The following is a 43,620-nucleotide window of genomic DNA, read 5'->3' as shown; positions in this document are numbered from 1 at the left end:
CGACGAGACACGGCGGCTGAGGCCGCCCCAGAACCAGGCACCGCCGCGGAACGCGCCACCGCCGACCCGTCGTCAGCAGGTTCCGCCACCGCAGCAGCAGGGCCCGCCGCTGCCGCAGCCGACCCAGAATCCTGCTCCGCGCCGCCCTTCGGGGCCGCCGCCGCAGGGGCCGCATCAGGCTCCTCACCAGACGCCGCCCCCGCCGCATCGTGGGCGCCGCCAGCCGCCACCGGTCCGCCCGTGGCAGGTCGACCGGCGCGACGAACCCGACGCGACGCGGTTCATCCCGCGCACCCCCGGCGTCCCGATGGGCTCGCGCTGGCCGGTCGCCGACCCCGACGTCCTCCGCCCGTACGACCAGCTCGCCACGCAGGTCATGCCTGCGATCAAGGACGCGCCGCTGGTCAAACCGCGGCCGGGGGAGACCGGCGAACAAGAGGTCGCCGCCCCGGCGCAGGCGCCGTCCATCGCCAAATCCAGCGGCCGGATGGCGATCGCGTCGCTGATCAGCCGCATCACCGGTTTCGCGTGGAAGCTGCTGCTGGTCGCGGCCATCGGCGCCAAGGTCGAGAACGACTCGTTCAACGTCGCCAACACGATGCCGAACATCATCTTCGAACTGCTGATGGGCGGCGTGCTGTCCAGCCTGGTGGTGCCGCTGCTCGTGCGGTCGCAGGACGACAAGGACGGCGGCGAGGCCTACACCCAGCGGCTGGTGACGGTGGCGGGCACACTGCTCGTCGTCGGGACGGCGATCGCGGTCTTCGCCGCGCCGCTGATCACCAAGCTCTACGTCGACGACAAGGGGCAGGCGAACCCTGACCTGGTCACCGCTTTCGCGTACCTGCTGCTGCCGCAGATCTTCTTCTACGGCGTGTTCGCCCTGCTCTCGGCGATCCTGAACGCGAAGCACATCTTCGGCCCGACGGCCTGGGCGCCGGTGATCAACAACCTGGTCGTCATCTTCACGATCCTCGTGGTGTGGATCATGCCGGGGGACATCTCCACGAATCCGGTGTCGATCACCGACCCGAAGGTACTCACGCTGGGCCTCGGCGTGACAGCGGGCATCGTGGCGCAGTCCGTGCTGCTGATCCCGCCGCTGCTGCGGTCGGGGTTCAAGCCCAAGTGGCGCTGGGGCATCGACAAGCGCATGAAGGAGTTCGGCGGGCTCGCGCTGTGGACCGTCGGCTACGTCGCGGTCAGCCAGGTGGGCTACACGATCACGACCCGCGTGCTGACCAGCGGTTCGGAAGGCGGTGTGACCGCGTACAGCAACGCGTGGCTGCTCTTCCAGCTGCCGTACGGCGTCATCGGCGTGTCGCTGCTGACCGCGATCATGCCGAGGATGAGCCGCGCGGCCGCGGACGGCGACCACAAGAAGCTGATCGGCGACCTCTCGTACGCCTCCCGGATCTCGACGGTGACGCTGCTGCCGATCTCCGCGGTGATGACCGTGGTGGGCGGTTCGGTCGGTATCGCCCTGTTCACCTTGGGCAAGGGCAGGATCGAGGACGCGACGCGGCTGGGCGAGGCGCTGGCCATCTCGGCGTTCGCGCTGCTGCCGTACGCGCTGGTCATGCTCCAGATGCGGGTGTTCTACGCGATGAAGGACGCGCGGACGCCGGTGCTGATCATGATCGTGATGACCGTGGTCAAGGTGCCGCTGCTGTACCTGTGCCCGGCGCTGCTGTCGCCGGACAACATCGTGCTCGGCGTGATGATGGTCAACGGCCTCACGTTCGTCGTCGGCGCGATCCTCGGTCAGGTCTGGCTGTGGGTGACGCTCGGAAACCTGCGGAGCAAGCGGGTTCTCGGGGTGATCCTCTTCACGGTCGTCGCGAGCGTGCTCGGGGTCGGCGCGGCGTGGCTCGCCGGGCAGGTCGTGCCTGACTCGTTCGGGCCTACTTTCCATGCCTGGGTGAAACTTCTGCTGCAAACCATCGTCGGGATCGTGGTGTCGTTCGGCGTGCTCATGGCCCTGAAGGTCGAGGAATTGAAGCCCGCCACGGCGAGGATCACCCGGTTGATCAAGCGGCGATAACGATTCACGCACGGATGGCGCGCGTTCACGGGTCGTATTCTGGGTACCCTCGGGGCGGGAGCTACGCGGGAGAGTGCGGTGGATACGAGACGGAGCGAACAGGCAGGGGAGGCGAGCCAGGTGGGCGTTCGTGCCCAAGGCGGGTCGCTGGCCCCTGGCCGGGTCGTCGGTGACGGCCGGTATCGCCTGCTCGCACAGTTCGGGGTGGACGAGCGGGCGGCGGCGCATCTTTGGCGCGCCCGTGACGGGCAGCTGAAGCGGGACGTGGCGCTGACGCTGCTGGTCGGCGACCCCGCGGACGCGGAGGCCGCGAGGCTCGCGCGCCGGACGCTGGAGCGTGCCGCGCACGCCTCGAAGTTCGGCCACGGCGGGGTCGCGCGCGTCCTCGACGTGCTGAGCCTCGGCAGCGGCGTCACCTCGAGCGAAGGTCTGCTCGGTGTCGTCGTGGCGGAATGGACCAAGGGCAGCGACCTGGTCGACCTGGTGGCGCAGCGCCCGGTGGCGCCGGCCGCGGCGGCCAGGATGGTGCAGGCACTGGCGGAAGCCGTCGATCACGCCCACCAGAACGGTCTCGTCCTCGGCCTCGACCATCCGCAGCGCCTGCGGCTCACCCCGGACGGCGCGCTGAAGCTCGCGTTCCCGGGCCCGTTGCCCGAAGCCACCCTTCGCGACGACGTCAAGGCGCTCGGCGCGGTCCTGTACCTGCTGCTGACCGGTCGCTGGGCCCTGCCCGGCGGTCCGGCCGCGATCCCGGCGGCGCCGCACGCGCCGACCGGACGGGTCATCCCGCCGCGTTCACTGGTCCCGACGGTGCCGGTCGAGCTGTCCTCGCTCGCCGTCCGCACCATCGAGGACGGCGGCCACGGCGGCATCCGCACCAGCGCGGCCATCCTGCGCGTGCTGGACCAGGCCGCCGAAGCCGAGGAACGCACCCAGCTGATCAAGGCCGTCGGCGAGGAAGAGGCCGTCGCCGAACCGGACGGCACGGTCTGGACGACGAAGAAGCCGGTCAAGGACGTCGCGCGGCGCAAGAAGCTGGCGTTCGGCGTGACCGTGCTGGTCGTCGCGACCGTGGTCATCCTCGCCTGGGGCGGGATGATGCTGATCAACCTGTTCCAGGGCGAATCGAAGTCCAGCGGTCCGAACTTGAACGTCGCCGCGTCGTCGTCTTCGACCGCTCCGCCGCCGTCGGGCGAACAGCCCCCGCCCGCGCAGCAGCCGCCGCCGGGTCCCACCGTGGGGGCAGCGGTGAAGCCGTCGGCCGTCGCCGTGTTCAACCCGGGCAGCAAGGGCGACAGCCCCGGCCGCGCCAAGAACGCCACGGACGGCGACCCGGGCACCGTGTGGAAGACCGACGACTACGACGAGCAGTTCCCGGTCCTCAAGAACGGTGTCGGGCTGGTCGTGACCTTCAAGGACCCGATCAACCTCAGCCAGGTCAAGATCGACGCGGGCAGCCCCGGCTCGAAGGTCGAGATCCGCTCCGCCGACAAGAAGAACCCGAAGCTCGACGAGACGAAGGTCGTCGGCAGCGGGGACCTCGCGGCGGGTGAATCGACCATCGCGTTGCAGCAGCCGCAGCAGGGTCAGTACTTCATCGTCTGGATCACTCAGCTGGGTGAAGATGGCGACGGCAAGTTCGTCACCGAACTCAAAGAGCTGACGTTCCTGCCTGCGGGGTGACGCCGAACACCGGGTCAGTAGGCTCTCCCGGGTGACAGCTGCAGCTCCAACGGACGCGGATCTCATAGCGGCGCATGCCGCCGGTGACCCGCACGCGTTCAGTGAACTGGTCCAGCGACATCGAGACCGCATGTGGGCGGTGGCCCTGCGCACCGTGCGGGATCCGGAAGAAGCCGCGGACGCCCTGCAGGACGCCTTCATCTCCGCGTTCCGAGCAGCGGGCAATTTCCGAGCCGAATCGCAGGTCACGACGTGGTTGCACCGCATCGTCGTGAACGCGTGCCTCGACCGCATCCGGCGGGGCAAGGCCAGACCGACCGTTCCGCTGCCCGAGACCGGGCAGTTCAACGAACCCGCCTCGCCGCGCGACTCGATGTCCGAGCGCGAGACGAGCCTCGTGGTCAAGGAAGCCCTCGACCAGCTTCCCGAAGAGCAACGTGCCCCGATCGTGTTGGTCGACGTCGAGGGATACTCCGTCGCCGAGACGGCGAAGATGCTCGGCATCGCCGAGGGCACGGTGAAGAGCAGGTGTGCCCGAGGCCGCGGAAAGCTCGCGAAGGTTCTCGGACATCTGCGGAACCCCGATGCGATTGCGAACGTCCCAACTCACGAAAGCAAACGAGAGCGCGCTACCCCGGAACGGGGTGCCAGGCGTCCTCAGGGCACGCCGGGTGACGGGGAGGGAAGATGACAGACGAGAGCAGGGGGATCGGCGGGACCGTCGGTCCGCCGTGGTCTGTCGATGTGCTCGCCGACCTGCACGCAGGTGTACTGGACGAGCGGGAGGCGGCCGAACTGTGGCCGCTGGTGAACGCCGACCCCGAAGCACTGGCGATCATCGAAGCACTCGAAGCGACCACGGCCGACCTCGCGTCACTCGCGAACGAGCCTGTCGCACCCATGCCGGCGGAGTACGCGGCGCGGATCGACGCGGCACTGGCCGCCGAGATGCGGACGTCGCCTGCCTTTCAGGGCGCACCTCAAGGGCAGCAGGCGCAGGTCGCCCCGGTGGTGGACCTCGCGGCCGCACGGCGGCGGCGGAACAAGCGGATCGGCTGGGGCGCCGGGATAGCGACCGTGGCCGCGGCGGCCATCGCCGCCGTCGCGATCGTCGTGCCCACCACCCAGCAGACGACGCCGGGCGGCGTCGCGCAGCCTCCGCCCGCCCCCACCGGCCCTTCGGTCGGCGGTGACGGCAACGGGGCGGAAGCGCTCCTCGGCAAGGCGCTCGGCGTCCGCGACTTCGGCTCGTTGAAGACCGAAGAGAAGCTGGACGCCTGCGTCGAGGCCGCCGGACTGGACCCTGACGTGCGGCCGGAGGGCATCCGGCCGGTGAACGTCGCGGGCAAGGACGGCGTGATGGTGATCTACACCACAGGCAAGCTCGCCCAGTTCCGCATCGTCGCCTTCGGGTCCGACTGCGGCCCTGGCAAGCCGTCGGTCCTCTTCGACAAGATCATCGGCCAGAAGTAGCGATACCAAAGGTCCCTTGCTCCCCGGCGACGTCCGGGAGGAGCAAGGGACCTTTGCTGTCGCCTGGGAGCAGGGCAGGAGAAGTAGCGCCGGTCACCCCGGGAACACCGGCCCTTACGATCGTGTTGAGCCTGCTGAACAGGTCACTACGAGCGGAGGTCACGGGTGGCTGCCGAGGAGATCAGGAACCTGATCATTGTGGGATCGGGTCCTGCGGGATACACCGCCGCTGTCTACGCGGCACGAGCGCAGCTCGAACCGCTGGTGTTCGAGGGGACTCAGTTCGGCGGTGCGCTGATGACGACGACGGAGGTCGAGAACTTCCCCGGCTTCCGCGAAGGCATCCAGGGTCCCGACCTCATGGAAGAGATGCGCGAGCAGGCCAAGCGTTTCGGCGCGGACCTGCGCCAGGAGGACGTCGAGTCCGTCGAGCTGACCGGTGACGTCAAGTACGTCGTCGCGAACGGCGAGCGCTACGCGGCCCGCGCGGTCGTGCTCTCGATGGGCGCCGCGGCACGCTACCTGAACGTGCCCGGCGAGCAGGAGCTGCTCGGCCGCGGTGTTTCGGCCTGTGCCACCTGCGACGGGTTCTTCTTCCGCGACCACGACATCGTGGTCGCCGGCGGCGGCGACTCCGCGATGGAGGAGGCGACCTTCCTGACGAAGTTCGCCAAGTCCGTCACGATCGTCCACCGTCGCGAGGAGTTCCGCGCCTCCAGGATCATGCTGGAGCGGGCCCGCGAGAACGAGAAGATCAAGTGGGCGCTCAACAAGCAGATCACCGGGGTCGAGGGTGAGGGCAAGGTCGAAGGCCTGAAGCTCAAGGACACGGTGACCGGCGAGGAGTCGCAGCTGGACGTGACCGGGTTCTTCGTCGCCATCGGTCACGACCCGCGCAGCGAACTGGTGCGCGGTCAGGTGGACCTCGACGAGGACGGTTACGTGCTCACCCAGGGCCGGACCTCGTACACGAACCTTCCCGGCGTTTTCGCGGCCGGGGACCTGGTCGACCGCACGTACCGGCAGGCGATCACCGCCGCGGGTTCGGGCTGCGCCGCGGCGATCGACGCGGAACGATGGCTGGCGGAGCACGCCGGCGTCGAGACCGCCCAGGAGACGCCTGAGCTGGTCGGCGGCGGCTACGGCGCCACCACCAACTGACTTTCCCGCACCGGAGTTCACCACCCCCAGGAGGAGACACCATGGCCAACAACACCGTGACGGTGACCGACAAGACGTTCGTCGACGACGTGCTGACGAGCGAGAAGCCCGTCCTGGTCGACTTCTGGGCGACCTGGTGCGGTCCGTGCAAGATGGTCGCCCCGGTGCTCGAAGAGATCGCGGCGGAAAACGGCGAGAAGCTGACCATCGCCAAGCTCGACATCGACGCGAACCCGAACACGGCGCGTGACTACCAGGTGATGTCGATCCCGACGCTGATCCTGTTCCAGGGCGGCAAGCCGGTGAAGCAGATCGTCGGCGCCAAGCCGAAGGCCGCGCTGCTTTCGGACCTCGCCGACGTCCTCTGATCTCGCGTTTCACCTGCCGAAACCCGGGGCCTGCCCAGGCTCCGGGTTTCGTCTTTCGGCGGAACGGGTAGATCTGACTGTTACGGCGACGCCTGGACGGGTTCCCCGAACGGGGACTTGACGCACCGACCGGGCCTCCGCGCTCACCGAGAGTTCACAGGGCACAATAGAGCACCGGGGTTCGCCCCGCAGGGTTTTCAAAGTCGTGCATCGAGCTCGATCGGTGCCCCAAAGGGAAGAGCGAGGAGTGCATGCGGGTACTCCGCCGCGGTGACGCCGGACCGGACGTCGCCGAGATCAGGTCCACGCTGGCGGCGATGGAGCTGCTCCCGCCGGTGACCGAATCCGGGGAGTACGAGGTCTTCGACACGGCGATGGAACATGCCGTGCGCGCGTTCCAGCAGCGCCGTGGGCTCATCACCGACGGTCTGGTGGGTCCGGCGACCTACCAGGCACTTCGCGGCGCGGGCTTCCATCTCGGCAGCCGCCCGCTGACCTACATGTTCTCCGCCCCCATGCAGGGTGACGACGTTTTCGCGCTCCAGGAGCGGCTGACCGAACTCGGTTTCGACGCCGGCCGCCCGGACGGGCACTTCGGCGCCCAGACCGAACGCGCGCTCAAGACCTTCCAGCGCGACATGCGCCTGGTCGCCGACGGCATGTGCGGTCCGGCCACGATCCGCGAGCTGCACCGGCTCTCTTCGCCGCGTGCCCGCGGCGGCCGCCCCGTGTTCCTGCGTGAGCAGGAGCAGGTGCGCCAGGCGGGCCCGCGGCTGCGCGGCAAGCGCATCGTGATCGACCCTGGCCACGGCGGCGAGGACCTCGGTGTCGTCGCGGGTGACCTGCGTGAAGCGGACATCGCCTGGGACCTGGCGCGGCGGCTGGAAGGCCGGATGCAGGCCACCGGCATGGAGGCGCTGATCTCGCGCGGCCCGAACCAGAGCCCGACCGAGGGTGACCGGGCCAAGTTCGCGAACGAGGCGGGCGCCGACCTGTTCCTCTCGCTGCACAACGACAAGAACCCCTCGCCGAAGGCGCAGGGTGTCGCGAGCTTCCACTTCGGCACCGGCAACGGCACCACGTCGACCGTCGGTGAGCTGCTCGCGGGCTTCATCCAGCGCGAGCTGGCCGCCCGCACCGGCATGCTCGACTGCCGCACGCACTACAAGACCTGGGAGATCTTCACCCGCACCCGCTGCCCCGCGGTGCGGATCGAGATCGGCTACCTGACCAACCCGGAAGACAGCCGCAAACTGGCCGACCCGGCTTTCCGCGACGTCGTCGCCGAAGGCATCCTGGTCGCCGTGAAGCGCCTGTACCTCCTCGGCGAAGGGGACCAGCCGACAGGCACGTTCACCTTCGCGGACGTCCTGGCCCACGAACTCGCCAAAGCGGAGTAGCCACTCCTCCACACCCCGCACGCGGGCGCACATCCCCCTGCCGAGCCGCTCGGCACAACCGGTTGTGTGCCCCCACTCCCGACCACGCCACCCGTAGATCCCCCCGGTGCGCAGCCCCCGCCCTTCCCGGGGGGCGTCCCCAGGTCCAGCCTACCCATCCACAGATTTTCCACCGCTCCTATCAGGGATCTGTGGATAACTCGGCGGGTTACCCACAGCTGTCCCCAGGCCGGGGGATGGCCACTGCGCGCGCCCGGAAACTCTGCTAACGCGGCCTCGCGGGCGCGCAATGAAGGGGCCTTTCATAGCAAATTTCGCAATGAAGGACGCTTTCATTGCAAACGGACTCAAGCCTCCGGAACAGCGAGAGAAGGTCAGGCGCGGCCCAGGCTCGGTTCGGCGGTCGTGATGGAGACCTGGCCGAGCAGCCGTTCGAGGGCTGCCTCCACGTCTTCCTTCCACGAGATCGCCGACCGCAGTTCCAGCCGCAGCCGCGGCCAGCGCGGATGGGGCCGCACGGTCTTGAACCCGACGCTCTGGAGGAACGCGGCGGGCAGCACGCAGCTGTGTCCGCCGTCGGGATCGGTCTCCTCGGGCTTGGCGTCGCCGAAGGCTTCGATCGCGCGGACACCACGTTTGGTCAGGTCCTTCGCGACGGCCTGCACCAGCATCCGGCCGAGTCCACCGCCCTGGAACTCGGGAAGGACCTGGAAGGCGGTCAGCAGGACCGCGTCCGGACCGGGCGGCGAAGTCGGAAAGGCCAGCGAACGCGGCACGGCGTTCGGTGGCGCGTAGAGCACGAAGCCGACAGGCAGGGTGTCGCTGTAGACGATCCGCCCGCAGGAACCCCACTCCAGCAGCACGCTGGAGACCCAGGCTTCCTTTTCGACCTCGGTCGCGCCGTATTCCTCGGCCTGCGCCTTCATATGCGGCGCCAGCTCCCAGTACACGCAGCGGCGGCAGCTCTTGGGCAGATGCTCGAGGTTGTCCAGGGTTACGCCCACGACGCGACGCGACACAGACAGACCTCCCTGAACGAAGACACCCGACGCAGCACTGTCCCGAGCAGGGCTCGCTGAAGGGGTCCTGATCGAGGATAGGCCGATGTGATGAACACCGGAAGGCCAGGGCCCCTCAAGGGAGGGTGGTTACACTCGATGGAACTACCAGTCGGTAGCGACTATGTCCACTTCGAAGCACGGGTGAACACCTGATGACCGAGAATCGCCCTGTCCGGCCGGAGCCCGGCCGCCACAACCTCGACCCTCATCTCGACCGCTACGCCGTGCGTACCGCCGGGATGACTGCTTCCGAGATCAGGGCCTTGTTCGCGGTGGCCAGTCGCCCCGAAGTGGTCTCGCTCGCCGGCGGGATGCCGAACCTCGCCGCGCTCCCGTTGGACACGTTGTCCGCGCAGGTCGGCGAGCTCATCGCCGAAGACGGCCTGGTCGCGCTCCAATACGGCTCCGCGCACGGCGTCCCGGCGCTGCGCGAGCAGATCTGCGAAATCATGGCGCTCGAAGGCATCAAGGCCCACCCGGACGACGTCGTCGTGACGGTCGGCTCGCAGATGGGCCTCGACATGGTCACCCGGCTGTTCTGCGACCCGGGCGACGTCATCATCGCCGAAGGACCGTCGTACGTCGGCGCACTCGGCTCGTTCGCCGCGTACCAAGCGGACGTCGTCCACGTCGCGATGGACGACCACGGCCTGGTCCCCGAAGGGCTGCGCGCCGCCCTCGCGGAAACGCGCAAGGCCGGCCGCCGGGTCAAGTTCCTCTACACGATCCCCAACTTCCACAACCCCGGCGGCGTCACGCTGGCCGTCGAGCGGCGCGCGGAGATCGTGGAGATCTGCCGGGAGAACGACATCCTCATCGTCGAGGACAACCCGTACGGCCTGCTCGGCTTCGGCGGGCAGACGTACCCGGCGCTCCGCTCGATCGACCCCGACAACGTCGTTTACCTGGGCTCTTTTTCGAAGACTTTCGCCTCCGGCCTGCGGGTCGGCTGGGTGCTCGCGCCGCACGCCGTCCGGGAGAAACTCGTGCTCGCGGCCGAGTCCGCGACACTTTGCCCGCCTACGCTTAACCAGTTGATCGTGTCGCGATACCTCTCGACTCACGACTGGATGGGTCAGATCAAGACCTTCCGCGAGAACTACCGGGAGCGCCGGGACGCGATCCTGTCCGCCCTCGAACAACACATGCCCGCCGGCTGCAGCTGGACCAAACCCGACGGCGGGTTCTACGTCTGGATGACCGTCCCCGAAGGCGTGGACACGAAGGCGATGCTGCCGAGGGCCGTCACGGCCCGGGTCGCGTACGCCTCCGGAACCGGCTTCTACACAGATGGTTTCGGCAGCAGACAGTTGCGTCTTTCCTACTGCTACCCGACGCCGGAGCGGATCCGCGAAGGCGTCCGGCGGCTCGCCGCGGTGCTCGAGTCCGAAATGGACCTCGCGCGTACCTTCGGTAACGTGAGCCCACGCTCGATCTCGGGGCCGCAGAACCCCTCTCCGGACACGGTCTGATCGACCGGACGTCCCCAAAGAACAAAAGGAGTCCCCGGTGGTCGACCGCACCGTTGCCGTACTCGCAGGCGGGCTTTCCCACGAACGCGACGTCTCACTCCGCTCCGGGCGCCGTCTCTCGGTCGCGCTGCGTGCGGAAGGCCTGACCGTCGAGGAATGGGACACCGACGCCGGTCTGCTCGAACGTCTTCGCACCCAGCGCCCCGACGCGGCGATCGTCGCCCTGCACGGTGGCGAGGGGGAGAACGGCGCGGTGCAGACCGTGCTGGAGATGCTCGACGTGCCCTACGTCGGCACCAGCTCGCAGGGCTGCCGCCGCGCGTGGGACAAGCCGACGGCCAAGGCGCTCGTCGCCGACGCGGGATTCACCACGCCGGACTGGGTCGTGCTGCCGCACAGTACCTTCCGTGAACTCGGCGCGCAGGCCGTACTGGACGCGATGGTCGAGACGCTGGGCCTGCCCCTGATCCTCAAGCCCGACCAGGGTGGTTCGGCGCTGGGCGCCCAGGTCGTCAAGGAAGCCTCGGAGATGCCCGGTGCGATGGTCGGCTGCTTCGCTTACGGCGACACCGTTCTCGCGGAGAAGTTCATCTCTGGCGTCGAGGTGGCCGTGACGGTCATCGAAGGCGAAGAAGGCCCCGAAGCCCTTCCCGCGGTCGAGATCGTGCCTGAGAGCGGTGTGTACGACTACAAGGCCCGCTACACCGCCGGGCTGACCGATTTCTTCACGCCCGCGCGAATCAGCGACGACGCCGCCAAGGCGGTCGGCGAGCTGGCCGTCGCCGTGCATCGGCAACTCGGGCTTCGCGACATTTCGCGCACTGACGCCATGATCACCGAGGACGGCACGGTCCACTTCCTCGCGGTGAACCCCTCGCCGGGTCTCACTGAGACTTCGCTCGTGCCCGTGGCGATCGAGGCCGCCGGCGCCACCCTCGGCTCGGTGTTCGCCGACCTCGTCGGGCGGGCGATCTCCCGCAAGAGCTGAGGTCCCTCAGTTCCGGACGACGACTACCTGGAATTCGTCTTCGTAGATGATCCGCCCCGGATCCGCCGACCGGACGGTCTCGCACGGGATCTCGTGCGTCTCCAGAATCGCCAGGTAGCCGTCGACCCGCTCGATGAAGACCCGGGCGCTCGTCTTGAACCATGCCGCGGCGCCGGGATTCACCTCGGCGTCGTAGACGCTCGGATCGGTGTGCGCCGGATTGATGAAGTTCGCGTCGTACCAGTCGTTGTTCGTCCGGCGGAAGGCTTCTTGTTCGACGGTGAGACGTCCGGCGCGAGCGAGGTTGTTGACGAGACCGAAGACTCCCGTGAAGTTTCCTCGCTTGTCGCGGGTCGGGCTCTGAAAGCGAACGAAAGTCATCGCTGAGTCCATCCGCGCACCCACGTCAGCAACTCTTCATCGCGCAGGGAAGCGATCACGACGTCGGCGGGGAAGTCCTGCTGCTTCAGCGTGGGTACCCCGATGACAGGCACCCCCGCCGCCCGCGCCGACCGGAGACCGGTCATCGAGTCCTCGAACGCCAGCGCGTCCGCGGGCTCGACGTTCAAGAGGGCACAGGCGGTCGAGTACATCTCCGGATCCGGCTTCGGCGCGGCCACCTCGTCGGCGGCCAGTTTCACGGGAAACATCTCAGAAAGCCCGCCGCGAACAAGTGCGGCCTCCAGGAGCGCTCGAGGCGAGTTGCTCGCCACGGCGACCGGGACGGCGGCGGCGGCGGTCAGTTCGACCAACTCACGCGCGCCGGGCATCGCTTCCGCTTTCGCGGTGACGACCTCGGTCACCAACCTCAGCAACTCGTCCGCGATCCCGGCACCGCCGCCGGGTTCGCCGAACACTTCCGCCATCGCGTCGGCGGCGGCCGGTAGCGACTTGCCGATCACCAACGCTTTCTCGTCCGGCCCGAACGGCAGACCTCGCCGTGAGAACAGTTCGGTCTCGGCCACCGACCAACACGGCTCGGTGTCCATGAGCAATCCGTCGCAGTCGAAGATCACCGCGCGCGGATTTCGACCGCCGAAGAGCCCCTTCACACTTGCCCCCCAGTTCAAGCACTCAGCGTCACATCTTCGTCATCACACAGCTATCGTCACCGTGACAAAACGACCTGGGGTAATCCCTAATCGGTTTCACGTGTCTGTTTTGCCTGATTTTCGTCCATCAACGCCACGATGCGTTCAAGATCGTCCACCGAGCCGAATTCGAGCGTGATGCGGCCCTTACGGCGACCGAGGTCGACCTTCACGCGGGTGTCGAAGCGGTCCGAAAGCCGGTTCGCCAGTTCCTGAAGACCAGGCGCCTGGATCGGCTTGCGAGGAGCGGGCTTCGGCTTGGCCGGCTTTTCGCTCTTCTTGAGCGTGACGGCTTCCTCGGTCGCGCGGACCGACATACCCTCCGCGACGATCCGCGCGGCCAGCTCTTCCTGACTGTCGGCGTCTTCGAGAGAGAGCAGCGCCCGCGCGTGGCCCGCCGAAAGCACCCCGGCGGCGACCCGCCGCTGGACCGCGAGGGGGAGTTTGAGCAAGCGGATCGTGTTCGTGATGACAGGGCGGCTGCGCCCGATCCGGCCGGCCAGCTCCTCGTGCGTGACCGCGAACTCGTCGAGCAGCTGCTGATACGCGGCCGCCTCTTCGAGCGGGTTGAGCTGAACGCGGTGGATGTTCTCGAGCAGCGCGTCGCGCAGCATCGCCTCGTCGGCGGTCTGCCGGACGATCGCCGGGATCGCCTCCAGCTCCGCCAGCTGGGACGCGCGCAGCCGCCGCTCGCCCATGACGAGTTCGTATTCGTCGGCGCCGAGCTCCCGGACCACGATGGGCTGCATGAGCCCGAACTCGCGGATCGAGTGCTCCAGCTCGTTGAGCGCGTCCTCGTCGAAGACCTGCCGCGGCTGCTTCGGGTTCGGCTTGATCTGGCTGACCGGCACCTCGCGGTAGACCGCGCCCGCCACCGTGCCGCCCTGCGAACCCGCCGCGCCGTTGGCCGCGAACCAGCCCTTGTCGTCCGGACCGGACGGCCCCGGCGAACCGGCCGGGGGAGCGGGGACCGCGGCCGAACCGTTCTCGGCCGGTGCCGCGGAGCCCGGCGGCGGGCCGGTCGGGATCAGGGCGGCGAGCCCGCGCCCGAGCCCCCCTCTGCGCTCGCTCATGCCGTACCGCTCCTTTCTTTCATCTCCACCCCACGCTGGGCGATCTCCTTCGCCGCGTCCACGTAGCTCATCGCGCCCCGGGAACCCGGGTCGTACGCGAGGACCGTCTGCCCGTAGCCGGGCGCCTCGGAGACCTTCACACTGCGCGGGATGACGGTCTTAAGAACAGTGTCCCCGAAGTGGTTCCGGACCTCGTTCGTCACCTGATCGGCCAGCTTCGTCCGGCCGTCGTACATGGTGAGCAGGATCGTGGAGACGCTGAGTTCGCGGTTCAGGTGCGCCTGGACGAGCTCGATGTTGCTCAGCAGCTGCCCCAGACCTTCGAGCGCGTAGTACTCGCACTGGATCGGGATCAGCACCTCCTGCGCGGCGACCATCGCGTTGACGGTCAGCAGACCGAGCGACGGCGGGCAGTCGATGAAGACGTAGTCGACGCCGATCTCGTCGAGGATCTCGGAGGACAGCGCCTCCTTGAGTCGCATCTCGCGCGACGCCATCGAGACGAGTTCGATCTCGGCACCGGCGAGGTCGATGGTCGCGGGCACGCAGTAGAGGTTGGACGACTGCTCACTCTGCTGCGCCGCCTCCGCGAGCGAGACCTCACCGATCAGCACCTCGTAGATCGACGGCGTGCCGGAGCGGTGGTCGATGTCGAGCGCCGTGCTCGCGTTGCCCTGGGGGTCGAGGTCGATCACGAGCGTCTTGAGCCCGTGGACAGCCAGGGCGGCGGCGAGGTTCACCGTGCTCGTCGTCTTGCCGACGCCGCCCTTCTGGTTGGCGACGGTCAGCACACGCCGGCGGTTCGGCCGGGGGAGCGCGCCCTCCTTGGGATGCAGCACGCTGGCCGCGCGGACGGCTTCTTCGGCGATGGGCGTCCAGCCGAGCTCGTGGCCGGTGCTCGCAGGGTCGGACGGTGGGGGAGTCACCGGTCTCGAGCCTCCTCTGTATTAGACGTGGGAGTCGTTCTGCGTTGTTTCACGTGGAACTGGACTAGCTGCGCCTGCCACGCTGTCGCGACGGTTTCGGGGGCAGACGGTGGATCACGACGACCGTGCTGGGGACTTCAAGCACTTTCGTGCCGCACTCGAAGACTTCCGGCTCTCCGCCGCCGGCCTTCCGGACGGCGACGCGATCGCGTTCGATTTCCTCTCCGGCGCTCGCTCCTTTGAGGGCGACCAGAGTTCCTTGCGAACGCACGAGCGGGAGGCACCAGTTCGCGAGCCGGGCCAAGGGAGCGACCGCCCGGGCGGTGACGACATCCGCGCCACCGAGCTCCTCGCGTACCTGCCGCTCTTCCGCGCGCCCGCGGACAACGGTGATGGGGAGTTCCAGCTTCTCGGCAACCTCGGCCAGCCAGTCGACCCGGCGGGCCATCGGTTCGAGCAGAACGATATCGAGGTCCGGTCGGCTGATCGCGAGCGGTACGCCCGGAAGCCCGGCGCCCGACCCGACGTCGACCACGCGGGCGCCGTCGGGGATCCGCTCGCCGATCACGGCCGAGTTCAGGACGTGGCGCTCCCAGAGCCGGTCGACCTCACGGGGTCCGATGAGCCCGCGCTCGACGCCGTGACGCTCCAGGAGTTCGACATAGCCGGCAGCTTGCTCGACGCGGTCTCCGAACACTTCCGACGCCGCACTCCGTACCGATGCGGCGACCCCGTCCAAGCTCACTCTCGCTCCTCAATCTCGACGCCGTTTCACGTGAAACGCGCTCCAGCTGATTGTCCATGACGCCGACCGCAAAGCGGGGAGACAGACCGAAGTTGTGGACAACTCCACTCGGCTCGCGCGTTTCACGTGAAACCCCACGCGTGTAATTCACCCTGATAACAAAGAAGCGGCCCACCGGAAGACCGGCGGGCCGCTTCTCTCAAGAGGACTGTCAGGCGGGGAAGATGACGACCCGGCGCTTCGGGTCTTCTCCTTCACTCTCGCTCTTGACCCCGTCGACGGCGGCGACCGCGTCGTGCACGACCTTCCGCTCAAACGGGCTCATCGGCTGGAGCCGGACACGCTCGCCGGAGGAGACCACCGTCTCCGCTGTCGAGCGGCCGAGCTCGCGAAGCTCCTCGCGACGGTCCGCGCGCCAGCCCGCGATGTCCAGCATCAGACGGCTCCGCGAACCGGTCTCCTGCTGGACCGCCAGCCGGGTCAGCTCCTGCAGCGCCTCGAGGACGGTGCCGCGCGGGCCGACGAGCTTCTCCAGATCCTCGCCACCGTCGATGCTGACGATCGCTCGGCCCGCCTCGACATCGAGGTCGATGTCGCCGTCGTAGTCCAGAAGGTCGAGCAACCGCTCGAGGTAGTCACCGGCGATGTCGCCCTCCTTCACGAGGACGTCGTCGTCGACACCTCCCTTGCGACCGGTCTCTTCAGCGGCGCCTTCGACCTCGGCCGCGCTGTTCTCCTCGGCGTCGATCGTGTCGATCGTCTCCGCCATTGTTGGTCTCCTCTCCAGCCCGGATCGGCGTCAGCGACGCTTCCGGCCCGATTTCTTAGTCGAGTCCGAGATGAGACCGGGCGTCTCCGCGCCGTTCTCCTTCGAGCCGTTCGTCGACGGCTCGGCTGCTGCGTTCGTGGTGTCCTTCGCCGCCGCGGTGGCAGACCCGGTCTGGGCGAAGCCGTGGGGCGAGCCCGCCTTCTTCACCTGACCGCCGGCGGACGGCTTGTTCTTCTTCTGCTGGACCGGCTTCTGGCCGGGGCGCGGCGCGGTCGGCTTCTGACCCGGCTTCGGGCCGAGGTTCGCGCGCTTCTCCTTCTCGGCTTCCTTGCGGGCCTCTTCTTCCTTGTCGATCCGCGTGTAGACGAGACGCTGCTGCATCAGGGTCCAGCCGTTGTTGGCGAGCCAGTAGAAGAGCAGGCCGACCGGGAACAGCGCACCGAAGACGAGGACACCGAGCGGGAAGATGTACATCGTCAGCTTGTTCATCATCGCGGTCTGCGGGGTGGCCGACTCGGGGTTCTGGCGCTGGACCGAGTGCCGCGCGGTGAGGTGCGTGGCGATGCTGGCGACGATCATCAGCGGGATCGCGACCGGGGCGACGCCCCAGTGGAAGCCGGCGACCGTGTTGCCACCGCTGACCATTCCGACACCGGTGTAGATGGCGTCGCCGAGGGTGACACCGAAGATCTTGGCGTGGACGTACGAGTCGACACCGGCCTGGGTGAAGAAGTAGTTCTCGGTCTTCGGGCCGCCGTACGGGTTGATCGTGAACATCCGCAGGACGTGGTTCAGACCGATGAAGACCGGGATCTGGAGCAGCATCGGCAGGCAGCTGCCCAGCGGGTTGACGCCGTGCTCCTTCTGGAGCTTCTGCATCTCCATCGCCTGGCGCTGCCGGTCGTTCGCGTACTTCTTCTGGATCTTCTTCATTTCCGGCGCGAAGTCCTGCATCTTCTTCATCGACCGGACCTGGTTCACGAACGGCTTGAACATGATGCCGCGGACCGTGAACGTCAAGAAGATGATCGCGAGGATCCAGGAGATCGCGTTCGACTCGCCGAGAACGAACCCGAAGACCTTGTGCCAACACCACAAGATGAAGGACACGGGGTAGTAGATGAAGTCGAGCACTGAGCTACTCCTCGATCGGTGTTTCAGGTCGGCGGTGGCGCCACGAGAACGTCTCGGGTACCGGATCGCGGCCGGGCATGGTCCACGGGCCACAGCGCAGCAAGCGCCGGACCGCGAGATAGGTGCCGCGGCCGGCGCCGTGCCGGGTCAGTGCCTCGACGGCGTACGCGCTACAGCTCGGGTAGAACCGGCACGCCGGAGGAAGGAAGGGGGAGATCGCCTTGCGGTACAGCTTGATGGGCAGGAGCAACACCCATGCCACCGGGCCGGGCCGGGCGTCTTCGGTGGTCTCGTTCTCGGTGGCTCGCATGCCGTTACACCGCTGATCCGTTGTCGGGGGGTCGCGTCTGGCGGGACTTCCCGGCGACGGCGGAGTGCCCGGACAGCCCGAGGCGCCGCAACGACGCGTCGAGATCCGAGCCGAGTTCCGCGCTGGACGCGTCCGCGGCCGGGGGTAGTGCCCGTATCACCAACGAGCTCCCCGGCGGCAGTGTTCCGATCCGGTCGGAAACGAGATGCCTCAATCGGCGGCTCACCCGGTGGCGCACCACCGAATTGCCGACGGCCTTGCTCACCACAAAACCCGCCCGCGCCGCTTCGGCGGCATCGGGCGGGTCCGTGGTCAACGCATGGACGACGAGGCGGCGCCTGCCTGCCTTGGCCCCACGCCGCATCACGGCACGGAAATCCTCACTGCGCCGCAACCTCGCGGCGGCCGGCAGCACGACGTCCCTCGACGGCGGCCGGATCAGGCGGACAGCGCGCCGCGGCCCTTGCGACGGCGAGCCGCCAGGATGGCCCGGCCGGCGCGGGTCCGCATGCGCAGCCGGAATCCGTGGACCCGGGCGCGGCGGCGGTTGTTCGGCTGGAAGGTGCGCTTACCCTTGCTCACGACTAACTTCTCCTGTTTCTCGGCCGCCGGGAACGGTTCGACCCGTTCCTGGCGTGTCGTGCTGACGCACGGCAGTCTCTGGTGTCTCCTACCAACGTGTGGCCTCGTCACGTCGAGCGACGACAACGTGGGCACGCGAAACGCCCCCGCTGTATACGGGAGACCTTACGAGGGTACGCACCCACCGCGAGGGCCCGTCAGGCACCCCCTCGACCACGGACCGCGACCGTACCGGGAGAGTGATCACCGACGACGCGCGGGCATCGAATGGCAACACGCCATACACCGTGAAATGCTTGCGCGCGAGGATGCCTTGTGGCAACGAGCGGGGCTTGTTAGCGTGCCCCTCCCGGGTTTTCGCCGAGGTGGAACGGTGCAGGCGCCCGGGTGTCCTTGGGGATGTGGAGGCGTCCCGTCGGCATACGTCGATCCCGCAGGTGGGCTCACCGCGGGTCGCCGTACATTAGTGCACAGCTGTGGACAACTATGTGGATATTTGCTGTGCGCATGAGCCGATCGGGCCATGATGACGCTCGACCCGGCGTTTCGGGCCGCTGAGTGATCTCACGCACGCACCGAATGAGGGGAGGGGAGTCAGGCAGGTGTCCGATCACCAGCACAATCTTGGCGTCATCTGGGAACAGGTCGTGCGCGAGCTGTCCGATGGCACCCTCTCCCCGCAGCAGCGCGCCTGGATGCGGGTGACCCGGCCGATCGGCCTGCTCGACGGCACCGCGCTCCTCGCCGCCCCCAGCGACTTCGCCAAGGAAGCGATCGAACGCGCCCTCCGCGGCGCGATCACCGAAGCCCTCTCGCGCCGGCTCGGCCGCGCGGTCTCCCTCGCGGTGAAGGTCGACAGCACCGAGACGCACACCTCGATGCCGCCCCCCGCGCCCGGCCCTCGCTATGACCCTTCACCCGGTCGGGTGGAAAACGGTTCCGGCCCGATGCCGGGGAGTCCTCCGCTGCCCGACGGTGACGGCATGCTGTCCCCGACCAGGCCCCGGCCCGAGCCTCCGAAGCCGAGGCCGCCGCGGCAGCAGCCGGTGGACAACAGCCTGAACGACGGCGACGACAGCGATGAAGAAGTCGACGAAGAGGGCGAGGCCCTCGCCGCCGTGACCGAGATCTGGCCGACGTTCTCCGGCCAGCCGATCGCGGGCCAGCCCTACACCGCGCCGGCCCAGCCGCAGACGTCGAAGACGAAGCTCAACGAGAAGTACACGTTCGACACCTTCGTCATCGGTGCGTCGAACCGCTTCGCGCACGCGGCCGCGGTCGCCGTCGCCGAAGCACCGGCACGCGCGTACAACCCGTTGTTCATCTGGGGAGAGTCCGGACTCGGGAAGACCCACCTGCTGCACGCCGTCGGGCACTACGCCCAGCGGCTGTTCCCCGGCATGCGTGTGCGGTACGTGTCGACCGAAGAGTTCACCAACGACTTCATCAACTCGCTGCGCGACGACCGCAAGGTCGCCTTCCAGCGCCGCTACCGCGACATCGACATCCTGCTCGTCGACGACATCCAGTTCCTGGAAGGCAAAGAAGGTACGCAGGAAGAGTTCTTCCACACCTTCAACACCCTTCACAACGCGAACAAGCAGATCGTCGTCTCCTCCGACCGCCCGCCCAAGCGCCTCGAAACGCTGGAAGACCGGCTGCGCACGCGGTTCGAGTGGGGCCTCATCACCGACATCCAGCCACCCGAACTCGAAACCCGGATCGCGATCCTCCGCAAGAAGGCCGCGCAAGACCGGCTCGCGGTTCCAGGCGAGGTGCTGGAGTTCATCGCATCGCGCGTCGAGGCGAACATCCGGGAGCTCGAAGGCGCGCTCATCCGCGTCACCGCCTTCGCGTCGCTGAACCAGCAACCGGTCGACGTCGCACTCGCCGAGATCGTGCTCCGGGACCTCATCCCGGACTCGCACGCGCCGGAGATCACCGCGCCGACCATCATGGGCGTCACGTCCGAGTTCTTCGACGTGACCCTCGACGACCTCTGCGGGCCCGGGAAGACGAAGGCGCTCGCGACAGCTCGTCAGATCGCGATGTACCTCTGCCGCGAACTGACCGACATGTCGCTGCCGAAGATCGGACAGACCTTCGGCGGCCGCGACCACACGACCGTCATGCACGCGGACAAGAAGATCCGCAAGGAGATGGCCGAACGACGGCGCATCTACGACCAGGTCCAGGAGCTCACTTCGAGGATCAAGCAACGCGCCAGGCAGTGATATCTGTCGAGCGCTGAAGGAAACGTGCCGAAGGGGCGTCGTTCCGCTTCCAACTCAGGTTGAGAGCGGAGGGCGCCCCTTCATCACGTTTCCTTGGGCCTTCGGCCCGAAAGAGGGCGCTCGACGGTGAAGTCTCCCGTCGCGCTGGCGCGCTTCCGGGAGACCGTTGGGTCATCTGAGCATCGATTCGTTAGCACACAAGGGTTTCAGGGGCTCTCACTGTCCAGGTGGGAGCCCCTTCTTCATGCCTTCTTCCTGCCGTCGAGCCGTCTACATAGGTCTGAAGGGGGTGTAGAGCGGCGAAGGGTGGGTACTTGAGGAGAAGGGGCGAAGGGCGCGAAGGAGCCGAAGCGCGTGTGAGAGAGCTTCGCGATTTCCCTTGTGTACAAAGGGAATCCACATGCTGTGGGTATCTTGTGCACAACTCCGGCAGGCTCCGGGCCAGCGGCGATCGGATTTTCGTCCACATCGCACTCACAGGCAGTCCACAGCATTTCCACACCATGATCCACACGCTGTCCCCAGGTTGCCCACATCTTGTGCACAAGGGTGACGCAAGCCGCTCGGATCACTCTCCCGAGCGATTCCGGTCACGAACCGGGCCCACAGCCCCTGGGTATAAATCGGCGCACAGCTGGGGATAACCGTGGGGACAACTGTGGATGACTGTGGACAAATCGAGCGTGGCTCGAAACCATCCACGGGACGCCCGAGCTGTCCACCGTCCGTACACACCCGGAGTCCACAGGGTCGGACGCGCCCGGACCTGCGCGAACGAGCCTTGTCCACACAATCCACAACACCTATTACTACTGCTGTCTTTTCTTCTTCTCTAGAAGAGAACAAAACAAAAACAGGCGAAGGACGAAGTTGGGGACAGCCGGAGACTCGTGTCGTCTTGTCGACAAAAGCAAGGGGAGGCCGAGGTGACGCGGACCCCGGGGACGGCCTAACGTGGGTCCCTGCACCTGGTCTGCGTGTCGACGTGCGTTCGCGTCCTCGCACGGACCGGACACACCTGCGAGGCACCTGGCCATCGCGCTCTCCGGCCGAGGTGACCCGTTGAGCTTTCGAGCCGTCAGGGGCTCGGCTGTCGAAAGGAAGCGCGCATGAAGATCCGCGTCGAGCGTGACGGGCTGGCCGACGCCGTCGCGTGGGTGGCGAGAAGCCTCCCGTCGCGGCCCCCCGTCCCGGTTCTGGGCGGTGTCCTGCTCGATGCGGGATCCGACGGGACGAGTGACGCACTCACCGTCTCCGGATTCGACTACGAGGTCTCCGCCACGGTCGGCGTCCCGGCCACCATCGCCGACGGCGGCCGCCTCCTGGTCTCCGGTCGTCTGCTGGCCGACATCACCAAGTCACTGCCCGCGCAGCCGGTGGAGATCTCCGTCGACGGCGCCCGCGCGACCATCACCTGCGGCTCCGCGCGCTTCTCCCTGCCGACCATGCCGGTCGAGGACTACCCGCAGCTCCCGTCCCAGCCCGCCTTCGCCGGTGAACTCACCGGCGACGCCTTCGGCCAGGCCGTCACCCAGGTCGTCGTCGCCGCGGGCAAGGACGACACCCTCCCGATGCTGACCGGCATGCGGCTGGAGATCTCCGGCTCCTCGCTGACCCTGGTCGCCACCGACCGCTTCCGGCTCGCGATGCGCGAGTTCACCTGGGAGCCGGCCGAGGGCCTGTCCGACGCCGCCGTGCTCGTCCCGGCGCGCACGCTCGCCGAAGCCGCGAAGACGCTCGGCGCCAGCGGTGCCAAGATCCGCCTCGCGCTCGCCAGCGGTGAGGGCCTCCTCGGTCTCTCCGGTTCCGGCCGCTACACCACGACCCGTCTCCTCGACGCGGAGTTCCCGCCGTACCGGCAGCTGCTGCCCGCGCAGCACACGTCGCGCGCGGTCATCGAGGTCTCCGCGCTCGCCGAGTCGATCAAGCGTGTTTCGCTCGTCGCCGAGCGTGGCACCCAGGTGCGGCTGGAGTTCAAGGACGGTTCGCTGCGGCTTTCCGCCGGTGGCGACGACGAGGGTTCGGCCGAAGAAGAGCTTCAGGTCGACTACGAGGGTGAGCCGGTGACCATCGCGTTCAACCCGGGGTACCTCGTCGACGGGCTCGGCGCGCTGAACGCGAACCGCGCGGAACTGACGTTCACCACTCCGAACCGGCCGGCGCTGATCAAGCCGGCCGACGAAGAGGGCAACGTCGTCCCCGGCTACCTGTACCTGCTGATGCCGGTTCGCCTCCCGGGCTGACCGGTCTTTAGTTTTCTTTCGCACCAAAGGGGATCTTCATGGCTCAGCTGGGACTCATCGGCCTCGGCAAAATGGGGTTCAACATGCGTGAGCGGCTGCGTGCGGCCGGTCACGAGGTCATCGGTTACGACCGCAACCCCGACCTCACCGACTCCACGTCACTCGAGGACATGGTGTCCAAACTGGACGGTCCCCGGATCGTCTGGATCATGGTGCCCGCCGGTGAGCCCACCCGGCAGACCGTCGCGGAGCTCGGCAACCTGCTGTCCGAGGGCGACCTCGTGATCGACGGCGGCAACTCGAAGTACACCGACGACAAGATCAACGGCGACCTCCTCGCCGCGAAGAAGATCGGTTACCTCGACTGCGGGGTTTCCGGTGGCGTGTGGGGCAAGGACAACGGCTACGGCCTGATGGTCGGCGGCGCCGCTTCGGACGTCGAGAAGGCCATGCCGATCTTCGACGCGCTCCGCCCCGAGGGACCGCGCGAAGAGGGCTTCTCGCACGCCGGCGCCGTGGGCTCCGGTCACTACGCGAAGATGATCCACAACGGCATCGAGTACGGCATGATGCAGGCCTTCGCCGAAGGCTTCGAGCTGCTCGAAGCCGCGAAGGTCGTCGAGAACGTGCCCGCGGTGATCAAGGGCTGGCAGCGCGGGACGGTCGTCCGCTCGTGGCTGCTCGACCTGCTCGTCCGCGCGCTCGACGAGGACCCGGAGCTGGACGACCTCGAAGGCTACGTCGAGGATTCCGGTGAAGGCCGGTGGACCCTCGAAGAGGCGATCAACAACGCGGTCCCGGCCCCGGTCATCTCGGCCGCGCTGTTCGCCCGGTTCGCTTCGCGCCAGGAGGATTCCGCCGCGATGCGGGCCGTCGCCGCGCTGCGCAACCAGTTCGGCGGCCATTCGGTCAAGAAGGCCGGCAGCTAGGCAAACGGGTTGTACTTGAGACATCTCCAGGTCACCGACTTCCGGTCCTGGCCACAAGCCGATCTCGCGCTCGAACCCGGCCCGACCGTCCTCGTCGGACAGAACGGCCGCGGCAAGACGAACCTCCTCGAGGCGATCGGCTACATCGCGACCCTGGGTTCGCATCGCGTCGCGACCGACGCGCCGTTGGTGCGGCACGGCTGCGAACGCGCGCTGATCAGGGTCGCGGTGGTCAACGAAGACCGCGAGCTGACGGTCGAGCTGGAGATCACCCCTGGCAAGGCGAACCGCGCGCGGGTCAACCGCGGCGCGGTCGGCAAGCCGCGTGACGTGCTCGGGATCCTGCGCACGGTGCTGTTCTCCCCGGAGGACCTGGCACTCGTGCGCGGGGATCCCGGGGAGCGCCGCCGGTTCATGGACGAACTCCTTGTGCTGCGCGCGCCCCGGTACGCCGGGGTCCGCGCCGACTACGAGAAGGTGCTGAAGCAGCGGAACGCGCTCCTCAAGACGGCGGGCAAGCGGCGGACGGGACGCGAAGACCCGTACGCGTTGTCGACGCTCGACGTCTGGGACGACCACCTGTCGGTGGCCGGTGCCGCGTTGCTGGCCGCCCGGCTCAACCTCATCGCGGACCTCGCGCCGTACGCGGCCTCCGCGTACATGGGGGTCGCGCCCGATTCGAGACCGGCGAAGATCGCGTACAAGTCGAGCCTGGGCGAAGCGATGCCAGAGGGCTACGGCACCCCGGACGGCCCTCGCGCCGATCAGGCCGTGCTCAAGGAAGTGCTGGTCGAGGCGCTGAAACGGTCCCGGAACCTGGAGCTGGAGCGCGGGGTGAGCATGGTCGGCCCGCACCGGGACGAGCTCGACCTCATCCTCGGCGAAGCGCCGGCGAAGGGCTACGCGAGCCATGGGGAGTCCTGGTCGTTCGCCCTCGCATTGCGTCTGGGAAGCTACGAGCTCCTGCGTGGCGAGGCCGGGGAACCGGTGCTTCTGCTGGATGATGTGTTCGCCGAGCTGGACCGGCGTCGCCGGGCCCGGCTGGCGGAGGTGGCGGCCGGTGCCGAGCAGGTACTGGTGACCGCCGCCGTGGACGAGGACGTACCCGCCGAACTGGCCGGGGCTCGATTCCTCGTGGCGGATGGTGAGATCAACCGAGGGTGATCCGCGCGGCGGACACCCCGGGTGATCGGCGCCACAGCAGTTGCCCACCGATCTGGGGACAAACCTGTGGACAGTGTGGATAACACCGTGAACGCGTTATCGCCCCGCGTGACCAAGGGGCCTGATAAGCGGCTTGACACCCCCCGCTCGGGCGGTAACCCGAGTGAGGGAGCCCTGTTCGACACGCAGAGTGAACGCGCTCCGGTATCGAACGGCCCAACCGGTACTGAAGGCAATGAGCCGACTACCGGTCGTGACCTCGCGCGTGCCGCTCTGGACGCCGCGAAAGCCAAAGCGAAGGCCCGCGGAGTTGAACCGGGCGTCCGTCGCGGCCGTATCACCGGTGGAGGGTCCGGGGCGAACGGCCAGAGCTCGCGACGTCGTCGCTGGTCAGGGCCGGGCGCCGACATCCGTGACCCGCAGCCGCTCGGCAGGCTCGCCTCCCGGATCGCGGTGGACCGCGGCTGGAACACGCGGCTGGCCAACGGTCAGGTCTTCGGGCACTGGGCCAGGCTCGTGGGTGACGAGGTCGCCGAGCACGCGCAGCCCGTCGCCTTGAAGGACGGCGAGCTGACAGTGCGCGCGAGCTCGACGGCGTGGGCGACGCAGCTTCGCCTGCTTCAGAGCCAGCTGCTGGCGAAGATCGCGAAAGGCGTCGGGCACGGCGTGGTGAAGAAGATGCGGATCCAGGGGCCGACGGCCCCGAGCTGGCGGAAAGGGCCGCGGCACGTCCCAGGACGTGGTCCGCGTGACACGTACGGCTGACCCGACTTGCGCTTCGCCGCGTCTGTGCTTCGAAGACCGTGCCGCCAAAGCCCCGAGAAGCCGCTCAGAGTGCTTCGCGAACGTCAAGACTCTTCTTCGAACGAATTAGCGCGCCTGTGAGCAAATCAGGGGTGTCCTTGCCGCATGTCAGCGGACGCGGCCAAGTACACTGGAGACGAGCGAGCTTCCGCTCGGGGTAGACGAGGAGAATCAACGCCTGTGACCGAGAACAAGAGCGAGTACAACGCGTCGTCGATCACGGTGCTCGAAGGTCTCGAAGCCGTCCGCAAGCGTCCCGGTATGTACATCGGTTCCACCGGTGAACGCGGCCTCCACCACCTCGTCCAAGAGGTGGTCGACAACTCCGTCGACGAGGCGATGGCCGGTTACGCCACCAAGGTCGAGGTTACCCTGCTGGCCGACGGCGGGGTGCGCGTCGTCGACGACGGCCGCGGCATCCCGGTCGACATCCACCCCAAGGAGCAGAAGCCGACCCTGGAGGTCGTGCTCACCGTGCTCCACGCGGGCGGCAAGTTCGACAGCGACTCCTACGCGGTCTCCGGTGGTCTGCACGGCGTCGGTGTCTCCGTGGTGAACGCGCTGTCGACGAAACTGCTGGCCGAGGTCAAATACGGCGGCCGCAGCTGGCGCCAGGAGTACACCGACCAGATCCCCGGCGAGCTGCAGGACCTCGGCGCGGCCGACGGCACCGGCACCACGATCACCTTCTGGGCCGACGGCGGCATCTTCGAGACCACGACGTACAACTTCGAGACGATTTCCCGTCGTCTCCAGGAGATGGCCTTCCTCAACAAGGGCCTGACCCTTTCGCTGCGCGACGAGCGCGTCGCCGACGAAGAGACCGAAGAGGACGCTTCCGGCCAGGCGGCGCGGGTCAAGGAAAAGACCTACTGCTACCCCGGCGGTCTCGAAGACTTCGTCAAACACATCAACGGCAGCAAGGACCCGATCCACCCCAACGTGATCTCCTTCGAGGCCAAGGGCACCGGCCTCGAGGTCGAGGTCGCCATGCAGTGGAACAACGGTTTCACGCCGTCGGTGTACACCTTCGCCAACACGATCAACACGCACGAGGGCGGCACGCACGAAGAGGGCTTCCGCGCCGCGCTCACCCGCGTCGTCAACGCGTACGCGCGCGAGAAGAAGCTGCTCAAGGAGAAGGACGCCAACCTGACCGGTGACGACGTGCGCGAGGGTCTCGCCGCGATCGTCTCGATCAAGCTGTCCGAGCCGCAGTTCGAGGGCCAGACCAAGACCAAGCTGGGCAACAGCGAGGCCAAGACGTTCGTGCAGCAGACGTCGAACGAGTGGCTGGCCGACTGGTTCGAGCGCAATCCCACCGAGTCGAAGACGATCATCAACAAGTCGATCTCCTCGGCCCACGCGCGGATGGCCGCCCGCAAGGCGCGCGACCTGGTCCGCCGCAAGGGCGCGCTGGAGATCGGCGGGCTGCCCGGCAAGCTCAAGGACTGCCGCTCGACCAACCCGTCGGAATGCGAGCTCTACATCGTCGAGGGTGACTCGGCCGGCGGTTCGGCCAAGGAAGGCCGCGACTCGATGTACCAGGCGATCCTGCCGATCCGGGGCAAGATCATCAACGTCGAGAAGGCCCGTATCGACCGCGTCCTCAAGAACACCGAGGTCCAGTCGTTGATCACCGCGCTCGGCACCGGCATCCACGACGAGTTCGACCTCGAGAAGCTGCGCTACCACAAGATCGTGCTGATGGCCGACGCCGACGTCGACGGCCAGCACATCACCACGCTGCTGCTCACCCTGCTGTTCCGCTTCATGACCCCGCTCATCGAGCACGGCCACGTGTTCCTCTCGCGGCCGCCGCTGTACAAGATCAAGTGGCCGCGCCAGGAGCCGGAGTACGCGTACTCCGACCGCGAGCGCGACGCCGTCATCCAGGCGGGTGTCGAGGCGGGCCGGAAGCTGCCCAAGGACGACGCGATCCAGCGCTACAAGGGTCTCGGCGAGATGAACGCCGAAGAGCTGTGGGAGACCACGATGGACCCGGCGAACCGGCTGCTCGGCCAGGTCACCCTGGACGACGCCGCGCAGGCCGACGACCTGTTCTCCGTCCTGATGGGCGAGGACGTCGAGGCGCGCCGCTCCTTCATCACGCGCAACGCCAAGGACGTTCGCTTCCTCGACGTCTAGCGACGTCCCGCTCTTTTGTCCCCTTAGGACTGCTCCCACGAGAAGGACCTCATGACGGAAACCTTGCCGCCGGCTCCGGACCACGACCGGATCGAACCGGTCGACATCCAGCAGGAGATGCAGCGCTCCTACATCGACTACGCGATGAGCGTCATCGTGTCGCGGGCGCTGCCAGACGTGCGGGACGGCCTCAAGCCGGTGCACCGCCGCGTGCTGTACTCGATGTTCGACTCCGGCTTCCGCCCCGAGCGCGGGTACAACAAGTGCTCCCGCGTCGTCGGCGACGTGATGGGCAACTACCACCCGCACGGCGACTCCGCGATCTACGACGCGCTGGTGCGGCTCGCCCAGCCGTGGTCGCTGCGGTACCCGCTGATCGACGGGCAGGGCAACTTCGGCTCGCCGGGCAACGACCCCGCCGCCGCCATGCGGTACACCGAGTCCCGGCTCGCGCATCTCGCGATGCACATGCTGCAGGACATCGAAGAAGACACCGTCGACTTCTCCGACAACTACGACGGCCGCACCCAGGAGCCCGACGTCCTGCCGTCGCGCTTCCCGAACCTGCTGGTCAACGGTGGTTCCGGGATCGCGGTCGGGATGGCGACCAACATCCCGCCGCACAACCTGCGCGAGGTCGCCGACGGCGTCAAATGGGCGCTGGAGAACTACGACGCGACCGACGACGAGCTGCTCGCCGCGCTGCTCGTCCGGATCAAGGGCCCGGACTTCCCGACCAAGGCGATGATCCTCGGCACCTCCGGCATCGAGGACGCGTACCGCACCGGCCGCGGTTCCGTGCGCATGCGCGCGGTCGTCGAGGTCGAAGAGGACGCCAAGGGCCGGACCATCCTGGTCGTGTCCGAACTGCCGTTCCAGGTCAACCCGGACAACCTGGTCGAGAACATCGCGAACCTCGTCCGCGACGGCAAGCTCACCGGCATCTCCGACATCGCCGACGAGTCCAACAGCCGCAGCGGCATGCGGATCGTCGTCACGATCAAACGCGACGCCGTCGCGAAGGTCGTGCTGAACAACCTGTTCAAGCACACCCAGCTGCAGCAGAACTTCGGTGTCAACATGCTGGCCCTGGTCGACGGCGTGCCCCGCACGCTGCGCCTGGACCAGATGATCCGGCACTACGTGAAGCACCAGATCGAGGTCATCGTCCGCCGGACCCGGTACCGGCTGCGGAAGGCCGAGGAACGCGCCCACATCCTGCGCGGTCTGGTCAAGGCGCTGGACATGCTCGACGAGGTCATCGCCCTGATCCGGCGGTCGCCCTCGGCCGAAGAGGCCCGGCCCGCCCTGATGAGCCTGCTCGACGTCGACGAGATCCAGGCGACCGCGATCCTCGACATGCAGCTCCGCCGCCTCGCGGCACTGGAGCGGCAGCGGATCATCGACACCCTCGCCGAGATCGAACTCGAGATCGCCGACCTCAAGGACATCCTCGAGAAGCCCGAGCGGCAGCGCACGATCATCGCCGAGGAGCTCCAGGAGATCGTCGACAAGTACGGCGACGACCGGCGCACCAAGATCATCCCGTTCGACGGCGAAGTCTCCGTCGAAGACCTTATCGCGGTCGAGGACGTCGTCGTCACCATCACCCGCACGGGGTACGCCAAGCGGACGAAAACCGACCTGTACCGCTCGCAGAAACGCGGCGGCAAGGGAGTCCAGGGCGCGACCCTCAAACAGGACGACATCGTCCAGCACTTCTTCGTCTGCTCGACGCACGACTGGATCCTGTTCTTCACGAACAAGGGCCGCGTCTACCGCGCCAAGGCCTACGACCTGCCCGAGGCCAACCGCAACGCGCGCGGCCAGCACGTCGCGAACCTGCTCGCGTTCCAGCCCGACGAGAAGATCGCCCAGGTCATCGAGATCCCGAACTACGAGGTCGCCCCGTACCTCGTGCTCGCGACCCGCCGCGGCCTGGTGAAGAAGACCAAGCTCACCGACTTCGACTCCAACCGCGCCGGCGGCCTCATCGCCGTCAACCTGCGCGAAGGCGACGAACTCGTCGGTGCGGTCCTCGCGGCCGCCGAGGACGACCTGCTCCTCGTGTCCGCGGAAGGCCAGTCGATCCGCTTCCACGCCACCGACGAAGCACTGCGCCCCATGGGCCGCGCGACGTCCGGTGTCCTCGGCATGCGGTTCAACGACGGCGACGAACTGCTCGGCATCAACGTCGTCCAGCCGGACAAGTTCCTCCTCGTCGCCACCGGCGGCGGCTACGCCAAGCGCACCCCCACTGACGACTACCCGGTCCAAGGCCGCGGCGGCAAGGGTGTGCTCACCATTCAGTACGACCAGAAACGTGGCAGGCTGGTGGGCGCGGTCATCGTCGACGCCGAAGACGAGCTCTACGCGATCACCTCCAGCGGCGGGGTGATCCGCACTTCGGCCGGACAGGTGCGCAAGGCAGGCAGGCAGACGAAGGGAGTGCGGCTGATGAATCTCGACGAAGGAACCACTCTTCTCGCGGTCGCACGCAACGCGGACGAGCCCTCAGACGTCGCCACTGCAGGTAGTACTGAAGGAGAAGACACCCCGGCGTCGGAGCAGTAGACGACGCCCCACGTACTGGGTAAGGACTGACACCTCGTGACACCATCCGAGAAGCCCGAAGCAGGCGGCGCGCAGGCGGGATCGTCGAGCCCGCCTTGGCAGCGTGACAGCGGTGCCGGGGAACCCGAAGGCTCCAGTGAGCAGACGGTCTCGGTGTCTTCGGTCGCCACCGAAGACGTGGCCCACTCGGAACCGAAGCAGGACGCGACAACCGTGACCGACTATCACGGGGTAAGCGGCACCGCCGCGAGAAGGCTGTTCGGCGACAGCGGAGAGGGCGAACCCGCCCCCTCCGCCATCCCGTCCGCCTCCCGCACCCGTGCCACCCCCACGGCGCTCCGGCGCCCCGGCCGCGGACCGCGTCGCGCCAGCCTGCAGATCAAACGCTTCGACCCCTGGTCGGTGCTGAAACTGTCCCTCGTCCTCGGCGTCGCACTGTTCTTCGTGTGGCTCGTCGCCGTCGGCGTCCTCTACACCGTCCTCGACGGCATGGGCGTCTGGGACAAACTCAACGGGACCTACTCCTCGCTCGTCGGCGGAGAAGGAGCCGACGCACCGGCCGACCCGCTGATCAGCGCCGGCCGCGTCTTCGGGATCGCGGCCATCCTCGGCGCCATCAACATCGTGCTGATCTCGGCCCTCGCCACCGTCAGCGCGTTCATCTACAACGTCTCCGCCGACCTCGCCGGAGGCCTCGAAGTGACCCTTTCCGAACGAGAGTGACCCGGTTGCAGGACGCCGCGAGGCGTCCTGTAATCTTCTCCTCGTTCGGGCCCATAGCTCAGGCGGTTAGAGCGCTTCGCTGATAACGAAGAGGTCCCAGGTTCAAGTCCTGGTGGGCCCACCCGATTCGCCCGGTCGTGTTTGCGGACAACGCAAACCTCGATCGGGCGGTTTTCGTTTCTGGGGGTCGAACCCCCAGACCCCCGCCAGGAGGGGCTCCGCCCCCCTGGACCCCCCGGCGTTGGGGCACGTAGCCGTTGTAGTGGCGGGTGGGAAGAGACGGCGGCTCGAAAGCGTTGTGGCTGTGGCCCTGTCGGTTTTCTCTTCCCGGCAGGGTTCTTGGTTCCACGTGGAACGTGGGGGCCGAGGGGTTGCGGAGCCGGGTGCAGTAGCATCGGTGGGTAAGCGGAGCAACTCGGCAGGAAGAGGGGGCTTCTGATGAAGAAGCTGTTGGCACTCGCGGTCATCGCGGGCGGCGTGCTGTTCGTGATCAAGCGCAACAAGGCCGCCAAGGCCGAGGCCGACCTCTGGCGTGAGGCCACCGCGCCGACCGAGCGCCCGCTCGGCGCCGTTTCCACGAACGGAAGCGCCCCGACCAAGGCCGCGGACGCGTCCCGCAACAACTGATTCGGCGCGGGCGGTTATCATGATCGCCTGCGATCCGGGGCTGTAGCTCAATTGGTAGAGCACCGCCTTTGCAAGGCGGGGGTCAGGGGTTCGATTCCCCTCAGCTCCACGCACGACAACGGCTTGGCCCGAGGATTTCCTCAGGCCAAGCCGTTGTCATTTCCCGGAACCGGCACTCAACCGATCCTTCCGCGCGTAATCTCCTCTCGTGGAGGAGTTCCCGGATCCATCCGGTCCGCCTTACCCCGTACGAGTACCCGCTGCCTGAGCAGGCAGAGGTCGAACATCGGCGCGCCGCGGAGTACTTTCAGCGCAAGCTCGAATACTGGGAAAGCGCTCACACGGGTCCTGCCCAGATATGCGTGTTCCTGATCGCCCTGTGGGCGGCCACTGATGACGATTACCTGTCCGGGTCGGCTCTGGTCATTTTTTGATCATCGGCATCGTGTTGCAGCTGGCCCTGAGCTACCGGGTCATGGTGCTGTCCCACGAGAAGGACAAACACGCGAACCTGCTGAAGGCATACGGTGTCCTGCCGCCGGCCCGCCTCGGTCGCGTCCCGAAATCGAGCGGTAGAAGAGCCGCCCCGCGTGGTGACGTTCGTCACCCGGCCCGGATCACGAAGTCGCGCTCTCAGCCAAGTCAACGCTGCTTACATGGGGGTGGAATCACGGGATAGCGAGGTGACGACATGGTCGATTTCGAAACAGACCTCGACGATCTCAGGGCGTCGAGCAAAGAGCTGGGAAAAGCCGCTGACATCGTCAGCACCGTCCACACGGGGGTGCAGGGACAGGACGTGCCCGCCCCCGACCCGATCACGGGCGGCTTCCTCCCCGGCATGTTCGCGCCGGACACCGCCTTCGGGAAGTCCTTGGGCATGCGCGGGGTTTCGGCGGCCTACGAGGAACACCGCGCGGCCGTCGAGAAGATGCTCGCGAAGCTGCACAGCAGCACGCAGGACGCCAGCCAAGCGCTGGCGCGGGTCGCCGAGCTGTACGAATCCGTCAACGAGGAGAACCGGCAGCGAGTGAACCGCGCCGCGTACGGGGAACAGGGGTAGCGGCGGGCATGGACGGATACTTCAACGCGCTGGACGCGGAAACCACCTCCGAAAGCGTCAGCAACGAAGAACTTCTCGAGGGAATCTCCGAGGACCTCAAAGTCGGGGCCGAAAAAGCCTTCTTGGCACTGGACCTCCTTTTCTCGCCGTTCCCCGGCTTCGAACTCGATCTCGGTGGCCCGCGCAAAGAGGAGGTCCGCGACTTCTTCCTCGAGTTCTCCGAGGCGGAACTGGTCGGGAACAACAGCCTGCAGGTCATGATCGAGGCGTACGAACGTATCTGGAACGCGTTCGGGGACACGAAAACGTCGCTCGACCGCTCGCTGGTCCTGCTTCTCAAATGGCGCGGCGAAGGGGCGGAGAGCGCCAAGAGCTACATCCAGGGGCTGGTCAACACCTACACCAGGGTGGGCACCAAACTCACCGTGCTGGAAGCCGACATCGTGGCCGCGCGTGACGCCATCGCGTCCGCGCGACACGACTTGACCCAGCTTTCCGAGGCCCTCCTGGCCGCCGCGAAAAAGTACCGGGACGACCAGGAACGCCAAGACGAATCCGCTCTGTTCAAGGCGCTGGCGGCGGGGTTCGCCGCCGCTGTCGGAGTCTTGCTCGTGGCGGCCGCCCCCGCGACCGGCGGTCTCACCGCGGCGACGTTCTTCACCACCGCGAACGCCATCCAGTTCGCCGGGGCCACGGCAGGGGCGGGGATCTCCACCTACGCCAGCGAGCAGTCCGCGGTCTTCGGGGACAGCCCTGAAACCCTCTACACCAGCTACAAAGATTCCGTGGACAGCGTCCGGGAAAGCATGTACCGGGCGTCGGAGGCGCTGATCTCGAAGATCAATGCCGAGATCAACGGCCTCCCGGCCATCCCCGAGCCGCCGGATGTCAGCCCGGGCGACACCTTCGACCCCAGCAACTTCGAAACGGAGAAGACCGACAAGGGGACGGAAAAGCGGGTCCGGGACAAGAACGTCGACATCTCGAACGACGGCAAGTTCGAGCAGCCGCCGATGGAACTGTCACCACTGCCCACCGACTGACGGAGGATCGTGGCTGACAAACCGGAGCCCAAGAAACCGCCCGCCGACAGGCAGGCGATGCTCGAGGCCTTGGCCGCCCTTTCGGTGGACGCGTCCTCGCCGGACGGCGCCGTCTCCGTCTCGGTCAACACCGACGGCGTGATGACGCGGCTCAGAGTCGGTGACTCCGCGGCGCGGATGTCGCCCGCCGAGATCGCGGACGCGGTCATGCGGACCTACCAGGAAGCGCAGCAAGGATCCGCGAAACGCAGTGCGGAACTGATGGCGCCGATCGGCAACGCCGGGTACATCACCGACAGGCTCCGCTGGCGGCTCGGGTTCACGCCGTCGTACCAGGACACCGGTGAAACGGCTTCCCCCGTGCCGCCCGCGTCGCGCCGGGCACCGGCGGACACGGAGAACGTCGTGCTCAAGGACCGTTCGGAAGAACCGGCCGGGCCCGACCTCGACGAGCAGCCCGCACCGGCGGAATCCGACGACCAGTACTACGAGCAAGGCCTGCGATACAACCCTTCCTGGTAGTACGGGCTTGCGCTCAACCGCGCTTCAGCTCGCACCCTGGTCCGGCGGCGTCACTCCGGCGCCGCCGGGACCGGAGGGGTTGTGGTGCGGAGAGAACACGAGGGCTCGGTGCTCGAAGCCGGGCAGGCGTTGCGTCGCGGCGAGGTGACCAGCGTCGAATTGGCGGAACGCGCGCTGGCCGTCGCCGACGAACTCGGGGTGTACATCACCCGGTTCCCCGAGCACGCGCTCGCGTCGGCGCGGCGGGCGGACCGGGAGTTCGCGGCCGGGGTGGATCGCGGACCGTTGCAGGGAATCCCGTTGGGCGTCAAGGATCTCATCGCCGTCGCGGAGGCGCCGACGACGGCGCAGAGCACCGTGCTCGACTGGGGACAGGGCATCGACGCCGCGGTGACGACGCGGGTGAAGGAAGCGGGCGGGGTCATCGTCGGGAAGACCTCGACGATGGAGTTCGGCTGCGGGGTCCCGGACCGCGCGAAACCGTTCCCGATCCCGCGGAACCCTTGGGACACCGAGCGTTGGGCGGGCGGGTCCAGTTCGGGGACGGCGAGCGGGATCGCCGCCGGGATGTTCTTCGCCGGGCTCGGCTCGGACACCGCCGGCAGTATCCGGATGCCCGCCGCGTTCTGCGGTGTCACCGGGTTGATGCCGACGTACGGGCGGGTATCGGGGGCGGGTTGCGTACCGCTCGCCCACACCCTCGACCGGATCGGACCGCTGGCCCGCACCGCCCGTGACTGCGCGGCACTGCTGGAGGTCATCGCCGAAGTTCCTTTCGTGGCGCCGGAGTTCACCGGTGACCTCACGGGACTGCGCGTCGGGGTCGTCCGAGAGCACCATTTCCCCGAAGACGCCGATCCCGCGCTGGCCGGAGTTTTCGACGAGACGTTGTCTCTCGCGGAGGGCCTGGGGGCGACGTTGATCGAGGTCACGTTGCCGTACTGGAAAGAGCTCACCACCGCGGTGCTGGTCACGGCGAGCTGTGAAGCCCTTGCCCACCACCGAGCCGAGCTGATCACGAGGTGGCCGGACTTCGGCGTCTCGGCACGGGGGATCTTCGCGGCGGGGGCGTTGGTGTCCGGCGCGGATTACGTGCAGGCACAACGGGTACGGCAGGTGGTGCGGCAGGAACTGGCGCGGCTCTTCGACGACGTCGACGTGATCGCGAGTCCCGTCGCGTCGATCGGCGCTCCGCTGCTCGACGACGTCGCCGACGAGGCCGGGCAACAGAACGCGGAAGTCTTCGAGAAGATCACGACGCCGTACTGGAACGGCGTCGGGAACCCGGTCCTCGCCGTGCCGATGGGAAAGACAGGTGACGGTTTGCCGCTGTCGCTGCAACTGGCTGGCCGGCTTTTCGACGAGGCGACCGTGCTGCGTGCCGGTGACGCGCTCCAGGCGGCCCGATGACTCCGGAACTCATCGATCTCCTGCTGGCCGAGGCGGAACTCCCGGCCGACGAGTCCGACAAGCGGGCGTCGGGCCGCCTGCGCTGGCTGTCCACAGTGGACTCCCTGTACGCGGTGCCGATGGATCGCGACGTCGCGCCGGTGCCGAACGGGAGGCCGGCATGACGCGCCGTCCCGGTGAAGGCGCCGTGCTCGCGCTGGCCTGTTCGGGATCGTTCGTTGTCATCCTCGACGCGACGATCGTTTCCGTCGCCCTGCCTTCGATCCGGTTCGGTCTCGGCTTCTCGTCCGGCGCGCTGACCTGGGTGGTGAACGCGTACACGCTCGCTTTCGCCGGTTTTCTGTTGCTGGGCGGCCGGTTGTGCGACGAATTCGGGGTCCGGCGGATGTTCGTGCTCGGGATGAGCCTGTTCACCGTCGCGCGGCTCGCCGCCGGATTGGCGGGCTCGCCGGAAACGCTGCTGGTCGCCAGGACGGTGCAAGGATTCGGCGGCGCGTTGCTGATGCCGGTGACCTTGTCCTCGCTGACCGCGACGTTCACCGAACCCGTCCGCCGCGCGCGGGCCTTGGGCACCTGGAGTGCGATGGGCGCCGTCGCCGCCGCGGCGGGACCGGTGATCGGCGGACTGCTGACCCAGTGGGCGGGTTGGCGTTGGGTGTTCTTCGTCAGCGTCCCGATCGGGGTGGTGGCCGTCCTCGCCGCGACAGCGCTGCCGCCGAGAGAGCGGGGCCGTCCGCGCGGCAGGCTGGACGTGCTCGGCGCGGTGCTGTCGACGGCGGGACTCGTCGGCGTGGTCTACGCGGTGATGCGTTCTTCGGCCGACGGCTGGGGAAGCGGGTCCGTCCTGCTGCCGCTGTTCGGTGGGCTCGTCCTGCTCGGCGTCTTCCTGCTGCACCAGCATCGGTGGGCGGCGGAACCGCTGGTCGCGCTCGGGATCTTCCGGCTGCGTTCGGTACTCAGCGGGAACCTGGTGATCTTCCTGCTGGGGCTGGGTTTCCTCGCCAGTCCGATCCTGCTTTCGCTGTACCTGCAAGACGTCCACGGGTATTCGCCGCTGCGGGCCGGGCTGGCGTACCTGCCGGTGGGGGTGGCGATGTTCGTCGGCGCGCGGACGGCGGGCGGGTTGTCGGTGCGGCTGGGGCCCCGGCGCGCGACGGCGCTGTACTGCGCGATCGGAGCGGTGGGTCTCGCCGGGGTCGCCGTGCTGGCCGGCCCGCACGCCTCGTACGTCGTTTCCGTGCTGCTGCCCGGGACGGTCTTCGGATTCGGGACCGCCGCGGCCTTCACCCCGATCACCGTGGCCGCCACCAGCGGGGTGCCGGAGCGGCAGAACGGCCTGGCCGCCGGTCTGCTGAACACGGTCCGGCAGACCAGCGGCGCGATCGGCCTCGCCGCGTTGACCGCGCTCGCGGCGGCGGTGACCGCGGCCTGGCAGAACGGCGGGCCGCCGGGTGAGGCGCAGGTGCACGGCTACACCGCCGCGTTCGTCGCTTCCGCCGTCTGTCTGGCGGCCGCGGCCGTGGTCGCGGCGGTGACGATGCCGGGACTCAGCTCGCCGCCGCGTGCGCCGGCAGGTCGACCCGGTCGCGGAACCACTGGCAGTCCTCAAGCCTCCCCTCCCGGCGGCAGGTGAGGAGTTCGACCAGGTAGTCGTGCGCGGTGTCGAGCCGCGCACGCTCCTGTTCGATCTCGGCGAGCTGACCCGCCACCACCTCGCGCCAGCGGTGCTGTTCGGCCAGCAGCTCGGTGATCTTGGACAGACCGAGCCCGCCGATGCGCCGCCAATGCTTGATCAGCGCGATGCGATACAGCTGGTCGTCGTCGTAATACCGCTGCCCCGAGCGGCGGGAGGCGGTGATCAGGCCGCGGCGCTCCCAGTAGTGCAGGGTCGAGATCGCCAGCCCGAAATGGTCGGCGGCCTCGCGAACCGGCGTCAAGGAAGTCATGCGACCAGTCTAGGTTAGGTCACCCTAACTTTCGAGCGAACCAGGTGAAGGTCCACCGGTAGAAACTCTGGGCGGCGAGACTGGTGTTGATCGAGTGGCCACTGCCGCGCACGATCTCGTCGGATAGCCGAACCCCAGGTAGACCAGCAGGGCAAACGCTTCCGTCGCCGCTGTCGCCGTCGGCCATCGCCGGACACCGGCGAGCGTGACACAGGCGAGCGCGACGACGGTGTATCCGAACGCGTCGACCGCGCGTTCTCCGTGCTCGGGTTCGAGATTCGCCGTGCCGACGACGAGCGCGGCGCTCGCCGCGAGCCAACCGGCGGTCGCGCCACTCCGCATCAGCCACTTCACCGGCCCAGTCTGCCGAAACGAGCCCGCGGACACGTCCGCGTTCCGTGGATCTCGCCTACGTCAGATGCGCAGCAGCTGCTCGTCGAGTCCCGCCAGGTAGTCGCGGCCGAACTCGCCGTTCTCCAGATCTCGCCAGAGGACCGGCGGCAGGTCCTGCGCCACCTCGGGGGAACGGGACGCGGCGGCCAGCGCGATGGTCGCGGCGGTGTCGACGTCGCCGGTGAACGCGACGCAGGTGTGGAGCATCCGGGCGAGACCGCCGCCGCCGGCGAGCACGGTCAGCGCGGCACGGACGCTCATCCAGCCGCGCGGGCCGATCTTGCCCGACCACGGCCGCGCCCAGCCTTCGTGCCCGACATCCTCCGGAAGGATCCCGTCGATCCACCTCGCGACCTCGGAAAGCGGGCCGACCCCGTGGTGGCAGTAGTGGACGGCGAGCGCCGCCGCCTGCGCCGCGGCGATCCCGGCCGGGGTGTCGTGCGTGATCCTGGCCTGGAGTTTCGCGTGATAGAGGACGTCGTCGACGGTCGGCAGGAGCCCGATCGGCCCGGCGCGCATGGCCGCTCCGCTCTTGTCGCTCTGCGGCTGGAGCCGTCGAAGCAGAGCTTCGCCGTCCTGGACCTCGCTGAGCAGCTGATGGAAACGCGGCGCGTAGCCGTCGTGCGGATCGCGGTGATAGGCCCGGACGAACTGTTCGGCGACGATCAGCGGTGTCCACCGGCGTCCGGATACGAGCAGTTCGGCGATCGCGATCGTCATCTGCGTGTCGTCGGTGTAGCGGCCGGGCAAGACGCCGAGGTGGCCGGGATGCCGTGCGTAACCGGCCAGCGTGTTGTGCTCGGCGACGAAACTCGCGGGCGCGTGCTCGAAGGCGCCTCCGTACGCGTCGCCGATGGCCAGCTCGACCAGCATCCGGACTCCTTCAGGCGGTGATTCGTGCCGTTTCCGAAGGGAGTTTGCCGTAGGTGTCGCGGTAAAGACCGGAAAACCGGCCGAGATGCGTGAAGCCCCAGCGCAGCGCGACGTCGGTGACGGTGCCTTCGGCTCGACCGCGCGCGATCGCGAGCAGATCCTGGTGCACGTGGTCGAGCCGGACGCGGCGCAGGTACTCCATCGGCGTCAGCCCGAGTTCAGCCCGGAACGCCAGCTGCAGCGCGCGCACGCTGATCCGCGCGGCCATCGCCAGTTCGCCGATCGACACCGGTTCGGCGGCGTGCTCCTCGCAGTAGGTCATCGCGCGGCGCACCACCGTCGACTTCGGCCGCGGCCGTTCTTCGGCGAGGTCGCCGGACATCGAATGCGGCTGGGTGTCGAGCAGGCCGTGCAGCAGCAGCTTTTCGAAATGCGAGGCGGCCAGCGGCGACTTGTCGAACAGACCGGACGCGGCGGTCTCGCCGAAGGTGTGGAGCAGGGTGAGCCACTGGTGCATGCCCGACGTTTCGACGACCGCCGGATCGAAGCGCAGGGTCGACGTCGGCGCCTCGCCGAGCCGTTCGCGCATCGTGTCCGCCACCAGCTGTTTGCCCAGGCGCAGCAGCAGGATGTCGGGATGGTCGTACCGGCTCTGGAACCGCGTCTCCGGACCGGTCACGACGTGGCGCGCCGGGACGACCTCGCCGTCGATCGTGATCTGGCTCCGGCCGTTGAGAGTCACGACCACGGTGTACGCCTCAGGGGTCTCCTCGCCCTGCAGCACGAGGTCGGAATCCAGCGTCAGCTCGTAGACCGAGAGCCCGCCGGGGTCGATGCCGGGGATACGGAGGCCGCTGAGCTGGGAGATGTCGAACGAACCGGTCGGCGCGGGGGTGTGCAGCTTGACCGTGTCCGGCGCGAGGAACGCCTGGAAGGTGTGCTCGAGCTCGCCGAAATCGTCGCCGGTGACCACCGTCGACGCGATCGGGGAACCTTCCGAGAACCGCTTGCGCACCTGACGATCGTGCCAGGCTGCGGAGAGCCATGGGGTGCCCATACCGTGGAAGGCATGGCGACCGACAAGCTGCGCGCGTGGTGGGCACATCGTCAAGGTCTCGATGGATCGCTGCACGGGTCACCGGCGGCCGCGGTGCTGGAGCGGACCGGCTGGATGCGCTCGATCGGCGGTTCGGCGCCCTATCTCGGGCTGTTCGCCAGGGCCCGGCTCGACCGCGAGACGATCGACGCGGACGTCGCCCGGCTCGCCATCCACGAACTGCCCTCGGCGCGCGGCTGCACCTACGTCCTGCCGTCGGCGGATTTCGAACTCGGCCTGACCGTCGGAGCCGGGGCACCCGCCGGTGAGCTCATGGCCGCGGAGAAGTACCTCGGCGTCACGCAGGCCGAGATCGAGCAGTTGTGCGTCACCGTCGCCGACCTGCTCGACGCGTCCGCCGAACCGCTCGCGCCCGCCGCGATCAAGGGCGCCGCCGGATCCGCGGTGCGCAATCTCGGGGAGGCCGGCCGCAAACGCGGCACCACCACGACGTTGCCGCTCGCGCTCGGCCTGCTCCAAGCCCGCGGCGACATCCGCCGGGTCCCGGTCAACGGACGGCTGGATCAGCAGCGCTACGGCTATGTCCGCTGGACGCCGTCCCCGCGCGGCGGACTGTCCGATATGGACACCGCGCGGGTCGAACTGGCCAGGCGGTACTTCTCGTGGGCCGCTCCGGCGTCACTCAGGCATTTCCGCTGGTTCTCCGGTTTCACCGCGGCGCACGCCAAGAAGATCGTGGAACAGCTGGACCTCGTGCCGCTCGACGGCACCGATCTGCTGATGCCCAAGGAACTCGCGGACGAGTACGACGGCTTCACCGTGCCGTCGAAGCCGTCGTACGCACTGCTCGCCGGGGTCGACGGCATCCACCTGCTGCACCGCGAGATGTCGCGGCTGCTCGACGACGCCGACGTCGAACGACCCGTACCGGGCGGCCGCGCGGGGGAGACGCTGGGCGGCCAGGCGGATCCGCCGAGCCACCTCATCGTCGACCGGGGCCGCTTCGCCGGCTTGTGGGAGTTCGACACCGAGACGAACAAGATCGTCTACAAGTTCTTCGGGGACGAAGACGCCGCGCTGCGCGAGACGGTCGCGGAAACGCTGGAGTTCGTCCGCGACCAACTGGGCGACGCCCGGAGCTTCAGCTTGGATTCGCCGAAGAGCCGGGCGTCGCGAGTGGCCGATCTCAGTGGGTGATCAGGCTTTCGCCTCGTTGATCAGGATGTCGACGGCCTTGTCGTTGCGGGCCGTCTGCTCCGGGATCACCGAAGCGGGCGGGTAGAAGCCGTCGATCCCGCCGTCCTTCGGGTACATCTCGAAGGTGTAGCTGAGGATCTTGTGCTTGCCCCACGCCCAGTCGTTGATGTCGCCGTCGGTGACGTACAGATCGCTGGACTGCTCCGGCGTGTAGCCGTTGGTGGCGGCCATCTGCTTGCCGACGTCGGCGAAGCGCTTCGCCTCCTCCTCGTTCAGGCCCGTGTCGGTCTCGGCCTTCGTGTAGCCGTACGGCCAGAGCACCAGCTCGGAGAAGGTGTGGAAGTCGATGTGCGCCTTGATCTGCTGCGCGCCCCCGACCACCCGGGAGTTCATGAAGTCCGCGACGGCCTTGGTCTCGGACTCGGAGAACGCCGACGGACCGTGGTAGTCCTCGGCGGACGGGCTGTTGCTCGACCCGCCGCAGCAGTTCCACTTGTAGTCCCAGTTGCGGTTCGGGTCGGTGCCGACCGCGCTGCTGCCCGGCACGGGCTTCCGCGTCTTGCGCCAGCCCTGGTACTCGCCGCCGGTGATGTCGTACTCGGAGCCGTCCGGGTTGACGTTCGGGATCACGTAGATCTCGTGCTCGTCGACCATCTTCTTGATGGCCGGATCGGTCGCGTATCCGCTGGTGAACCGGTTCACGATCCGCAGGCACATCTCGGTGGTGAGGTGCTCGCGCGCGTGCTGGTTGCAGGTGAACAGGACCTCGGGCTCGTCCTCGTCCTTCGCCGCGTTGTCGCTGATCTTCAGCACGTTGAGCTCGCGGCCCTCGTAGGACTTGCCGACACTGGACAGCGTCGCGATGTCGCCGTGGTCCTTCGCGGCCTTCTGCAGCTCAGCGGTCGTTTCGGCGTAGGTGTGGTACGCCTCGTCGCCCGGCGGGAAGTCACCCGCGACGGCCGAGGTGCCCGCGCGTCCGCTGCGCTGCTTGAGCATGCTGTCGAAGTCGCCGAGGGATTTCAGGCCGAACCCGTTCGCACGCAGGCTCGCGGCCTGATCGGGCGTGGCGACGACGGTCAGCGCGCCACCGCGCGAGCCCGCGATGTCGACACCGGTGCGGGCGACGGCGGTGCGCTTCGCGGAGTCGTTCGCGCCCTCCACCGAATACAGCCCTCTCGCCGGGTCGCCGGTCTGGGCGTTCGCGACGGGCGTCGTGACGGCCAGCAGGGCGAGCCCTGTGGCGGCCAAGGCGCCCCCAATGCGACGGCGTGTGGACATTTCGCCTCCGAAGTGCAGGGGACAAGGTGCCGTTCACCGTCGCCGAAGTGAATCGTCCACGACAACCCGACGATCGTCGTTCCCAGTTACCGTTTACGGCCAGAGGCGTTCTTTGCGCCAGGTCCCGTTCTCGCTCCGGTAGCGCAGCCGCCGGTGCCGCCGGTCGTGGCTTGCCTGCCAGAACTCCACTTCGGACGGCGTCACCAGATAGCGTGTCCAGGTTTCCGGTGCCACGTCCGGGTTTTCCTCGACCCACCGGCGGGCCTCCTCGGCCGCGCTTTCGAGATCGGCCGGATCTTCGAGCACTTCGGACTGCCTGCCGATGAACGCCTCGACCCGGGACGCGGGCGGACGCGCGGTGAAATCGGCCGCGGACACCTCGGGATCGGCGAGCCTCACCGAGCCGCGCAAGCGGACCTGACGGCCTCGTCCCGGCCAGAAGAACGTCAGCGCGGCGAACGGATTCTTCGCCAGCTGCGCACCTTTCGGGCTTTCGGAACTCGTCGCGACCGCCCAGGTGTCGCCGTCGACGTCCTTGAGGATCACGACCCGCGCGTCCGGCACCCCATCGGCGTCCACTGTGGACAGAGTGACGGCGTGCGGCGCCAGGACGTGTTCCCCGGCTTCGTCGAGCCATTCCAGGAACAGCTCGCGAGGGCCGGCAGGCGAGGCGTCGATGTCGAATTCCGGAAGTTCCCGGGGAAACGACGGCCAGCCGCGCAACGTGCGCTCCATCAGTACCCCGGCGGACGCTGGCCGTGCGTCGGATAGCCCGGCGCGGGCGGCGGATAGTGCGGCGGATGCTGCCCCGGCGGCGGACCCTGCGCCGGCGGCGGCCCGACCGGATACTGCGGCGCCGGTGGCTGCTGCGGCTGCCAGCCGGGAGGCGGTTGCTGACCGGGCGGCGGCATCGGCGGTCCGGGCGGCATCGGCGGCTGGCCCTGCGACTGCTGCCACTGCACCTGCTGATAGACCTCGGCGGGCTGCGGGAAACAGAACGTCAGCTTCGCGTTCACCGATCCCTGGACCGCCGCGCCCCAGAGCTTCCCGCCGACGAACGCGTACATCTGCGCCGCCGACACGTCGACCGCCACCATGCGCGTCTCGCCACC

General features: G+C 68.0%; 42 protein-coding genes, 2 tRNA genes and 1 pseudogene. 27 read left to right on the top strand and 18 right to left on the bottom strand.

The window, feature by feature from the left end:
* The first annotated feature begins 307 nt into the window (after window positions 1–307).
* From murJ to CFP71_RS32065, 7 genes are all read left to right on the top strand, one after another.
* Complete coding sequence (murJ, locus tag CFP71_RS32095) at window positions 308–2,044, top strand: murein biosynthesis integral membrane protein MurJ (protein WP_244199919.1); 1,737 nt, start codon at window positions 308–310, stop codon at window positions 2,042–2,044.
* A gap of 120 nt (window positions 2,045–2,164) precedes the next feature.
* Window positions 2,165–3,727 carry a protein kinase family protein gene (locus tag CFP71_RS32090; protein ID WP_208636083.1) on the top strand — a complete coding sequence of 521 codons (1,563 nt, stop codon included), beginning with the start codon at window positions 2,165–2,167 and terminating at the stop codon, window positions 3,725–3,727.
* A 31-nt stretch (window positions 3,728–3,758) separates the two neighbouring features.
* Entirely contained in the window at window positions 3,759–4,418 is a 660-nt protein-coding gene (sigM, locus tag CFP71_RS32085; protein WP_026467183.1) for an RNA polymerase sigma factor SigM, read from the top strand.
* Window positions 4,415–5,200 carry a hypothetical protein gene (locus CFP71_RS32080; RefSeq protein WP_093937690.1) on the top strand — a complete coding sequence of 262 codons (786 nt, stop codon included), beginning with the start codon at window positions 4,415–4,417 and terminating at the stop codon, window positions 5,198–5,200. The genes sigM and CFP71_RS32080 overlap by 4 nt, the downstream gene beginning before the upstream one ends.
* Window positions 5,201–5,365: 165 nt before the next feature.
* Window positions 5,366–6,361 (top strand): thioredoxin-disulfide reductase, encoded by a 996-nt coding sequence (trxB, locus tag CFP71_RS32075; RefSeq protein WP_093937689.1) that lies wholly within the window; start codon window positions 5,366–5,368, stop codon window positions 6,359–6,361.
* A 41-nt stretch (window positions 6,362–6,402) separates the two neighbouring features.
* Window positions 6,403–6,729 (top strand): thioredoxin, encoded by a 327-nt coding sequence (trxA, locus tag CFP71_RS32070; RefSeq protein ID WP_005154472.1) that lies wholly within the window; start codon window positions 6,403–6,405, stop codon window positions 6,727–6,729.
* Window positions 6,730–6,980: 251 nt separating this feature from the next.
* On the top strand, window positions 6,981–8,129 hold the full coding sequence (locus CFP71_RS32065; RefSeq protein ID WP_005154474.1) for an N-acetylmuramoyl-L-alanine amidase: 1,149 nt from the start codon (window positions 6,981–6,983) through the stop codon (window positions 8,127–8,129).
* A 374-nt stretch (window positions 8,130–8,503) separates the two neighbouring features.
* Here the strand turns inward: CFP71_RS32065 and CFP71_RS32060 are convergent, their stop codons facing one another.
* A complete protein-coding gene (locus CFP71_RS32060; protein ID WP_093937688.1) occupies window positions 8,504–9,148 on the bottom strand; it encodes a GNAT family N-acetyltransferase in 645 nt (214 codons plus the stop codon).
* A gap of 194 nt (window positions 9,149–9,342) precedes the next feature.
* Here CFP71_RS32060 and CFP71_RS32055 point away from each other — a divergent pair, with 194 nt between their 5' ends.
* On the top strand, window positions 9,343–10,662 hold the full coding sequence (locus CFP71_RS32055; protein ID WP_093937687.1) for an aminotransferase-like domain-containing protein: 1,320 nt from the start codon (window positions 9,343–9,345) through the stop codon (window positions 10,660–10,662).
* Between the two features lie 37 nt (window positions 10,663–10,699).
* Window positions 10,700–11,650: a D-alanine--D-alanine ligase family protein gene (locus CFP71_RS32050; RefSeq protein WP_093937686.1), complete on the top strand. Its 951-nt coding sequence runs from the start codon at window positions 10,700–10,702 to the stop codon at window positions 11,648–11,650.
* Window positions 11,651–11,656: 6 nt separating this feature from the next.
* Here CFP71_RS32050 and CFP71_RS32045 read toward each other — a convergent pair whose 3' ends face one another.
* The 10 genes from CFP71_RS32045 to rpmH form a co-directional block, all read right to left on the bottom strand.
* Window positions 11,657–12,031: a hypothetical protein gene (locus CFP71_RS32045; RefSeq protein WP_093937685.1), complete on the bottom strand. Its 375-nt coding sequence runs from the start codon at window positions 12,029–12,031 to the stop codon at window positions 11,657–11,659.
* On the bottom strand, window positions 12,028–12,666 hold the full coding sequence (locus CFP71_RS32040; RefSeq protein WP_279629258.1) for an HAD family hydrolase: 639 nt from the start codon (window positions 12,664–12,666) through the stop codon (window positions 12,028–12,030). Before CFP71_RS32040 ends, CFP71_RS32045 begins: the two co-directional genes overlap by 4 nt.
* A gap of 122 nt (window positions 12,667–12,788) precedes the next feature.
* Complete coding sequence (locus CFP71_RS32035) at window positions 12,789–13,814, bottom strand: ParB/RepB/Spo0J family partition protein (RefSeq protein WP_093937683.1); 1,026 nt, start codon at window positions 13,812–13,814, stop codon at window positions 12,789–12,791.
* Window positions 13,811–14,740 carry a ParA family protein gene (locus CFP71_RS32030; RefSeq protein ID WP_093937682.1) on the bottom strand — a complete coding sequence of 310 codons (930 nt, stop codon included), beginning with the start codon at window positions 14,738–14,740 and terminating at the stop codon, window positions 13,811–13,813. The genes CFP71_RS32035 and CFP71_RS32030 overlap by 4 nt, the downstream gene beginning before the upstream one ends.
* A 64-nt stretch (window positions 14,741–14,804) precedes the next feature.
* Window positions 14,805–15,485: a 16S rRNA (guanine(527)-N(7))-methyltransferase RsmG gene (gene rsmG, locus CFP71_RS32025; protein ID WP_093937681.1), complete on the bottom strand. Its 681-nt coding sequence runs from the start codon at window positions 15,483–15,485 to the stop codon at window positions 14,805–14,807.
* 211 nt (window positions 15,486–15,696) lie between these two features.
* Window positions 15,697–16,254, bottom strand: a complete 558-nt coding sequence (locus CFP71_RS32020) for a Jag family protein (RefSeq protein ID WP_005154507.1) — start codon at window positions 16,252–16,254, stop codon at window positions 15,697–15,699.
* Between the two features lie 30 nt (window positions 16,255–16,284).
* Entirely contained in the window at window positions 16,285–17,388 is a 1,104-nt protein-coding gene (gene yidC / locus CFP71_RS32015; RefSeq protein WP_093937680.1) for a membrane protein insertase YidC, read from the bottom strand.
* A 4-nt stretch (window positions 17,389–17,392) separates the two neighbouring features.
* Complete coding sequence (yidD, locus tag CFP71_RS32010) at window positions 17,393–17,698, bottom strand: membrane protein insertion efficiency factor YidD (protein WP_016338357.1); 306 nt, start codon at window positions 17,696–17,698, stop codon at window positions 17,393–17,395.
* A 4-nt stretch (window positions 17,699–17,702) separates the two neighbouring features.
* The gene (gene rnpA, locus CFP71_RS32005; protein ID WP_093937679.1) at window positions 17,703–18,113 is read right to left on the bottom strand and encodes a ribonuclease P protein component; all 411 of its coding nucleotides are present in this window, start codon (window positions 18,111–18,113) and stop codon (window positions 17,703–17,705) included.
* A gap of 23 nt (window positions 18,114–18,136) precedes the next feature.
* Window positions 18,137–18,280, bottom strand: coding sequence for a 50S ribosomal protein L34 (rpmH, locus tag CFP71_RS32000; RefSeq protein WP_005154511.1), 144 nt, complete (start codon window positions 18,278–18,280; stop codon window positions 18,137–18,139).
* A 602-nt stretch (window positions 18,281–18,882) separates the two neighbouring features.
* Here rpmH and dnaA point away from each other — a divergent pair.
* From dnaA to CFP71_RS31920, 17 genes are all read left to right on the top strand, one after another.
* On the top strand, window positions 18,883–20,514 hold the full coding sequence (gene dnaA, locus CFP71_RS31995; protein ID WP_093937678.1) for a chromosomal replication initiator protein DnaA: 1,632 nt from the start codon (window positions 18,883–18,885) through the stop codon (window positions 20,512–20,514).
* 1,109 nt (window positions 20,515–21,623) lie between these two features.
* Complete coding sequence (dnaN, locus tag CFP71_RS31990) at window positions 21,624–22,757, top strand: DNA polymerase III subunit beta (RefSeq protein ID WP_093937677.1); 1,134 nt, start codon at window positions 21,624–21,626, stop codon at window positions 22,755–22,757.
* Between the two features lie 38 nt (window positions 22,758–22,795).
* The gene (gene gnd / locus CFP71_RS31985; protein WP_093937676.1) at window positions 22,796–23,686 is read left to right on the top strand and encodes a phosphogluconate dehydrogenase (NAD(+)-dependent, decarboxylating); all 891 of its coding nucleotides are present in this window, start codon (window positions 22,796–22,798) and stop codon (window positions 23,684–23,686) included.
* Window positions 23,687–23,695: 9 nt separating this feature from the next.
* The gene (gene recF, locus CFP71_RS31980) at window positions 23,696–24,850 is read left to right on the top strand and encodes a DNA replication/repair protein RecF (RefSeq protein WP_093937675.1); all 1,155 of its coding nucleotides are present in this window, start codon (window positions 23,696–23,698) and stop codon (window positions 24,848–24,850) included.
* Between the two features lie 174 nt (window positions 24,851–25,024).
* Window positions 25,025–25,615, top strand: coding sequence for a DciA family protein (locus CFP71_RS31975; protein WP_378275558.1), 591 nt, complete (start codon window positions 25,025–25,027; stop codon window positions 25,613–25,615).
* 219 nt (window positions 25,616–25,834) lie between these two features.
* On the top strand, window positions 25,835–27,802 hold the full coding sequence (gyrB, locus tag CFP71_RS31970; protein WP_093937674.1) for a DNA topoisomerase (ATP-hydrolyzing) subunit B: 1,968 nt from the start codon (window positions 25,835–25,837) through the stop codon (window positions 27,800–27,802).
* A 51-nt stretch (window positions 27,803–27,853) separates the two neighbouring features.
* Window positions 27,854–30,376 carry a DNA gyrase subunit A gene (gene gyrA / locus CFP71_RS31965; protein WP_093937673.1) on the top strand — a complete coding sequence of 841 codons (2,523 nt, stop codon included), beginning with the start codon at window positions 27,854–27,856 and terminating at the stop codon, window positions 30,374–30,376.
* 36 nt (window positions 30,377–30,412) lie between these two features.
* Entirely contained in the window at window positions 30,413–31,099 is a 687-nt protein-coding gene (locus tag CFP71_RS31960; RefSeq protein ID WP_093937672.1) for a DUF3566 domain-containing protein, read from the top strand.
* 47 nt (window positions 31,100–31,146) lie between these two features.
* Window positions 31,147–31,220, top strand: a tRNA-Ile gene (locus CFP71_RS31955).
* 317 nt (window positions 31,221–31,537) lie between these two features.
* Window positions 31,538–31,726, top strand: a complete 189-nt coding sequence (locus CFP71_RS31950) for a DLW-39 family protein (protein WP_093937671.1) — start codon at window positions 31,538–31,540, stop codon at window positions 31,724–31,726.
* A 36-nt stretch (window positions 31,727–31,762) separates the two neighbouring features.
* Window positions 31,763–31,835, top strand: a tRNA-Ala gene (locus CFP71_RS31945).
* 582 nt (window positions 31,836–32,417) lie between these two features.
* The gene (locus CFP71_RS31940; protein WP_093937670.1) at window positions 32,418–32,789 is read left to right on the top strand and encodes a hypothetical protein; all 372 of its coding nucleotides are present in this window, start codon (window positions 32,418–32,420) and stop codon (window positions 32,787–32,789) included.
* Between the two features lie 8 nt (window positions 32,790–32,797).
* The gene (locus CFP71_RS31935) at window positions 32,798–33,832 is read left to right on the top strand and encodes a hypothetical protein (protein ID WP_093937669.1); all 1,035 of its coding nucleotides are present in this window, start codon (window positions 32,798–32,800) and stop codon (window positions 33,830–33,832) included.
* Between the two features lie 9 nt (window positions 33,833–33,841).
* Complete coding sequence (locus CFP71_RS31930; protein WP_244199917.1) at window positions 33,842–34,354, top strand: YbaB/EbfC family nucleoid-associated protein; 513 nt, start codon at window positions 33,842–33,844, stop codon at window positions 34,352–34,354.
* Between the two features lie 81 nt (window positions 34,355–34,435).
* Entirely contained in the window at window positions 34,436–35,764 is a 1,329-nt protein-coding gene (locus CFP71_RS31925; RefSeq protein ID WP_093937668.1) for an amidase, read from the top strand.
* The gene (locus tag CFP71_RS44370; RefSeq protein ID WP_167406346.1) at window positions 35,761–35,928 is read left to right on the top strand and encodes a hypothetical protein; all 168 of its coding nucleotides are present in this window, start codon (window positions 35,761–35,763) and stop codon (window positions 35,926–35,928) included. Before CFP71_RS31925 ends, CFP71_RS44370 begins: the two co-directional genes overlap by 4 nt.
* Window positions 35,925–37,397, top strand: a complete 1,473-nt coding sequence (locus tag CFP71_RS31920; RefSeq protein WP_093937667.1) for a DHA2 family efflux MFS transporter permease subunit — start codon at window positions 35,925–35,927, stop codon at window positions 37,395–37,397. Before CFP71_RS44370 ends, CFP71_RS31920 begins: the two co-directional genes overlap by 4 nt.
* Here the strand turns inward: CFP71_RS31920 and CFP71_RS31915 are convergent.
* The 4 genes from CFP71_RS31915 to CFP71_RS31900 are packed head-to-tail and all read right to left on the bottom strand — an operon-like array spanning window position 37,312 to window position 39,991.
* Window positions 37,312–37,710 (bottom strand): helix-turn-helix domain-containing protein, encoded by a 399-nt coding sequence (locus CFP71_RS31915; protein WP_093937666.1) that lies wholly within the window; start codon window positions 37,708–37,710, stop codon window positions 37,312–37,314. The genes CFP71_RS31920 and CFP71_RS31915 overlap by 86 nt on opposite strands.
* A gap of 24 nt (window positions 37,711–37,734) precedes the next feature.
* Window positions 37,735–38,064 (bottom strand): hypothetical protein, encoded by a 330-nt coding sequence (locus CFP71_RS31910; protein WP_093937665.1) that lies wholly within the window; start codon window positions 38,062–38,064, stop codon window positions 37,735–37,737.
* Between the two features lie 60 nt (window positions 38,065–38,124).
* Window positions 38,125–38,976 carry an ADP-ribosylglycohydrolase family protein gene (locus CFP71_RS31905; RefSeq protein ID WP_093937664.1) on the bottom strand — a complete coding sequence of 284 codons (852 nt, stop codon included), beginning with the start codon at window positions 38,974–38,976 and terminating at the stop codon, window positions 38,125–38,127.
* A 10-nt stretch (window positions 38,977–38,986) separates the two neighbouring features.
* Window positions 38,987–39,991: a helix-turn-helix transcriptional regulator gene (locus CFP71_RS31900; protein ID WP_093937663.1), complete on the bottom strand. Its 1,005-nt coding sequence runs from the start codon at window positions 39,989–39,991 to the stop codon at window positions 38,987–38,989.
* Window positions 39,992–40,045: 54 nt separating this feature from the next.
* Between CFP71_RS31900 and CFP71_RS31895 the strand changes: the two genes are divergently transcribed.
* Window positions 40,046–41,230, top strand: a complete 1,185-nt coding sequence (locus CFP71_RS31895) for a DNA glycosylase AlkZ-like family protein (protein ID WP_093937662.1) — start codon at window positions 40,046–40,048, stop codon at window positions 41,228–41,230.
* Here CFP71_RS31895 and CFP71_RS31890 read toward each other — a convergent pair whose 3' ends face one another.
* From CFP71_RS31890 to CFP71_RS31880, 3 genes and pseudogenes are all read right to left on the bottom strand, one after another.
* Window positions 41,231–42,508 carry a M14 family metallopeptidase gene (locus tag CFP71_RS31890; RefSeq protein ID WP_093937661.1) on the bottom strand — a complete coding sequence of 426 codons (1,278 nt, stop codon included), beginning with the start codon at window positions 42,506–42,508 and terminating at the stop codon, window positions 41,231–41,233.
* Window positions 42,509–42,601: 93 nt separating this feature from the next.
* Window positions 42,602–43,243 carry a pyridoxine/pyridoxamine 5'-phosphate oxidase gene (locus tag CFP71_RS31885; protein ID WP_093937660.1) on the bottom strand — a complete coding sequence of 214 codons (642 nt, stop codon included), beginning with the start codon at window positions 43,241–43,243 and terminating at the stop codon, window positions 42,602–42,604.
* A pseudogene (locus tag CFP71_RS31880) lies at window positions 43,243–43,620 on the bottom strand (hypothetical protein); the annotation flags it as partial. The gene CFP71_RS31885 and the pseudogene CFP71_RS31880, both read right to left, overlap by 1 nt.

Origin of the sequence: Amycolatopsis thailandensis (assembly GCF_002234405.1) — a bacterium.
Taxonomy (GTDB): domain Bacteria; phylum Actinomycetota; class Actinomycetes; order Mycobacteriales; family Pseudonocardiaceae; genus Amycolatopsis; species Amycolatopsis thailandensis.
This window is presented reverse-complemented; position numbering and strand designations above follow the sequence as displayed.

Coding starts and splice junctions, on each gene's coding strand:
- CFP71_RS31915 (WP_093937666.1), bottom strand. CDS start 37,710: ATGACTTCCTTGACGCCGGTTCGCGAGGCCGCCGACCATTTCGGGCTG.
- CFP71_RS31890 (WP_093937661.1), bottom strand. CDS start 42,508: ATGTCCACACGCCGTCGCATTGGGGGCGCCTTGGCCGCCACAGGGCTC.
- dnaN (WP_093937677.1), top strand. CDS start 21,624: ATGAAGATCCGCGTCGAGCGTGACGGGCTGGCCGACGCCGTCGCGTGG.
- CFP71_RS32080 (WP_093937690.1), top strand. CDS start 4,415: ATGACAGACGAGAGCAGGGGGATCGGCGGGACCGTCGGTCCGCCGTGG.
- CFP71_RS31920 (WP_093937667.1), top strand. CDS start 35,925: ATGACGCGCCGTCCCGGTGAAGGCGCCGTGCTCGCGCTGGCCTGTTCG.
- CFP71_RS32065 (WP_005154474.1), top strand. CDS start 6,981: ATGCGGGTACTCCGCCGCGGTGACGCCGGACCGGACGTCGCCGAGATC.
- murJ (WP_244199919.1), top strand. CDS start 308: ATGGGCTCGCGCTGGCCGGTCGCCGACCCCGACGTCCTCCGCCCGTAC.
- CFP71_RS44370 (WP_167406346.1), top strand. CDS start 35,761: ATGACTCCGGAACTCATCGATCTCCTGCTGGCCGAGGCGGAACTCCCG.
- gnd (WP_093937676.1), top strand. CDS start 22,796: ATGGCTCAGCTGGGACTCATCGGCCTCGGCAAAATGGGGTTCAACATG.
- CFP71_RS31885 (WP_093937660.1), bottom strand. CDS start 43,243: ATGGAGCGCACGTTGCGCGGCTGGCCGTCGTTTCCCCGGGAACTTCCG.
- gyrA (WP_093937673.1), top strand. CDS start 27,854: ATGACGGAAACCTTGCCGCCGGCTCCGGACCACGACCGGATCGAACCG.
- trxA (WP_005154472.1), top strand. CDS start 6,403: ATGGCCAACAACACCGTGACGGTGACCGACAAGACGTTCGTCGACGAC.
- yidD (WP_016338357.1), bottom strand. CDS start 17,698: ATGCGAGCCACCGAGAACGAGACCACCGAAGACGCCCGGCCCGGCCCG.
- CFP71_RS31940 (WP_093937670.1), top strand. CDS start 32,418: ATGGTCGATTTCGAAACAGACCTCGACGATCTCAGGGCGTCGAGCAAA.
- CFP71_RS31905 (WP_093937664.1), bottom strand. CDS start 38,976: ATGCTGGTCGAGCTGGCCATCGGCGACGCGTACGGAGGCGCCTTCGAG.
- CFP71_RS31950 (WP_093937671.1), top strand. CDS start 31,538: ATGAAGAAGCTGTTGGCACTCGCGGTCATCGCGGGCGGCGTGCTGTTC.
- CFP71_RS32045 (WP_093937685.1), bottom strand. CDS start 12,031: ATGACTTTCGTTCGCTTTCAGAGCCCGACCCGCGACAAGCGAGGAAAC.
- CFP71_RS31895 (WP_093937662.1), top strand. CDS start 40,046: ATGGCGACCGACAAGCTGCGCGCGTGGTGGGCACATCGTCAAGGTCTC.
- CFP71_RS31935 (WP_093937669.1), top strand. CDS start 32,798: ATGGACGGATACTTCAACGCGCTGGACGCGGAAACCACCTCCGAAAGC.
- CFP71_RS32020 (WP_005154507.1), bottom strand. CDS start 16,254: ATGGCGGAGACGATCGACACGATCGACGCCGAGGAGAACAGCGCGGCC.
- CFP71_RS32035 (WP_093937683.1), bottom strand. CDS start 13,814: ATGAGCGAGCGCAGAGGGGGGCTCGGGCGCGGGCTCGCCGCCCTGATC.
- CFP71_RS32055 (WP_093937687.1), top strand. CDS start 9,343: ATGACCGAGAATCGCCCTGTCCGGCCGGAGCCCGGCCGCCACAACCTC.